Origin of the sequence: Nonomuraea typhae, assembly GCF_009760925.1 — a bacterium.
Classification (GTDB): Bacteria; Actinomycetota; Actinomycetes; order Streptosporangiales; family Streptosporangiaceae; genus Nonomuraea; species Nonomuraea typhae.
This window is the reverse complement of sequence record NZ_VRLV01000001.1, coordinates 678,406-731,804: the sequence shown is the minus strand read 5'-3', so window position 1 is coordinate 731,804 and position 53,399 is coordinate 678,406. Positions and strand designations below refer to the sequence as shown.

The following is a 53,399-nucleotide window of genomic DNA, read 5'->3' as shown; positions in this document are numbered from 1 at the left end:
AGCCGAACGTGGAGGTGCGCCGCCTGGCCATCGAGCGGCTCGGCTGGGACCGCTACATCGAGACAGCCGGGCTGCGCCTGGTCGCCACGGCGCCCGATCCCGGCAACCCGGGCTTCGACCTGAAGCTGTACGACCTGCCGCGGACGCCGCTGGGCTACACGCCCCGGGTGCTCCTGGCCGTCAACGGGTCCGTGGAGCGGGACGGTACCCGGCGGCGCTACGGCCTCGGCGTCCCGCACTTCCTCGACGACCCCGTGGCGGCGGCCGCCTGGACCTACGGCCTGTCCGCCTGCCACTACTCCCAGCTGGCCCGGCGCACATGACGCGGCTCGAACACACGACCGTGAACCTCGGCGTCCTGTCCCGGCGCACCGGCCTGACCGTCCTCGGCCACCTCGAGCGGGAGGTCGCCGTCCCCGTCCTGGAAGGCATCCAGGCGCAGGGCGACCTGATCGTCATCCCGCTGCCCCTGGTGGCCGTGGCCGTCTCCCTCACGAACGGGCGGCACTGGCTGCAGGTCCCGGCCACGGGCCTGGAACTGCTGCGCAGCGCGGCGGGCGGCAACCCGCACACGCTCGTCGCCGACCGCGGCGCCTGCGAGTACCTTCCCTCGCCGGACGACACCCTGGGGCTTGCACTGGGCGTGTTCCAGTGCAGTGCCCCGGTCTACCTGCTGCACCCCGAGCACGGGGCGACCGGGTTCACCCCGGGCGCCTACGTGGTGCGGCGGCAGCGGGAGTACGACCACCGCAGGCGCACCTGGTCCGGCGGCGCCCACCGCCTGGTCGCCGACTGATCCAGCCCAGCCTCCTCGTTCCCCAGAGGGCGGGGAGGCTGGGTCAGGGGCGTGCCGATGCCGGCCGGGGCGCAGACGGCCGTCCCGAGGATGACCGCCACGGCCAGGATGACGCGTTTCAGGCGTTGTTCTCGGCCCTGCCCATGCGCCAGTAGCCCATGAAGGCGACGGCGCGCTTGTCCATGCCGCGCTCGGCCACCAGGTGGCGGCGGAGTGTCCTGATCACGGCGGCCTCCCCGGCCAGCCAGGCGTACACCGGCCCGGAGGCGTGCTCCTCGGGGACCTCCCAGAGTTCGTCGACGTCCACGTCGATGTCCTCGAAGGAGTCGGCGGGCTTCTGCTCGGGCAGCAGCCGCGCGGCGGCCGCCCGCACGGCGGGGACGAGGCGGGCACCGTGCTCGCCGCCCTCGCGGGCCAGCCAGGTGAGCTGGACCTGGCTGGGGGTGTCGAGCGGCAGGAAGTCGGTGGCGTGGGGCACCTCGATGAGCGCCTCGCCGCGGGTGCCGGCGGGCAGGCGCTCCAGGGTCGCGCAGATGGCGGGGGCGGCGGTCTCGTCGCCGGCCATCAGGATGGCGCCGGTGCCCGCCGGGGGGCGGAACTCCAGGCCGCCGTGTTCCTCCTCGAAGCGGGCGTCGGGGCCGAAGAGGGCGACCTCGTCGCCGGGGCGCACGGCGCCGGCCCAGCGGGCGGCGGGGCCGCCGTCGCCGTGCAGGACGATGTCCACGTCCACCTCGCGCCGCTCCGGCCGCACGTGGCGGACGGTGTAGGTGCGCATGGGGTTGCACCGCTCGGCGGGCAGCGCCCGCCACTGCTGGAACCAGTCCGGTCCGGTGGGGAAGCAGTCGAGCCCGTGTCCGGCGATCGGGAAGATGAGTTTGATCCGCTGGTCGTAGCCGTTGTCGGCGAAGAGGTCGAGATCCTCCCCGGTGAAGGTGACGCGCAGGAACGACGGGCTGAGCAGCTCCAGCCCGCGTACCCGCACGTCGAACTTACGAAAAGGTTCAACCACGGCAAACTCCACGAATCACCAAGGGATTTAGGTTAGGCTAACCTACACTATCCCCGGCAGGCTAGATCGGCGGCACCGTCGCGCGCCACGGCACCGGCGTGGACAGCACCATCGAGCTGGTCGGCCGCCCATAGTGAGCCAGCCGGTCGATCAGCTCCTCGAAGTCGGTCATCGAGGCCACCGCCACCCGCAGCACGCAGCAGGCGCCGCCGGTCACCCGGTGCACCTCGAAGATGTCGTCCGACTCCAGCGCCTCCGGATGCCGCAGCACGCACCCCGGCCCGTAACAGGCCATCGTGACCAGCGCCACCACCTCGCGCCCCGCCGCCCGCGGGTCCACGTGCGCCCGGTACCCGGCGATCACCCCGGACTCCTCCAGCCGGCGCACCCGCTCGGCCACCGCGGGCGGCGACAGGTGCACCCGCCGCGACAGCTCGCTGAACGACAGCCGCGCGTCCGCCTGCAGCTCACGCAGCAACAACCAATCCATCTCGTCCACTTTTCCCGCCAAAAGTCAAAGGCCCCGAACGGGCCTCGATCGCTTGGTGAAACACCCTAAAGGCCGTTGAACCGTCATTCCTCCGCGGCCCCTCGCAGGGGCATCATGACCGCATGGACGTCACCCCGATCACCGCGCTCCAACGCAAGGAGCGGGCCGAAGCCAATGGCGGCGCCCCGACCCTCGAGTTCGACCGCCAGGTGCCCTACGACCGCTACGTGCGCGCCAGCACGCTGCACAGCCTGCAGAGCACGCTCAGCGACGACCCCGGCGAGATGTCCTTCCTCATGATCAGCCAGGTCATGGAGCTGTACTTCGGCCTGATCCGCTACGAGCTGCGCACGGCCCAGAGCCTGATCGCCGCCGACGAGGTGTGGGACTCCCTCGCGCCGCTGCGCCGGGCCGCGCTGCACCTGGAAGCGCTCAACGCCTCCTGGCAGGGGCTGCGCTGGATGACCCCGGCCGAGTTCAACCGCTTCCGCGACCTGCTCGGCGAGGGCTCCGGCTTCCAGTCCGCGATGTACCGGCACCTGGAGTTCGCGCTCGGGCTCAAGTCCGAGCAGCTCATCCGCCCCTTCCGCCGCCAGTCCGAGGTCCACGCCGAACTGCGCGAAAGCCTCGACACCCCCTCGCTGTGGGACGAGGTCCTGACCCTGCTCGTCCGCCGCGGCCTGGCCGCCGGCCCCGAGCAGGCGGTCGACGCGTGGGTGACCGTCTACGCCGACACCGGCCCCGGCAACCACCTGCGCCTGCTCGGCGAGGCCCTCACCGAGGTGGCGCAGCGCTTCGGCGACTGGCGCTACCACCACCTGCAGTCGGTACGGCGGGCCATGGGCGCCAAGGCCGGCAGCGGCGGTTCCGCCGGCCTCGTCTGGCTGGAGCGCAGCATGGCCAGAACGGTCTTCCCCGAGTTGTGGACCGCCCGCACGTTCATGTAGAGGAGCACTTGCCTTGGCAGGTTCACACGAGGTCGCCATCGTCGGAGCCGGGCTGGCCGGCTGCCTGCTCGCCTGTTACCTGGCCGCGCGCGGGCACCGGGTGACGCTGTACGAGCGGCGCCCCGACCCCCGCGCCGAGGGCGCGGAACGCGGCCGGTCCATCAACCTCGCGCTGTCGGAACGCGGGCTCAGCGCGCTGCGCGGCATCGGCCTCGACGAGCAGGTCATGGCCGAGGCGCTGCCCATGCGCGGCCGGATGATCCACCCCGTGCACGGGCGGCTCGACCTGCAGCTCTACAGCTCCGACGGGCTGCGCTCGATCAACTCCATCAGCCGGGCGCGGCTCAACGCGGCCCTGCTGGACGCCGCCGCCGAACGCGCCGAGATCCGCTTCGCGCACCGGCTCACCGGCCTGGACGCGGCGACCGGCACGATGGTCTTCGAGGGCGGGCACACGGCCAAGGCCGACGTGGTGCTCGGCGCCGACGGAGCCGGCTCCGCCGTACGGGCGGCGCTGGCGGCGGGCGCCGGGCTGCGGGAGCGGACCGACTTCCTCGAGCACGGCTACAAGGAGCTGACGATCCCGGCGCGCGACGGCGCGTTCGCGCTGGACCCCGGCGCGCTGCACATCTGGCCGCGCGGCACCTCGATGATGATCGCGCTGCCGAACCCGGACCGGTCGTTCACCTGCACGTTGTTCTGGCCGGAGGAGGCGTTCGCCGCCCTGGACACCCCGCGGGCGATCGAGCGGCACTTCGCCGAGGTCTATCCGGACGCCGTCCCGCTCATCCCCGACCTGGTGGACGACTACGAGAACAACCCCGTCGGCAAGCTCGGCACCGTGCACGCCCGGCCCTGGCAGGCCGGTGGGCGCGTGGGGCTGATCGGCGACGCGGCCCACGCGATCGTCCCCTTCTACGGGCAGGGGGCCAACTGCGCGTTCGAGGACGTCGTGGTGCTGAACCAGGTCCTGGACGAGACCGGCGACGACTGGGCGGCGGCGCTGCCGTTGTTCGAGCGGCGGCGGTTCGCGGACACCTCGGCGATCGCCGCGATGGCGCTGGAGAACTTCGTCGAGATGCGCGACAAGGTCGCCTCGCCGGTCTACCGGCTGGCCAGGCACGCCGAGCACGCCCTGCAAGGGGCGCTGCCCGGCCTCTACCTGTCGCGCTACGAGCTGATCTCGTTCTCCACCGTGCCCTACGCCCGGGTCCGGCGCCGGGTCCGCCGCCAGCACCAGGTCGTCGCCGCCGCCCTGGCCGCCGCCGGGATGGCGGCACTGGGGGTCGCCGCGGCCCGCCGTACCAGGGGAAGGTGAGTCAGGGGCGGCCGACGCCGACGTAGGTGTAGCCGAGGGCGCGCATGGCGGCCGGGTCGAGCAGATTGCGGCCGTCGTAGAGGACCGGCCTGGCCATGGTGTCCAGGACCGCCGCCCACGGCACCCGCAGCAGCTCGGGCCAGGCGGTGGCCAGGATCGCGGCGTCCGCCTCGGCCATGGCCTGCTCGGGGGTCTCGTGGCGGACGGCGCTGGCCCACGGCTCGGGCAGGCTCTCGGGGGCCAGCGGGTCCCAGCAGGTGACCTTGGCGCCCTCGGCCAGCAGGCGGGCGGCCAGGACGGTGCTCGGGGCCTCGCGCATGTCGTCGGTGCCGGGCTTGAACGTCATGCCGAGCACCGCGATCCTGGCGCCGTCCAGGCCGCCGAGCACGTCCTTCAGCTTCTGGATGGCCCGGCGCTTCTGCAGGTTGTTCACCTCGATCGCGGCGTTGAGCAGCTGGGGGTGGTGGCCGGTGTTGCTGGCAAGCTGCTTCAGCGCCTCGGAGTCCTTGGGGAAGCAGCTTCCGCCCCAGCCGATGCCGGCGCCGAGGAAGTGCGGGCCGATGCGGTGGTCCAGGCCGACCGCCTTCGCCACCCGCTCCACGTCGGCTCCGGTCAGCTCGCAGAGCACCGCGATCTCGTTCATGAAGCTGATGCGGGTCATGAGCATCGCGTTGCTGGCCAGCTTGACCATCTCGGCCGAGGCCACGTCCATCACCTCGACCGGCGCGTCCACGCCCGCGTGCAGCTCGGTGACCAGCCGGATCGCGGCCTCGTCCGCGCTGCCGACGACCACCCGGTCCGGGCGCAGGAAGTCGGCCACCGCCCGGCCCTCCGCGGTGAACTCCGGGTTGGCGGCGTAGCCGACGTGGGCCAGCCCGCCGTCGTCCAGCACCGTGCGCACCCGTGCCCCGGTGCCGACCGGGACCGTGCTCTTGACCACGACCGCCTTCAGGTGATCGGCGCCCTTCAGCGTCCCGATCACCGACCAGACGCGGGAGAGGTCGGCGTCGCCGGCCGCGGTGGGCGGGGTGTCCACGCACACGTAGACGACCTCGGCACCGGCCAGCGCCTCCTCGGCGCTCAGCGTGAAGGTGAGGCGCTCGGCGTTGCCGGCGATCAGCTCGGCCAGGCCGGGTTCGTGGATGGGGACCCGGCCGGCGTTCAGGAGGCGGATGCGCTCGTCCTGGATGTCACGGACGGCCACCGTGTGCCCCAGCTCGGCCAGGCACGCGGCGGTCACCAGGCCGATGTATCCGGCCCCGAAAACTGCGATCTTTCGCAACTTTGTCACCTCTTTCCCTCGCTAGGGTGCCCGAACGCGATCAGAGCCTGTTAACCGGGGTCATTGGCGGCACGGTCCGTCCTCCCTATAGTGGTCACGATACATCCGATGAAAAGGGAAATTTCCTGATATGTCGATGCAGTCGTGGTTCACTCAGGCCAAGCTTGGGATCTTCGTGCACTGGGGCATCTACGCCGTCCAGGGTGTCGCGGAGTCCTGGTCGTTCTATGACGGGACGATCGGCTATGACGACTACATGAAGCAGGCCGACGGGTTCACCGGAGCCCGCTTCGACGCGGGCCAATGGTCGGATCTGTTCGCCGCGGCGGGGGCGAGGTACGCGGTGCTGACCGCCAAGCACCACGACGGGTTCGCGCTGTGGCCGACAGAGTGGTCGCGGCTGCGCACCGAGCGGGACTACGTGGGCGAGTACGTCGCGGCCCTGCGTGCGCGCGGGATCCACGCCGGGTTGTACTTCTCCCACCTGGACTGGTCGCATCCCGACTACGCCAGCGTGGGCACCGGTGACAACCGCTTCGCCTTCCCCGAGCCCGGCCAGGAGGACCCGGCCGCCTGGGAGCGGTTCCTGGCCTTTCACCGCGGGCAGCTGCGGGAGCTCCAGGAGCGGTACGCGCCGGATCTGCTCTGGTTCGACGGCGACTGGGAACGCGACGCCGGCACCTGGCGGATGGCCGAGCTGCGCGAGGACCTGCTGGGGCGGCAGCCGGAGGTCGTCGTCAACGGGCGCATGCAGGGGTTCGGCGACTACTCCACCCCCGAGCAGGGCGTGCCGATCACGCCTCCGGCCGGGCCGTGGGAGTTGTGCCTGACGGTCAACGACTCGTGGGGATATCAGGGGCACGACGACAACCACAAGTCCGTGCGGCAGATCGTGCGGATCTTCGCCGAGACCATCGGCGGGGGCGGGAACCTGCTGCTGGACGTGGGGCCGCGCGAGGACGGGACCATCACCCCGGAACAGAGCGCGCGGCTGCGGGAGCTGGGCGACTGGATCCGGCCGCGGGCCGCGGCGGTCTACCCGACCGGGCGCGGGCTGCCGCCGGGGCACTTCAACGGGGCCAGCACGCTGTCGGAGGACCGGCGCCGGCTGTACCTGTTCGTCTTCGACCGGCCCAACGAGTTCGTGGTGCTGCGCGGGGTGCGCAACGAGGTGACGTCGGTGCGGGTGCTGGGGACGGGGCGCGAGCTGCGGCACGAGCGGTTCGGGGGGCTGCACGACGTGCCCGGGTGGGAGTACGTCTACGTCTCCGACGACGACCTCGACCCCCTGTGCACGGTGCTCGAGGTCAGCCTGGACGGCGAGCTCGACGTCTACCGGGACCACAGGCGTGACTAGGCCGGCTCAGCAGGGGGCGAGGCGGGTGGCTGTGTGCGGGATCGGCACGGAGTCGAGCACGTTCAGCGCGCACCGCACGACGGTCGACGATTTCACCCTTTGGACCGATATTTCGCGCTATCCCTTCCTGGAGGCGGATCCGTCCTCGGCGAGTGGGTGGTGGCCGGGCGGACAGGTGGAGTTCGTCCCCCTGCTCGTCGCCCGCGCGCTGCCCGGCGGCCCGGTCACCGGGGAGGCGTATACGGCGCTGGAGTCACGGCTGCTGGCCGCGCTGACCGCCGAGGGGCCGTTCGACGGCGTCTACCTCGACCTGCACGGCGCCATGCACGTCGAGGGCCGCGACGACGCCGAGGCCGGGCTGGCCGCCGCCATCCGCGCGGTCATCGGCCCGGACCGCCCGATCGCCGCCTCCATGGACCTGCACGGCCAGGTGAGCCGCCGCTTCGCCGAACTGGTGGACCTGCCCACCGCCTACCGCACCGCCCCGCACGTGGACCTGGAGGAAACCCGCGAACGCGCCTGCCGCCTGCTCGTCCACACCTTGACCCGGCACACGGACCCGCCGGCCGGGGGACCCGGTCTGCTCGCCGAGGAGGCGGAGCTGGTCCGGGCCTGGGTCCGGGTGCCGTTGCTGCTGCCCGGTGAGCGCACCAGCACCCGCCTCGACCCGGCCGCCGCGATCTACGCCCGGCTGCCGGAGGTCTCCCGCCGCCCCGGCGTCCTGGACGCCTCCATCTGGATCGGCTACGCCTGGGCGGACGCCCCGCGCACCGGCATCAACGTCCTGGTCAGCGGCACCTCCCCGGACGCGGTGAGCGAGGCGGCCGCCGAGCTGGCGCAGGCGCTGTGGCGGGCGCGTGACGACTACGCCTTCGCCATGCCCGCCCTGCCCCCGCGCGCCGCCATCGAGACGGCCCTGGCCGCCCCCGCGCGGCCGTACTTCGTCAGCGACTCCGGCGACAACCCCACGGCCGGGGGCTCCGGCGACGCCGCCTGGTTCCTGGCCGACCTGCTGGCCACGCCGTCGCTGGCCGCCGGGGATAAGTCCGCGATCTGGGCCTCGTGCGCCGACCCGGCCGCGGTGGCCGCCTGCGTGGCGGCCGGACCGGGCGGTGCGGTCGAGCTGCGGGTCGGGGGCGTGTACTCGGGCGACGCCCCGGTGCCCCTGCGCGGCGTCGTCCACTCCGTACGGCCCGGCGACCCGGTGGGCGGCGACCTGGCCGTGGTCCGCTCCGGAGGCGTGCACGCCGTGCTGACCACGCGGCGCAAGCCGTACCACTTCATCGAGGACCTGACCGAGCTCGGCCTGGACCCGTGGCGGCACGACCTGACCGCCGTCAAGATCGGCTACCTGGAGCCGGATCTGCACCGGGCCGCCGCGGGCTCGGTGCTGGCGCTGACGCCGGGCGGGGTGAGCCAGGACCTGGCGGCGCTGCCGTACCGGCGGCTGACGCGGCCGATCCACCCGCTCGACTCGGACATGCCCGCGCCGGACCTCACCCCGGTGCTGCTGCGCTCAGCCGCCCGCCGTATCTGACAGGCCGGCGGGGAAGACGTCGAAGTGCACGATCACCCGGGCGCTGTCCGGGTGATCGGCGCCGCGTGCCTCCGACAGGGCCCGGTAGGGCTCGATCACCTCCAGGACGGCGTCGCGCAGGGCGAGGCTCTCCTGCCGCGTCAGCCACAGGGAGCGGCGTGACAGGCCGCCGGCCTCCACCCATTCCCTGGGCGTGTGCGGCTCCTCGTCCAGCCATCGCTGGAGTTCGGCGCCACGCTGCCGGACGAGGTCCTGCAGAAGCACCCGGATGACGCCCAGGGCCTCGGGGTCGCCGGAGTCCTCCGGGGAGCCGTAGCCGAAGCCGCCGGGCGTGATGCGCCAGTACTTCTCCTTGCCCCGTCCCATGCCCTCGGCGATCTCGATCATCCCGTGCTTGGCCAGCTCGCGCAGGTGGTAGCTGGTGGAGCCGGTGTTCTCGCGCACCCGGGCGGCGAGCTGGGTGGCGGTGGAGGGGCCGAGTTCCTCCAGGAGCTCGTACAACCGCAGCCGCAAGGGGTGAGCGAACGACTTCATCGCGTTCACGTCGAGGGTGCGCTTCGAAAACCGCTTGCCCGCCATCGGTGTGCATACCTATCTTTGCAAAGGAATCGCTGCATAGTTTTCTTTACACACTAGCGGAGCGGGTATGCGATCGTTCGGATTTCTGTGGTCCTCCTCGGCGCTGTCGAACCTCGCCGACGGCGTCCTGAAGGTCGGCGCACCCCTGATGGCCGTCGGGATGACCCGCTCTCCCGGCGAGGTCGCCCTGGTCGGCGTGGCCACGACACTCCCCTGGCTCCTGCTGGCGCTGCCCGCGGGCGCGGTGGCCGACCGCGTGGACCGCCGGCGCGTCATGGTGCTGGCCAACGTCTTGCGCGCCGCCCTGCTCGTGGCCGCCGGGCTCCTCGCCTGGTCCGGCGGGCTGGGGTTGTGGGTGCTGGTGGCCGCCGTCCTGCTGTCCGGCACGGCCGAGGTCTTCGCCGACACCTCCGCCCAGTCCATCCTGCCCATGACCGTCCCCGCCAGCCGCCTGGCCTGGGCCAACGGCCGCATCGTGGGCGCCCAGACGATCGGCAACGACTTCATCGGCTCCCCCGTGGCCGGCCTGCTCGTGACACTCCTGCCCGCCGCCATCCTGGGTGCCCCCGGGATCCTGTACGGCGCGGCCGGCCTGCTGCTCCTCGGCATGCGCGGCGCCTACCGCCCCGCCCCAGCCCCCGGCGCCTCCGCCGGCGGGCGCAGCATGACGGCCGACATCCGGGAAGGGCTGCGCTACCTGTGGGGCCACCGCTTCCTGCGCCGCCTGGCGATCTCCAGCGGCATGCTGAACCTGGCCAGCGCCGCCTTCTTCGCCGTCTTCGTGTTGTGGGCGGTCGGTCCCGGGTCGCGGATCGGCCTGACCCCCGAGGCGTACGGCCTGGTGATGACCGCCTTCGCCGCCGGCGCGGTGGCGGCGTCCCTGGTGAGCGACCGGGTGGTCCGGTGGGCCGGCGAGGGCCCGGCCCTGGTGGGGTCCTGGCTGGTCAACAGCCTGCTGCTGGCCGTGCCCGTGCTGGCGCCGCACCCGGCCGCGCTGTTCCCCGTGGCGGTGGCGTGGGGGGCCACCAACGCGTGGTCCAACGTGATCGTGATCTCCCTGCGGCAGCGGATCATCCCGGAGGGGCTGCTGGGGCGGGTCAACTCCGCGTACCGGCTGATCGGGATGGGCGGCATGCCGGTGGGCGCGGCGGTGGCCGGGGTGATGGGCGAGACGTGGGGGCTGCCGTCGGTGTTCTACGGAGCCGTCGGAGTGTGCGTGGCCGCGGTCTTCCTGATCTACCGTGGACTCCGTGCGCGAGACACGCGCTCCGCCTCGGCAATTTTCACCGGGGTTGAGCAGCACCTCCGCTAATACCCACATATCCAGATCACGTTAGGTACCCTATGCCTTGCGCTGAGATGACATGATTGCCCCGAAGCAACGAGGGGATGGCATGCGGGAGATCGGCGGACGGTACCTCCTCAGCGAGGAGGCCGGTCGTGGGGGTATGGGAGTCGTCTGGCGGGCCTTCGATCAGCTCCTCCACCGAGAGGTCGCCCTCAAGGAGCTGACGCTGGCCGGAGAGGCCGAGGTCGTCCGCAGGCGAGTGCTGCGGGAGGCCCGTATGGCCGCCGGACTGACGCACCCCAACATCGTCACGGTCCACGACCTGATCGAGGAGAGCGGCAAGCTCTGGATCGTGATGGAGTACCTGGACGGGCTCTCATTGCACCAACTGCTCTCCCAGGTGGGCACGCTGCCCGCGCAGAGCGTCGCGGCCATCGGCCAGCACCTGCTCACGGCGCTGCGCACCGCCCATCGCGCGGGCGTGCTGCACCGCGACGTGAAACCCGCCAACGTGATGCTCACCGGCGACCGCGTGGTCCTGACCGACTTCGGCATCGCCACCGCCGAGGGCGACATCCGCACCACCACCTCCCGCCGCCTGCGCGGCACCCCCGCGTTCATGGCTCCCGAGCGGCTGTACGGCGGCGCCGCGACGAAGGAGGCCGACCTGTGGTCCTTCGGCGCCACCCTCTACAGCGCCCTCGAAGGCCAGCCGCCGTACCCGGGACAGGACGCGGCCACCGTCCTCGCGATGGCCCGCACCGGATCCTTCCCCTCCCCTCGCCGGGCCGGCATCCTGCGCCCGCTGCTCGAGGGGCTCCTCCACCACGACCCGGCCCGCCGCTTCACCAACGAGCACACCGCGGGACTCCTGGCCGGCGTGCGGGCGAGCGCCTTCCAAGCCGCCATCTGACGCCCCGGGGCTATCGGGCGGCGCCGAGCGCGGCCTCGGTCATCAGGTGCATGGCGGCCAGCGCCTGCCACGGCCGCCACCGGCCGGGCTCGAGGCCGGACGGGAACCGGTCCGCCACCGCCGCCCTCAGCCAGGGGTCGCCCGCCGGCCACGCCTCCGGGTCCCCGAGGCGGAAGGCCAGGTCCTCCCCCGCGCTGGTGTCCTGGGGCAGGCCGTACCCGGCGAGGTCTTCCGGCGCCAGGTCGGGCAGAACGTGGGTCAGCCCGCCCGGCAACCCGGGAACCCGGGTGCCGAGCCCGTCGACCAGCTCCGCCAGCCGGCCGATGGCCCGCTCCGCCGGCGCGCCCGCTCCGACGAGCTCCGACGGCGCCCGGACCGCCGCGGCGGCGATCGCCGCCTCGGCCGCGTTCCAGGCGCCGGGCACCGCCAGCCCCGGCCGGGCCCGCACCAGCGGCCCCAGCACCGGGTCCATCCCGAGCGCCGTCACCCCCGGGCTCTGGTCGGCGTCGACGCCCAGGAGCCTGCCCGCCTGGTCCACGACGTGGATCAAGCCCTCCCAGTACGGCAGGTGCGCGACCAGCACCAGGTGCCCGGGAGCGTCGCCGGCGCGCACCTCCAGCACCCCCGGCGCCCCGTCCACGCCGATCGTGCGCCGGTAGACGCCTCCGGAGACCTCCTCCACGCCGGGGATGGCCCGCGCCCCCAGGTAGGCCAGCATCGCCGCCCAGTCGTAGCCGGGCAGGACGGGCAGGCGCAGCGCGAGGCCGCCGTCGGCGACCAGGCGGTCGGCCCGGTGGCGGCGCTCGCGCAGCTCGGTGGGCGAGGCGTGGAAGACCTCCCGCATGCTCCTGTTGAACTGCCGCAGGCTCCCGTAACCGGACGCGAACGCGATGTCGAGCACGGTGAGGTCGGTGTCGTCCAGGAGCCGCCGGGCGAAGTGCGCGCGGCGCGAGCGGGCGAGCTGGTCGGGGCTGGCTCCCAGGTGCCTCAGGAACAGCCGCCGCAGGTGCCGCACCGACAGCCCGACCCGTTCGGCGAGGGCCGCCTCGGTGCCGCCGTCCAGCACACCGGCGATGATCAGCTGCCAGGCGGCGCACACCAGCCGCGGCATGTCCGCCGAGAAGGGCCCCGCCACCCGGTACGGCCGGCAGCGCAGGCACGCGCGGAATCCCGCCGCCTCGGCCGCGGCCGCGTGTTCGTAGACACGCGTGTTGCGGGCCAGCGGCCGGGCTCCGCAGCCCGGGCGGCAGTAGATGCCGGTGGTGACGACAGCCGAGTACACGGTCATACCGCATGTCTACGCCATCACCGGAGCCGCGGGCCGGACACATTCGGCCACGGTGGCGATGTCCTCATCTGTCCGGACGGGCCCGCGGGCCGGGCCCGAGCATGGTCGGCGTCCGACGACGTTCCCCTGGAGGAGTCCCATGCTGGTGAAGGTGTTCCCCATCAAGCTCAAGGACGGCGCGCAGGCCGCGGCCGAGGCGCTCGTCCGGGAGTTCGCCCCGAAGGGCCCCGGCGCGGAGCCGGGCACCGTGTCCTTCCGCGTCTACCGGGACCCGGCCAAACCCGACTACCTGCTCTTCGTCGAGCACTTCGCCGACCAGGCCGCCTACGACGAGCACACCGGCTCCGCGGCCTACCGCGAGCTCATCGCCGGGCGGTTCGCGGAGGTGATGGTGGAGTTCGTCGAGATCGACCACGAGCTGGTCGTCGCACTCTGACGCCACCGGGCCGGGGGTACGGCGGCGCCGTGCCCCCGGACGGGGGTGCGCGGAGCGCATTGCCTGACTAAGGTCAGAGAATGGATGATCGTCAGCTCAAGGAGCGATTCGCCGGGTTGACCACCGCGCACCTGGCCGACGGGTGCCTGCGCGCCGGTGTCCCGGTCCGGTGCGCGCCCTCGGCGGTCCGCGCCGCCGTACCCGGGGCCAAGGTGATCGGGCGCGTGCTGCCCGCGCGGCACGCCGGCAGCGTGGACGTGTTCCTGGAGGCGTACGAGGGAGCGCGGCCCGGTGACGTGCTCGTCGTCGACAACGACGGGCGGCTGGACGAGGCGTGCGCCGGCGACCTGGCCGTGCTGGAGGCGCAGGCCGCGGGGGTGTCCGGTGTGGTCGTCTGGGGCCTGCACCGAGACAGCGCGGACATCCGGGCGATCGGGCTGCCCGTCTTCAGCATGGGCGCGCTGCCGACCGGGCCACTGCGGCTGGACGAACGGCCGGGCGACGCGCTGGAGCGGGCCCGCGTCGGCGAGTGGACGGTCGGGCGGGACGACCTGGTGGCCGGGGACGACGACGGCGTGCTGTTCGTCCCGGCGGAGCGGGCGGGGGAGGTGCTCACCCTGGCCGAGACGATCCGCGACACCGAGCGCGGGCAGGCCGAGCGCATCCGCGCCGGACGCTCGCTGCGGGAGCAGCTCGGATTCGCCGCCTTCCTGGCCGAGCGGGCGCGCACGCCCGGGCTGACCTTCCGCGAGTACCTGCGGTCCGTCGGCGGCGCCATCGAGGAGTGAGCCGATCACCTTCCCGGCAGGGGCAGCAGGCCGCTGTCGTAGGCCAGCACGGCCGCCTGCACGCGGTTCTCCAGGCCGAGGCGGGTCAGGATGCGGTTGACGCGGCTCTTCACGCCCGCCTCCGACAACTCCAGCTCCCCGGCGATCTGGGCGTTGGACAGGCCCTTGGCCACCAGCACGAGCACGTCCAGCTCCCGCTGGGTGAGCGCGGCCAGGGCGGGCGGGCGGCCCGGCCGATCCAGCAGAGCGGGCGGGACGGCGGCGAAGGCGCCGATCAGCCGCCGGGTCACGCTCGGGGCCAGCATCGACTCGCCGGCCGCGACGACCCGGATGGCCTCGGCCAGCTGCTCGGGCGAGGAGTTCTTCAGCATAAAGCCGCCGGCGCCGGCGCGCAGGGCCGCGTGGACGTACTCGTCGAGGTCGAACGTGGTCAGCACCAGGACGTTCGGGCGCGGGTGCGCGGGATGGGGCCACTCGGCCAGGATGCGGGCGGTGGCCTCGACGCCGGTCAGGCCGGGCATGCGCACGTCCATGACGACGACGTCGGGCTTCAGCTCGAAGGCCAGGGCCACGGCGCGGGCGCCGTCCTCGGCCTCGCCGACGACGTCAAAATCGGCCCGCCGTACCAGCATGGCCGTGAGAGCGGCGCGGACCAGGGCCTGGTCGTCGGCGATCAGGACGCGGATCATCAGGGCGCCGCCCAGCGCAGCGTGGCCTCGACCCGCCAGCCGCCGTCGTGCGGGCCCGCGCGCAGGGCGCCGTCGAACAGGGCGGCGCGTTCGCGCATGCCGATCAGGCCGAGTCCGGAGCCGGGCAGCGGGCGGTGTCCCGGGTACGGCGGGCCGTTGGCGACCAGGACGGTCAGGGCGCCGGGGGCCTGCCGTACCCGGATCCGCACCTCGGTGGGGCCGGCGTGCTTCAGGACGTTCGTCAGCGCCTCCTGCACGATGCGGTAGGCGGAGACCTGCGCCGCCTCCGGCACCGCCCCCGCACCCTCGACCCTCTCACCCTCCGCCCTTTCACCCTCGACCCTCTCGCCCTCCGCCCCTACGCGCTCCGTCTCGAGCCGGACCCGGCAGCCCGCGGACTCCGCCGCCGCGGCCAGGCGGTCCAGGTGGGCCAGCGAGGCGCTCGGCCCGGTGTCGCCCGGGCCGTCGGCGAGCAGGCCCAGCAGGCGGCGCATCTCGTCCAGGGCGTCGTCGGCGGCGGCGCCGATCGCGGCCACGCCCCGGTCGCCGGGGAACGCCTCCGCGCTGGCCCGTGCCTGCATGGCGATCGCGCTGACGTGGTGGGCGACCAGGTCGTGCAGGTCCCGGGCGATTCTGGCGCGTTCGGCGGTGACCGCGCGGGCGGCGCTGAGCTCCTGTTCGGCGCGCAGGCGCGCGGCCAGCTCACGCAGGCGCTCCGCGTCCTCGCTGACCCGCCGCTGAGCGCTGCCCAGCAGCCACAACGCCCACGCCATGCCCGTCACCAGCAGCCATTCCAGCGGGCCCAGCGTGATCTCGGCGGGCACGCCCCGGCCCAGCCACGGGCGCACGAGGTCGGGGCCCAGGACCGCGGCGGCGGCCACCGGGATGACCGCGGCGCTGCCCGGCTGACGCGCGTACCGGGCCACGGCGTATCCGGCGAAGGCCACGAACACCCCGTCGTTGTACCCCACGACCGGGTCGGCCAGCTCGTACACCACGTACGCCAGGCTGCTCACCGCCATGACCGTCCACGGCCGCGTGCGCCGCCACACCAGCGGCAGCCCCTGGGCCAGGATCAGCGCCAGCAGCATCGCGGCCGTGCCGGGATCGCGCGGCACCTCCTCGCTCAGCCGCAGCAGCAGGCCGAGCGCGGTCACCGCGCAGGCCAGCAGGACGTCGGCGGCGCGCGGATGGGCGGCGAAGAAGGTGCGAAGGCTCGTCATCGGTGTGGCCAGCGTATGCGGTCGCCGGACCGCCTCCCGGCCGGGCGCAACGAAAGATGCGCGGCCATCCGGAAGATCGGCCCCAGGGAGGAAAGGCGCGCAGGGATGCGGCCCCTGCACGAGAGACCACCCCCGCGTCAGGCTGACCCGCGCGCACGAAGGGCCTCCCCCACGCCTGACTCACGCGCGGGGGCAATACGCTGATGCCCATGATCGCCCGCCAGCGCCAGCTCGTCATCGACTGCGCCGACCCGTCGCGCCTGGCCGCCTTCTGGGCCGCGCTCCTCGGCGGCGTCGCCGTGGACCGCGACCCGGCCTGGTCCTACGTGGACCCTCCGGACGGCCTGCGCCTGGCCTTCCAGCGGGTGCCCGAGGGCAAGGCCGTCAAGAACCGTCTCCACCTGGACCTGGCCGTCGCATCCCCCGCCGGCGCCGCCGCCCGGGTCGCCGCGCTCGGCGGGCGGGCGGCCGGCGAGCTGCAGGAGGACGCCGTGGGCGCCTTCCAGACCATGGCCGACCCCGAGGGCAACGAGTTCTGCCTCGTCGCCCCCTGAGCGGGCGGCCTCAGTCGCGCTTGGCGCGCAGCTCGGCCTCCTCGGCGTCCATCCGAGCGGCCTCCTCCGGCGTGGGCGCGCTCCCCCCGAGATGCGCGGGCTGCCACCAGGCGCCCTCCGGAATCTCCGGGTAGGTGCGCTGCGCCCGGTCCACCAGCTCCGACAGGCGGCTGTGCAGGGTGCTGGTGTGCTCGTCGACGTTCTCCCCGCGCTTGGGGTGCATCGGCTCGCCCACCAGGATCGTGATCGGCACGTGCCGCTGGGTCAGCTGCTTGGGCCGCCCTTTGGTCCACAGGCGCTGGCTGCCCCACAGCGCCACCGGGATCACCGGCACCTTCGTCGCCTGCGCCATCCGGATGGCGCCGTTCTTGATCTCCTTCACGGTGAAGGAGCGGCTGATCGTGGCCTCGGCGAAGACGCCGACCACCTCCCCCGCCTTCAGCTTGCGCAGGGCGGTCGCGTAGCTGCCCGCCCCGGCGCCGCGATCCACCGGGATGTGGTGCATGCCGCGCATCAGCGGCCCGGAGATCTTGTGCTCGAAGACGTCCTGCTTGGCCATGAAGCGCACCAGCCGCTTGGACGGCAGCGCCCCGAATCCGGCGAAGATGAAGTCCAGATAGCTGATGTGGTTGCTGACCAGGACCGCGCCGCCGGTCCTCGGCACGTGCTCCGTCCCCTCCATGTGGAAGCGGTAGTCCATCACCTTGAAGAGGGTGCGCGCGAGGGCGATCACCGGCGGGTACACGATCTCAGCCATGCCCGAACCGTAGCCTAGGTTGGACGGTGGTCGGGAGGCGGCGCATGCCGCGCACGTTGCCGTGCCCGATCCGCCGGATCCCGGCGGTGTCGATCTCGTACGACGGGTCCACGGCGGCCACGAGTTCCTCCAGCGTGATCCGGGCCTCCAGCCTGGCCAGCGCGGCGCCGAGGCAGAAGTGGCGGCCGGCGCCGAAGCTGATCGCGCGGGACTGGTCGCGGGTCAGGGTGTAGGCGTCGGCGTCGGGGAAGACCTCCTCGTCGCGGTTGGCGGCGCCGATCAGCAGCCACATCTTGGCGCCCGCCGGGACCCGCCGGCCGTACATCTCGGTCTCCCTGGTGAGGCGGCGGGCCAGGCCCTGCGCGGGGGTGTCGTAGCGCAGCGACTCCGCCACCCACTCCTCGACCGCGCCGGCGAAGGCGGTGGCGCGCTGGCCGGGGTGGCGCCAGGCGTGATACCAGGCGGCGCTCAGCAGGTGAGTGGTTGACTCCGCGCCGGCGCCGACGAGCAGCATGACGAAGGCGACGATCTCGCCGTCGGACAGGCCGTCGTCGGCGACGAGGACGGAGACCAGGTCGTCGCGGGGGGACTTGCGGCGTTCGGCGGCCACCGCGCCGTAGTAGTCGGCCAGGCGGAGGATGGTCTTGACGTCGAGCGCGGCCATCTCGGCCCCGGGGTCGCGGCTCAGCAGGGGCTCCGAGCGCACGCGCACGCCGGCGCGGTCGGAGGGCGGGATGCCGGCCAGTTCGGAGATGACGTCCAGCGGGATGCAGGCCGACAGGTCCCGGACGAAGTCGAAGCTGCCCTTCTCCACGACCTCGGCCACGTAGGAGCGGGCGATCTGGCGGATCATCGGCTCCAGGGCGGCGACGCGGCGCGGGGTGAACCCGCGCGAGACGATCGCCCGCAGGCGCGTGTGGTCCGGCGGGTCCATGGCCAGGAACGAGAGGTAGTCGCGCGCCCGCGGCCCCCAGTCGCGGGAGTTGAGCAGCGGGCCGTGGTCGCTGGAGTACAGGTCGCTGTCGGGCAGGGCGGCGGCCACGTCGGCGTGGCGGGTCAAGGCCCAGAAGTCCAGGTCCTCGTTGTGGTAGAGCGGCGATTCCCGGCGCATCCAGGCGTAGACCGGATAAGGGTCCTCGATCACCGCCGGGTCGTAAGGGCTGTAGGCAGACTCCACCCCGACCACGCTATTCCGCTTGCCCTCCGGGGAGAACGGGCATTAGTTGGTGACCATGAAGAAGCTCATCAACTCGCCCGGCGGCGTGGTCGGCGACGCGCTGCGGGGCATGGCGGCGGCGCACCCGTCGCTGCTGGTGCGCGACCAGGTGGTCTACCGGGCGTCCGGGCCGGTCGCCGGGAAGGTCGGGCTGGTGTCGGGGGGCGGCTCCGGGCACGAGCCCCTGCACGCCGGTTTCGTCGGGTACGGCATGCTGGACGCCGCCTGCCCGGGGGAGATCTTCACCTCGCCGGTGCCGGACCAGATCATCGCCGCCACGCAGGCGGTCGACGGCGGCGCCGGGGTGCTGCACGTCGTGAAGAACTACACCGGCGACACCCTCAACTTCGAGCTGGCCGCCGACCTCACCGAGGGCGTCGAGGTGGCCACCGTCCTGGTCGACGACGACGTGGCGGTCCAGGACTCGCTGTACACCGCCGGCCGCCGCGGCACCGGCGCCACGTTGTTCGTGGAGAAGATGGCCGGAGCGGCGGCCGAGCAGGGGGCGCCGCTGAGCGAGGTGGCCAGGGTGGCGGCGGAGGCGGACGGGCGCAGCCGCTCGTTCGGCGTCGCGCTGACCTCGTGCACGACCCCGGCCGCCGGCAAGCCGACGTTCGACCTGCCGGAGGACCAGGTGGAGCTGGGCGTCGGCATCCACGGCGAGCCCGGCCGCCGCCGCGTGCCGCACACGGGCGCCCGCGAGCTGGCCGAGGTGGCCATGGACGCGGTGCACGGCGACCTGCCGCTGTACGGCGACCTGCTGGTCATGGTCAACGGCTTGGGCGGGACGCCGCTGATCGAGTTGTACGTGGTCTTCGCCGAGGTGGAGGCGTACGTGCGGGCGAAGGGGGCGCGGGTGACGCGCTCGCTGGTCGGCAACTACGTGACGAGCCTGGACATGCAGGGCTTCTCGGTCACCGTCTGCCACCTGGGCGACGAGCTGACCCGCCTCTGGGACGCCCCCGTCGAGACGCCGGGCCTGCGATGGGGTCGCTGATGGACGCCGCCTTCTGCACGGCCTGGCTCGAGGAGGCGGCCGCCGCGGTGGCCGACGGGCGCGAGCGGCTGACCGCCCTGGACTCCGCGATCGGCGACGGCGACCACGGGGCCAACCTCGACCGCGGGTTCTCCGAGGTACGGCAGGCACTCGCCGCCGGAGGCGCCGGGCAGCCGCTGACCGTGGCCGGGGTGACGCTGATCAGGAAGGTCGGCGGCGCCTCCGGCCCGTTGTTCGGCTCGGCGCTGCGGGCGATGGGCAAGGCGCTGCCGGCGGAGTTCACCCTGGCGGACTTCGCCACCGCCTTCCAGGCCGGGGTGGACGAGGTGGTCCGGCTCGGGAAGGCCGAGGAAGGGGACAAGACCATGCTGGACGCGCTCGGGCCGGCGGCCAGGGCGCTGGCGCTGGCCGTACGGGAGGGGGCGGGGGCGCGCGAGGCGTTGGAGCGGGCGGCGCGCGCGGCCCGCGAGGGCGCCGCGGCGACGGTGCCGATGGTGGCGCGCAAGGGCCGGGCCAGCTACCTCGGCGAGCGCAGCGCGGGGCACGAGGACCCCGGCGCGGCCTCGTCGGCGATGATCGTGGACGCCCTCGCCGCAGTGGGGGCGCGGTGGTAGGGATCGTGCTGGTCTCCCACAGCGCGGAGCTGGCGGTCGCGGCCGTGGCGCTGGCCCGGGGGATCGCGGGTGAGCAGGTGCCGCTGGCGGCGGCAGGGGGGACGGACGACGGCGGGCTCGGGACGAGTTTCGACCGGGTCGAGGCGGCCATCGGCGCGGTCGATCGGGGTGACGGGGTGGTGCTCATCCCGGACCTGGGCAGTTCGGTGCTGACGGCGCGGCTGCTGGAGGCGCCGGGGCGGGTGGTGCTGGCCGACGTGCCGTTCGTGGAGGGCGCGGTGGCCGCGGCGGTGACCTCGGGCGCCGGGGCGCCGCTGGAGGAGGTGCTGGCCGCGGCCGAGGAGGCCCGCGCCTTCCGCAAGACGTGAACGATCAGTGGCCCTTGAACGCCTCCTCCAGCCACCAGGAGGGATGCTCACGGGCGACCTTGGCGTGGACGAGGATCGCCCGGTCCCGTGGGCCTTCCAGCCAGCCGGTCAGCGGGGCCAGGTCGCCGGGCTCGGTGACCGTGATCGCCGCCAGGCCGTGCCCGCGGGCGATGGCGGCCAGGTCGGCGGGCGGGAACGTGACGGTGTCGTGCGGGTGGCCGGTGAAATGGTGCACCTCGGCGCCGTACCCCTCGTCGTCGTAGACCACGATCACCATGGGCAGGCCGAGGCGGGCGACGGTCTCGAGCTCGGAGATGCCCATGAGCGCGCCGCCGTCCCCGAGCGCGGCGACCGGCAGCCGGTCGGGCCGGGCCAGCGCGGCGCCGATCGCGGTGGCCAGGCCGAGCCCGATCGACTGGAACGCCTGGGTGAAGCAGAACCCACCCTCATCCGGGACGTCCAACAGCATCGACGGATATCCCATGAAATTTCCGGAATCGGGGGCGACGATGCGCTCCCCCGGCAGCAGGTCGTCCAGGGCGATGGTCAGCGTGCGCGGGTCGATGCGCCCCTCCCCCGTCTCGTCCTGGTACGGCACCGCCCGCCACCTGCCCTCGGCCGCGATCCGACCGGCCAGCTCCGGTGACCGGTAGCCGGAGCGCCGCCCGCCCTCGGCCAGCAGCTCACGCAGGGCGACGGCCTCCTCGGCCACCTCGCCGCTCACCTCCAGGTCCACGGGGACGTGGCGGGCGGCCACCGGATGCTCCAGGTCGATCTGGGCGACCCGGGCGCCAGGGGTGATCAGGCTGCCGTGCCGGGTGGTCCACATGTTGAGCGCGCAGCCCCAGGCCACCACGAGGTCGGCACCCTGGATGAGCTCGGCCGTCAGCGGGGTGGCGAAGCCGCCGCTGACGTCCAGGTCCCACGGGCTGCCCCGGAACAGGCCCCTGGCCACGGCCGAGGTGGCCAGCAGGGCGCCGCTCAGCTCGGCCAGCTCCTCCAGCTCCCGCCGCGCGTGCCGGGCCCCTCGCCCGGCCACGAACACGGGCCGCCGGGCCTCCCTGACCATCCGCGCCAGCTCGGCCCGCACAGAGGCCACCCCCAGCCGCACCGCCGCCGGGCTAAGGACGTCACCGGGTACGGCGGCGCCGAGTTCGGCGGCGCGCGCCTCGAGGGGGTGCCAGTCGCCCGCGTCGGCGGCCTGGGCGGACAGCGGCATGCCCAGCACCACCGTCCGCCGCTCCTGCCGGGCCACCCGGAGCGCCTCCAGCGCGTCCTCCGGCCGCAGGAGGCGCATGGGCAGCGCGCCCACCGCCGTGGCCAGCGCCGCCTGGTCGACGAAGAAGTTGGAGTGCGCCTCCGTGACCTCGGCGGCCAGCACCAGCAGAGGCGTGCGGCTCTTGGCCGCCTCGGCGAGGCCGGTCAGCGCGTTGGTGAGCCCGGGCCCCTGGTGCACGGTCAGTACGGCGAGGCGGCCGCTCATGCGGGAGTAGGCGTCGGCCATGGTCGCCGCGCCGCCCTCGTGCCGGGCGGCCACGTACCGGACGCCGTGCCGTACCAGCGCGTTGGTGATGTGGAAGTTGCCGCTGCCGACCACGCCGAAGGCGGTCTCCACCCCGGCGGCGGCCAGCAGCGCCCCGGCCGCCTCGGCGACGATCACCGCTCGACCAGCGCGAGCACGCGCACGGGGCTGCCGGAGCCGCCCACGATGGGCAGCGGCGGCGCGAGCACGACGGCGCCGGTCACGGGCAGGAGGTCGAGGCTGCGGAGCTGGGTGAGGCCGTATTTGCCGGCGCCGAGCAGGAAGGAGTGGCAGGGGAAGGCGGGGTCGAAGGAATGGGCGGCCCCGGCGTCGGTGCCGACGGTCTCCACGCCGACGCCCAGGATGGGGGTCTCCTCGGCCAGCCAGCGGGCGCATTCGACGGAGATGCCGGGCGTGTGGGGGCCGGTCTCGTCGGCGTTGAGGAAGGCGGCCTGGTCGTGCGCGCGGGCGTCCCAGCCGGTGCGGTAGAGGAGCCAGCCGCCCTCGGGGAGGGATCCGTTGGCGCGCTCCCACTCCCGCACGTGCTCGATCTGGAGCAGGAAGTCGGGGTCCTTCTGCGCCTCGGCGGCGACGTCGAGCACGGCGGCCGGGGCCAGCAGGTGGGCGGGCGGCACCTGGGCCACGTCGAGCCCGTCGCGGCCGGTCACCCAGTGGACGGGGGCGTCGAAGTGGGTGCCGGTGTGCTCGCCCGTGTGGATGTCGTTCCAGTACCAGGCGGGCCCGCGGTCGTCGTAGCGGCTGATCTCCTCCAGCCGGAACGGGATGGTGTTCCCGAACGGCGGGGGAAGCTGGAGAATCGGCGTCTCCGGCGACAGCGGCGCGGTCAGGTCGACGACCTCGATCGCGCCGCCGCGGACGGCGTCCACCAGGGTGCGCAGCAGGGACATGTCATCCTCCTCGGGCGGTTGGATGCATCGTCCCGCCGCCGCCCCCGTCATGGGAAGCTCACACGCCCCTGCAGGGGGTGCGCGTGGCGTCGAGGTCGAGGTTCTTCTTCATCGAGTTGAAGTTGCGGGCGTTGGCCTTGGCGCAGAACTTCGACGTGGGCAGCTCGTACTCGACCTGGAAGACCGCCTTGCCGGCCTTGACGAAGCGGTCGTAGGGCGCGCACTCGCCGTACTGGAAGCACTGCTCGTTGATCGCGAAGTCGTAGTACGGCAGGAGCTGGGGGATCTGGTCGAGGTCGCCCTTGAGCGCGATGGACAGGCCGCGCCGGTGCGCCTCGTTGGCCAGCCAGGCGTTGTAGGCGAGCTGGTCGGCGGCCTTGAGCGGGAAGCCGCTGTCGTTGGTGTAGGCGTCGATGTTGTCCGGTTCTACGGCGTCGAAGCCGGCGGCCTTGCACATGTCGAGGCGGGACTTCATGATCTCGCCGAGCTTGCCCTTGTACTGGCGGATGTCCAGCCAGCGCTCGTCGGGCCAGCCGTCGAGCGGCTTGCCGACGATCGCCTTGGGGAACCGCTTGACGTCGGGGCGGTACTTCTCCGCCGATCCGGCGCTGATGTAGCAGACGACGCCCCGGCCGGGCTTGGCGGCCTTGAGCTGCTTGACGAGGGTCCCGTTCCTGGCGGCGAAACCGTCGATGTCGTACATCTGGACGTCGGCGAACGGGGGCTTGGGCGGCGCGGACAGCTGCCACTGCCAGCTGGTGCTGAGGGCGGGTTTCCAGCAGCCGTCGCAGGCCACGGGCGCGGGCAGCGGCTGGGGCGCGGTGGACGCCTGCGGCGTCAGGGTGCTCAGGGCCAGGGCGATCGCGGAGACCACGTGCATGGACACTCCTCGCGGAGAGGTTAAGGGCAGACCGAATGGCGCTTTCCGGTAGGGGACCATACACCCGGACGATCTTCGTTATCCGGATTTTTCATACCTTGACCCAATCGGCGCAGCCGCCGGTCTGGAAGACCTTGTCGGTGGGCTGGATCGTCACGGTGGCGGCGGCGGTGACCGTGTTGGCGTCGATGATGTCGGCCAGGCCGGCGGTGCCCTTGAGGCGGGCCCAGTAGCAGGCGCCCGAGCCCGCGGCGGGGCCGGTCGTGCGGTAGGTGCCCGGCTGGATGTCACGCCCGACGACCAGGGTCCGCTGGCCGGAAAGGCCGCCGGGCAGCGAGGCGAGCGGATTCCCCGAAGGAACGCCCGAGGGCTGAAGGCCCCCCGAGGGCTGGAGACCACCCGTGGGCTGAAGCCCTCCGGTGGGCTGGAGACCTCCGGTGGGTTGAAGACCGCCCGTGGGCTGAAGACCGCCGGTCGGCTGCGGCGCCCCGGTGGGCTGCGGCTGGCCGGTGGGCTGGGGCAGGCCGGTGGCCTGGGGTAACCCGGCCGTCGGGCCGGTCGGCGGAGGGGTCTCGTCCTGGAAGGGATCCTCCATCGTCACCGTCATCGTCGGCTCCCCCGCGGTGACCGGCTCCCCGTCCCCCAGCCCGGCGAAGTACCCGAAGAGGAACCCGATCGCCGCGGTCAGCCCCGAGACGAGCATGATCACCGACGGACTGCTCGTCGCCCGAGGCGGCTCGGGAGGCCGGTACGTCATCGGACAAGACTCCCACGTCTCACCCTTCTCCTCATACCACCCTTACTGCAAAGAGGTTGCAGGTGCGGGCTATGCTCAACGGCGACCCGCACCACCCCGGAGGTTCCCCATGAGGCTGGCCCGGCCCGTAGCCGCGCTGACCACGCTGTCCGTCGCCCTGCTCACCGCCTGCTCCGCCCCCTCGGGCCCGGCCCGGCCCGGCGAGCCCGGAAAGGCCGACGACACCTTCGTCATCGGCCTCAGCTCAGAGTTCGAGAACCTCAGCCCGGTCCTGGGCTACGCGGCCGACGGCGGCTCGCTGATCTTCGACGGCCTCATGTCCAGGGCGCCCGACCTTTCGCTGAAGCCGTCGCTGGCCGCCGAGGCGCCGGTCACCTCTGCGGACGGCAAGAAGGTCACCTTCAAGCTGCGCGACGGCGTCACCTTCCACGACGGCCGCCCGCTCACCAGCAAGGACGTCGTCTACACCTACACCACGGTCCTCGACCCCAAGACGAGCTCCCCGATCTCCGGCGACTACGCGGCCATCGACAAGGTCAGCGCCCCGGACGCCAGGACGGTCGAGTTCACGCTCACATACCCCTACGCCCCGCTCACCCAGCGCACCACCCTCGGCATCGTGCCCGACGGCGGCATCGACCCGGCCAAGCCCGTCGGCACCGGCCCGTACACCTTCATCCAGTGGACCCCGGGCGACAAGATCGCCCTGGCGGCCAACGAGAAGTACTGGGGCGGCGCCCCGGCCATCAAGAAGGTCGTGGTGGCCTTCGCGCCCGACGACAACGTGCGCTCCACACGCCTGGCGGCCGGGGAGTTCGACGCCACGGTGCTCCCGCCGAAGGCGGCCAGGCGCTTCGAGGGCCAGCAGGGCGTCACCGTGTACAAGCAGGACAGCGCCGACTACCGGGGCATCATGTTCCCGTCGAAGCCGAAGGTCACCGGCGACCTGGCGATCAGGAAGGCGTTCAGCCTGGCCATGGACCGCCAGGCGATGGTCGACACGATCCTGGCCGGCGCCGGCAAACCCGCCTTCGGCCCGATTTCTCCCGATATTTCGTGGCATAACAAGGCGATTACCGGGAATCCCGCCGCCGACCTCCCCCAGGCCCAGCAGGTCCTCGACGCGGCAGGCTGGAAGCAGGGCGCCGGCGGCATCCGCGAGAAGGACGGCGTCAAGGCGAGCTTCACGATCATGTACCCGGCCGGCGACTCCCTGCGCAAGGAACTCACCCTGGCCGCCGCCTCCGACGCCAAGAAGGCCGGCATCGAGGTCAAGGCCGCCGGCCTCGACTGGGACGCCATCGAGCCGCGCATGGCCCAGGACGCGCTCATGATGGGGTACGGCTCGCCGTACGACCTCGACTACATCAACTACGACCTGTTCCACTCCGCCCAGGCGGGCAAGGGCTTCTTCAACCCCGGCCACTACCGCAACCCGAAGGTGGACGCGGCGCTGGCGAAGGGCCGCGAGTCGGGCGACCCGGCCGTGCGCAAGCAGGCATACGACGAGTTCCAGCAGCTCATCCACGACGACGCCGTCTGGACCTACCTGGCCTTCCTCAAGCACGTCTACGTCGTGCGCGGCGCCTACCAGGGCGTCCAGCAGAGCGTGGACGCGCACGAGCACGCCACCGGCGGCCTGTTCCGCGACATCCACACCTGGAAACCCGCCTCCTGATGCTCCGTCTCGTGCTGTGGCGGCTGGCGTTCGCCGTGCCCGTCCTGGTCATGGTGACGATCGCGATGTTCGCCCTGGCCAGTGCCTCGCCGTTCGACCCGGTCCGCCAGTACCTCGGTGACCGGGCCATGACCACCGCCCCGGAGGTCGTCGCCCAGATCCGGGCCACTTGGGCGCTGGACCGCCCGATCATGGAGCAGTACGCCGCCTGGCTCGGCAATCTGCTGCAGGGCGACCTGGGCGAGTCGCGCTCCTTCCACCGGCCGGTGCTGGAGGTGGTGGCCGAGCGGCTGCCGTGGACGCTGCTGGCGACCGGGGCGGCGATCGTGCTCATGCTGGCCGGCAGCCTGGTCGTGGGCACCCTGGCCGCCTGGCGGCAGGGCTCCTGGCTGGACCGGGTCATCACCGGCGGCGCGTTCGCCAACGAGTCGGCACCGGTGTTCTGGCTGGCGCTGCTGGTCGTCTACGTCTTCTCGGTCCGGCTCGGCTGGCTGCCGGCCGGCGGCCTGACCGACGCCGCCTCGACCACGCTCGACCCGCTGGACGTGGCCAGGCACATGGTGCTGCCGGTGACGGTGCTGGCGGTCTCGCAGTCGTCGTGGCTGGTGCTGTACGTGCGCGAGTCGGTGATCGGCACGCTGCGCGAGGACTTCGTGGTCGGCGCCAGGGCCCGTGGCCTGAAGGAGCGGACGGTGCTGGTGCGGCACGCGCTGCGCTCGGCGCTGCTGCCGTTCCTGACCCTGCTGGGCGCCCGCATCCCCGAGCTGGTGACCGGCGCGATCCTCGTGGAGACCGTCTTCTCCTGGCCGGGCGTGGCCTCGACCTCGGTGCAGGCGGCGCTGGCGGTCGACTTCCCGCTGCTGGCCGTACTGACCCTGCTGGGCACGATGGCGGTGCTGGCCGGCAACCTCGTGGCCGACCTGGCCTACCGCCTGGCCGACCCGAGGGTGGTGACCGGATGAGCGCCCCCGCGGTGGCGCTGAGGGGCCGCCCCGGCGTGTGGGCGGCCGCGATCACGCTGGGCGTGCTGGCGCTGGCCGTCGTGGTGGTGCCGCCGATCGTCCAGCTCGACCAGCAGCTCGTGGACCTGCGCGCGGCCGGCCTGCCGCCGTCGCCCGCCCATCCGCTCGGCACCGACGAGATGGGCCGCGACGTGCTGCTGCGCAGCCTGTACGGCTTGCGCGTGTCGTTCCTGGTGGGCCTGGTGGCCGCGCTGGTGAGCATGGTCATCGGCGGGACGCTGGGGCTGGTGGCGGGCAGTCTCGGGGGTCTGCCCGACCGCCTGCTCATGCGGGTGGTGGACGGCTTCGCCTCGCTGCCGCACCTGCTGCTCGGCATCTTCATCGTGGCGATGTTCGCCCCGAGCCCGTACGCGGTGATCGTCTCGGTGGGCGTCACCCACTGGACGACCGCCGCCCGCATCGTCCGCTCCGAGGTGCTGTCGCTGCGCGAACGCCCGTTCGTCGAGGCGGCCATCTCGGCGGGCGCGAGCCGGGCCCGGATCGTCCGCCGCCACCTGCTCCCCCACCTGGCCCCGCATCTGCTGCTGGCGACCGTGCTGATGGTCCCGCACGCGATCTGGCACGAGACCGCGCTCAGCTTCCTGGGCCTCGGCCTGCCCCCGCACCTGGCCTCGCTGGGCAACATGATCAACGACGGGCAGCGCTCGCTGCTGTCGGGCGACTGGTGGTCCAGCTTCGCGCCCGGCCTGTTCATCCTCGTGCCGACGCTGGCGGTCTCGGTGCTCACCCAGCACTGGCGCGACCGGCTCAACCCGCGCACCCGATCGGAGCTGTCGCTGTGAAGCTCGACGTGTCCGGCCTGTCGGTCCGTTTCCGCGTCCCCGGCGCGGAGGTGCGGGCCGTCACGGAGGCCACCTTCCAGGTACGGCCCGGCCGCTGCCTGGCCCTGGTCGGCGAGTCGGGCTGCGGCAAGTCCGTACTGGCCCACGCGCTGCTGGGCCTGCTCCCCGGCAACGCGACGGTCACCGGCCGGGCGCTGCTGTCCCCCGGCCCGGGCTCCGGTGAGACGGAGGCCGTCGACCTGCTCGCCGTGCCGCCGGCCGTACTGGCGAGGCGGGTGCGTGGCCGCATGGTGGGACTGATCCCGCAGAGCCCGGCCACGCACCTCACCCCGGTGCGCACCGCGCGGGCGCAGCTTGCCGAGGCGGTGCGCGAGCTGGGTTCGTCCCGCACCGCCGGCGAGCTGGCCGAGCGCTTCGGCCTGCGCCCCGCCGACCTCGACCGCTATCCGCACGAGCTGTCCGGCGGCATGGCGCAGCGGGTGGCCAACGCGATCGCGCTGGCCGGCGATCCCGGGTTGCTGCTGGCCGACGAGCCGACGACCGGCCTGGACCGGCCGCTGGTCGAGCGGGCCATGGACGTGCTGCGCGAGCTGTGCGACGAGGGCCGCGCCGTGCTGCTGATCACCCACGACCTGCGGGCGGCCGAGCGCGTGGCCGACGACATCGCCGTCATGTACGCCGGCCGCCTGGTCGAGATCGGCCCCGCCGAGCAGGTCATGGAACGGCCCCGCCACCCCTACGCCGCCGGCCTGGTGGACGCCCAGCCCGACCGGGCGTTCGTCCCCGTGCCCGGGCTGCCGCCCGAGCTGACCGATCTGCCCGGCGGCTGCGCGTTCGCCCCCCGCTGCTCGCGGGTGGCCGACGCCTGCCGTACCGTCCCCGCGATGGAGGACGGCGTCGCCTGCTGGAGGGCCGGACATGTTGCGCGCGCGTGAGATCACCGTCAGGTACGGCCGGCGGACGGTCCTGGACCGGCTCTCGTTCGAGCTGCCGCCCGGCGGCGTGCTGGGGCTGGGCGGCCCGAGCGGCTGCGGCAAGTCGACGCTGGCCCGGGTGCTGGCGATGATGCTGCGCCCGGCGGCGGGCTCGCTGAGCGTGGACGGGATGGAGGTGCGCGGCTGGCGGCAGCGCGCGCCGCGCGAGCTGCGTACCCGGGTGGCGCTGCTCTACCAGCAGCCGCGGCTGGCGGTGGATCCGAAGCTGCGGCTGAGCGAGGTCATCGGCGAGCCGCTGGCGGCGGCGGGCCGCCCCGATCGGGAGCGGGTGGCCGCGCTGGCCGGCGAGGTGGGGCTGACCGACGACCTGCTGACGCGCCGCCCGCACGAGGTCTCCGACGGGCAGTTGCAGCGCGCCTGCCTGGCCAGGGCGCTGACGCTGGAGCCGGGCTATCTGATCTGCGATGAGATGACCACGATGCTGGACGCCTCGACGCAGGCGCACCTGGTCGCGGTGGTCAACGCCTACCGCGACAGGACGGGCGCCGGAGTGCTGGCGATCAGCCACGACCAGGTGCTGCTGGATCGCTGGGCCGACAGCCGGGCGGAGCTCAGCGGTGCAGGTAGTCCACCAGGGACGCCTTCTCCGTCTCCAGTTCCTCGATAGCGCTCTTGACCACGTCGCCGATGCTCACGATGCCGACCAGGCGGCCCTGGTCGACGACCGGCATGTGGCGGAATCGGTGGGTGGTCATGAGCCGGCGCAGCTCGTCGACGTTGGCGCCGGGCCCGACGGTGCGCACGTCGGCGGTCATGATGGAGGCGACGTCGGCGTCCAGGATGGCGGCGCCGTGGTCGTGCAGGCGGCGCACGACGTCGCGTTCGGAGACGATGCCGACGATCGTGACTCCGTCCGTGGAGACGACGACGGCGCCGATGTTGTGGTCGGCGAGCTTGGCCAGCAGTTCACGGACTGTGGCTCCGGGTGCCACGGTCGTGACGTCGCCGCCCTTGTTGCGCAGGATTGTCCCAATGAGCATCTGCACCACCTCGGCTCTCGATGGAAGAGTCATTCCCCCGTCAATGCCCGTACTAAGCACCGTAAGGCGTCATCCGTAGGCAAGTAGGCTAGCCTCCCCTACTCAAAAGTCACTCAAGGCAGAGTAATATGTGAAATACCATACTCGGACGCCAGTGCAGGGAAGCGATGAACGAGCAGCTGAACACCGGTAGCCACGACCTCCCCATCACCGATGAACTGGCCGCCTTCATGCGGACCGGCTGGGCCGACACCCGGCGCACCGACCTGAATCCGCTGCCCATCGCGCCCTGGGCGGCCAAGCGCCGTGCCGCCCTGGCCGCCCGCTTCCCGGGCGAGCGCCTGGTCGTGCCCGCCGGCGTCCTGCGCGTGCGCAGCAACGACAGCGACTACCGCTTCCGGCCGCACAGCGCCTACTCCTACCTCACCGGCGCCGGCGAGCCGGACGACGTGCTGGTCGTCGAGCCCGGCGGGCAGGCCAGGCTGTACCTGCGCCCGCGCTCCCCGCGTGAGGAGGGTTCCGAGGAGTTCTACCGCGACCGCCGCCACGGCGAGTTCTGGGTGGGCCGCCGCCCCGATCTGGCCGAGGCCGAGCAGCTCTACCAGCTCGAGTGCGCGCACATCCGCGACCTGGCCCTCGCCGGTCCCGCCCGCGTGCTGCGCGGCGTGGACCCTGCCGTGGACGCCGCGATCGAGCCGGGCGAGGGCGACACCGAGTTCGCCGGCTTCCTGTCGGAGATGCGGCTGATCAAGGACGAGTGGGAGCTCGGCGAGCTGCAGGGCGCCGTGGACGCCAGCGTGCGCGGCTTCGAGGACGTCGTGCGCGCGCTGCCCGAGGCACTGCGCCACCCGCGCGGCGAGCGCTACCTGGAGGGCGTCTTCGGCCTGCGCTCGCGCCTGGAGGGCAACGCCGTCGGCTACGACAGCATCGTCGCCTCCGGCGCGCACGCCTGCGTGCTGCACTGGATCCGCAACGACGGCCGCCTCGACCGCAACGAGCTGCTGCTGATGGACGCCGGCGTCGAGGCCGACTCCCTCTACACCGCCGACATCACCCGCACGCTGCCGCTGTCGGGCCGCTTCACCGAGGTGCAGCGGCAGGTGTACACGCTGGTGTACGAGGCGCAGAACGCCGGCATCGCCGCGCTGAAGCCCGGCGCCCGCTACCGCGACTTCCACCTGGCCTGCATGCGGGTCATCGCCACCGGGCTACGCGAGTGGGGCCTGCTCAAGGGCTCGGTCGACGAGCTCATGGACAAGGGCCTCTACCGGCGCTACACGCTGTGCAGCAGCGGCCACATGCTCGGCCTGGACGTGCACGACTGCGCCAAGGCGCGCGGCGAGGTCTACCTCGACGGCGTGCTGGAAGAAGGTCACGTGCTGACCGTCGAGCCCGGCCTGTACCTGCAGCCGGACGACCTGACGCTGCCGGAGGAGTTCCGCGGCATCGGCGTGCGCATCGAGGACGACCTGGTCGTCACCCGCGACGGCGCCCGCCTCATGTCGGCCGCCCTCCCCCGCCACCCCGACGAGCTCGAAGGCTGGATGGCCGCGCTTCTCTCCTAGAGTGGAGGCCATGACGCGCCGTACCGAACTGAGCGACTTCCTGCGTTCGCGGCGGGCCCGGCTGAGCCCGCCCGACGTCGGCATGCCCGAGGCCGGGCGGCGGCGCACGCCCGGCCTGCGCCGCGAGGAGGTCGCCGTCCTGGCCGGGGTGGGCGTCTCCTGGTACACGTGGCTGGAGCAGGGCCGCGACATCAAGGTCTCGGGCGAGGTGCTCGACGCCGTCGCCCGGGCGCTGCGGCTGGACCAGGCCGAGCGCGAGCACCTGTATCTGCTGGCCGGGCTCAACCCGCCCCGCCGGCCGCCGGCGCCGGCCGTACCCACGAGCCCCGAGCTGTGGCGCGTCCTGGAGGCGTGGGCGCCGCGCCCCGCCTACATCCGCGACCGGCACTGGAACCTCGTCGCCGTCAACGACCAGGCCCGGGCGGTCTTCGGCTACGACGAGACCGACCGCAACTGCCTCGTCGCCTACTTCATGAGCGCCCGCTACCGCCGCGCCGACGCCGCCTGGGCGCAGAACGCGCCCGTCGTCGTGGCCCGGTTCCGCGCCGAGGCCGCCCGCTATCCCGATGATCCCGAGTTCGGCCGCATCGCCGCCGGCCTGGCCGCCGCCAGCCCCGAGTTCGCCGGGTTGTGGGCGCGGCACGACGTCAGCGCCGGCACGCGGGCGGTCAAGACCGTGCTCCACCCCGAGCACGGCACGCTCACGTACGAGGCGCTCTCGCTGCCCCTGGACGAGCTGCCCGGCTACCACCTGGAGCTGTTCAACCCGCTGCCGGCGAGCCTGGTGGTGGCACACCCCGGATAAACGGGCACTGCCTGTTTCCCGGCCACCCCGGCAGCATCGTGGCCATGACGCGATTCACCGACACCATCGCCCTGATCACCGGCGGCTCCAGCGGCATGGGCCTGGCCGCCGCCGCCCGCCTGCGCGCCGAGGGCGCCGAGGTCGTCATCACCGGCCGTGACCAGGCCAGGCTGGAGGCCGCGGCCAAGGAGCTCGGCGTGCTGGCCGTACGCTCCGACGCCGCCGACCCGGCCGCGCTCGACACGCTCATGGAGACGGTCGCCGAGCGGTACGGCCGGCTGGACGTGGTGTTCGCCAACGCCGGCGTGGGCACCTTCAAGCCGACGGCCGAGGTCACCGAGGCCGACTTCGACCACACGGTCGGCGTGAACCTCAAGGCCGTCTTCTTCACCCTGCAGAAGGCCGTGCCGCTGATGAGCCGGGGCGGCGCCATCGTGATCAACGCCTCGTGGACCCTCAACCGCGGCCTGCCGATCGCCTCGGTCTACGCGGCCACGAAGGCCGCCGTGCACAACCTCGCCCGTACCTTCGCCGCCGACCTCGCCGCCCGCGGCATCCGGGTCAACTCGGTCAGCCCGGGCTACATCGACACCCCGATGTACCGGGACTTCTCCGACGGCGACCACGAGGCCGTCACCCGCCAGATCGCGCTCGGCAGGCTGGGCACCGCCGAGGACGTGGCCGGCGCCGTCGCCTTCCTCGCCTCCCCCGACGCCGCCTACATCACCGGTCAGGACATCGTCATCGACGGCGGCCTCGTGACGGTGACGCCGTGACGTGCCGCTAACGTGAGGCAGATGGACATCGCCCATCAGGTCCGCGGCAGCGGCCCGGCGCTGGTGCTGCTGGCCGGTCAGTCGAACTCCCACCTGTGGTGGGAGGGCGTGCGGGAGGACTTCGAGACCCGGCACACCACCGTCACGCTCGACTGGCCCGGCACCGGGGAGAGCGCCAAGCCGGACGTCCCCTATTCGACGCGGGGCTTCGCCGCCGACGTGGTGGGGGTGCTCGACACCCTCGGGATCGAGCGGGCCGCCGTCTACGGGACGTCCATGGGCGGCCGGGTGGCCCAGTGGGTGGCGGCCGACTACCCCGGCCGGGTGAGCGCGCTGGTGCTGGGGTGCACCTCGCCGGGCGGCGAGCACGCCGTGGAGCGCTCGTCGGAGGTGCGCAGGGCGCTGGCCGGGCCGGGGTCGGGGCGGTTTCTGCTGGAGCTCATGTACACCCCGGAATGGCTGGCCGCGCACGCCGGGCCGTACCACACGACCGGGGATCCGGCGATGCCCGCCTACGCGCGGCGGCGGCACCTGAGCGCCAGCGCCGAGCACGACGCGTGGGACGCCCTGCCCGGCATCACCGCGCCCACGCTGGTCGTGCACGGCGCCGACGACCTCTTCAACCCCGCGGCGAACGCGCCGCTGCTGACCGAGCGCATCCCGGGCGCGGTGATGCACCTGATCCGCGGGGCGCGGCACGCCTATTTCGAGGAGTTCAGGCAGGAGGCGTCCCCTCTGGTGCTCGACTTCCTGGATGACCGGTCCTGAACAACGGGTCGCGGGTGTCGAACGGCACGTCCTCGCGCGACTCCCGTACGGCCCGCATCGAGGAGGGCAGGTCGAACGGGAGCGTCCCTTCCGGCGCCCGGCGGCCCAGGACCGCGTCGAGCACCAGGTCGTCGGCGGCGCCGAAGTCGGCCAGCAGCCGGTCGGCGCAGGCGGCCAGCTCGGTCAGGATGGCCGGGCGGTCCAGGTAGACGCAGAACGCGGTGGGCACCTTGGCGGCCACCTCGCGCAGCCGGGCCAGCTCGGCCTCGGGGAAGTCCAGCGAGCCGGCGTGGAAGTGGCTCTCCAGCAGGCCCTCGCGCTGCTCGTAGGGGGCGCGCAGCCGGATCACGGCCAGGTCGGCGTCCTCCGGCCGCGCCACGACCGTGCCGTGGCCGTCGGCGACCTCGACGTTCTCGGTGTACAGGCGGGCGGCGGGGGCGGGCGTGCCGGTCAGCAGCACGAGCGAGCGGCGCTGGGCCTCGCGGCCGATCGCCCGGTGGCCCGGGCCGCCGACGAGCCGTTCGGCGGCGGCCGGGTCCACGTAGGGGTCCTCGAAGAGGCCGAGCCGGAACTTGTCGCGCAGGATCCGGGCCACGGAGGCGTCCAGGCGCGACTCGGGCACCCGGCCGGCGCGCACCGCGGCCGTGATCAGGTCGGGCCGGGTCTCGCCGCCGAGCTGGTCCACCCCGGCCTCCAGCATCATGACCAGCGCGTCCTCGACCGGCAGGTGCTCCACGCCCCAGTTGCGCGGGGGCAGCGAGACCAGGCCGGGGATCTCGAAGCCGGTCAGCGCGTTGAAGTCGGTGCACACGACGCCGTCGAAGCCGAAGCGCTCGCGGGCCAGGCCGGTGATGACGTCGTGGTTGAAGTTCGCGCCGACCTCGGCCAGCCCGCTGCCGGTGGGGATGGCGTAGCAGGGCATGAGCTGCGCCACCCCGGCGTCGAAGGCGGCGGCGAAGGGGCGCAGGTGGTATTCGAGGTTGCCGCCGGGGAATGCCTGGTGCTTGCCGTACGCGAAGTGCGGGTCCTCGCCGCCGGCCTGGGGCCCGTTGCCGGGGAAGTGCTTGACCATGCAGTCCACGCCGGCGCCCTGCATGCCGCGGACGTAGGCGGCGATCATCTGGCCGGCCCGTTCCGCGTCCTCGCCGAAGGTGCCGCTGATGCGTGCCCAGCGCGGTTCGGTGGCCAGGTCGGCCATGGGGTGGATGGCCAGCCGGATACCGGTCGCGCGCAGTTCGCGCCCGGCCATGGCGGCGAAGCGCTCGACCAGGCCCGGGTCGCCGGTGGCGGCCAGGCCGATCGGCTCGGGGCCGGCGGTGAAGCCGCCGCCGGCGTGGGCGGTGGCCGGGTTGTCCGCGAAGCCGTGGCGGGGGTCGGAGGCGAGCGTGACCGGGATGCCGAGCCTGGTCGTGGCCGCCTCGTCCTGGAGGGTGTTGTTCCAGCGGGCCATGTCGCCCGGCGAGGGCACGTGCATCATCGCGAAGGCGGTGATGTGCCGCTCGCCGATCAGTTCCCGGCCGGAGCCGTGGAACATGCGGCCGTGGCACATCTGCCCGGCTTTCTCCTCCAGCGTCATGCGGCCGAGGAGGTCGGTGACGCGGTCCTGAACGGGCAGGTCGGGGTTCTTGTAGCGAGTCATGTCCTGATCAAGGGGGTCAGGGCGGTGGCGGCGAGAGCCGCGACGGCGCCGGTGAGAAACAGCAGGAAGTAGTTCTTGCCCGTCGCGGGCGCCACCGGGTCGCTGCCCAGCGTGAGCAGCAGCGGCGCCAGCGCCGGGGCGATCGACTGCGGCAGGGCCTTGGCGATGTTGAAGACGCCCAGGTAGCGGGCCGAGTCCGCGCTGCCGGGCATGACCCGGATGACCAGCGCGAGGTCCACGGCGTAGAAGACGCCGAGCCCGATGCCGGCCAGCCCGGTGGCGAGGTAGATCGGCCACAGGCTCACGGCGGTCATCTTGACCAGCATCGAGCCGGCCATGAGCAGCCCGGCCACGACGACGAAGGCCCGGTACGCCTGGGTGCGCGAGGCCAGCTTGCCCGACACCCCGGCGGCCAGCACGTTCAGCAGCAGCGACACCAGGCCGGTGGCCGAGACCACGGCGGCGGCCTGGGCGGTGGTCAGCTCCAGCCGGGTCATGAGGTAGAACAGGCCGAACGTGGCGATCAGCGCGTTGGCGAACTGCAGCAGGAATCGCTGCACCCACACCACGGTGAAGCTGGGCGAGAGCCGGGGGTCGAAGACCAGGCTGGACAGCAGGCTGCGCAGGCCGACCGGCGCGGCCTCGGTCACCGGGGCGTCGTCGCGCAGCAGCCGCCAGGCCAGCAGCCCGCCCAGCACCCCGGCCAGCGCCGGGATCAGGAAGAGGGCGGCGAGGTTGCCCGGCAGCACGCCCACGAGCACGAGTCCCGGGGTGACCCCGGCGAATCCGGCCGCGCCGAACAGCCCGGACACGGTCGCCTGCTGCTCCGGCGGCACCCGGTCGGCGATCACCGCCGACAGCGCGGCCAGCGCGGCGTTGTAGGCGGCCTGGGCCAGCAGCCAGCCGAGCATGAGCTGGAGGCCGCCGGTCGCGGTGGCCATGATCACGGCGGCGGGGACGCCTCCGGCCAGGCCCGCCAGGATCCACGGGCGGCGCCGGCCGAAGCGGCTGCGCGTGCGGTCCGACAGGTGGCCGAAGAGCGGGTTGAGCAGGAAGGCGGCCAGCGCGCCCACGGCGGTGACCAGGCCGAGCAGGCTCTCCTTGCCCGCGGGGTCGATCTCGCCGGCCTTGAGGCCGAGGGTGGCGATGAGCGGGGTGGCCAGGGCGAAGGTGAGCAGGAGTTCGGTGCCGATGAGGGCGGCGACGGTACGGCGGGGCGCCCGTACCGGAGGGTTCACGAGGGACACATCTAGATGTCTAGATGTTCAAGGTGGCCCGGGTCAATACTGGCGATGGCAAGCTGGTGAACATGCGCTCCTCCATCCCGGTCTACCTCCGGCTGGCCCGCACCCTCCAAGAACGCATCGACTCCGGAGCCCTGCCCGCGGGCTCCCGGCTGCCCAGCGAGCCGGAGCTGTCGGCCGAGTTCGGCGTCAACCGGCTGACCATCCGCCAGGCCATCGCCGAGCTCGACCGGGCCGGCTCCGTCGAGATCCGGCGCGGCATCGGCACGTTCGTCCGCGCCCCCGTGACCCGGGTCTCCATCGACGTCGATCCCCTCAGCCAGCGCATCGACCTCGGCAGCATGCACTCCCGGGAGATGAACGGCAGCGAGAAGGTCCTCGCCGCCGGCCCCGCCGGGAGCGCCCCCGACGACCGGGAGGCCGCGGCGCACCTGCCGGGCGCGCTGTCCCGCGTCGACACCCTCATCACGATCGAGGCCGAGCCCTGGGCCATCAGCACCTACTGGATGCCCGCCGCCCTGCTGCCGGCGGACCTGCCGCCGGAGACGAACATGGTCCGCTCCCTGGGCCTGGACCTGCGATACGACTGGCGGGCCTTCAGCGCCACCGGGGCCGACATCGGCGACGCCGAGCACCTGGACGTGAACATCGGCACCCCGCTGCTGGTCCGCGAGGGGGTCAGCTGCGCCCCCGACGGGCAGCCGGTCCTCTATGTACGGCGGCGCATCAAGGGCGACCGGATCAGGTTCGTCCTCAACTACCGGCGTTAGAGCTTGAAGACGAGCTCGGCGGCGATCACGACGTCGACCACGCCGCACCACTCGGCGAAGCTGCGGGCCACGACCTTGTCCCGCTTGAGGTGCACGAAGTCCCAGACCCCGTGCAGGAACCAGCCCGCGGCCACCACGTACCTGCCGACGTCCGGGTCGAGGATGAGCCCGGCCAGGGCCAGCGCGCCGAAGCCGAGCATGCCGAGCGCCTGCAGCCGCAGTTCGCCCGAGGCGCGCAGGTGCCCGTCCACGGCGCCCCAGATCAGGACGACCAGGGCGAGACCGGAGTACACCACCGCGGGCTCGATCACGTCCAGGAACCGCAGGACGAACACGAGCACGATCCCGGCCAGCAGCCCGGGCCAGGTGGCCTCGCGGCGCTTCAGCTTGGCGACCACGAGGTAGAGCAGCGGCAGGATCAGGAGGGTCCCGGCGAACGAGGTGACCATCTCGCCGGACTCTCCCCCGCCGAAGGTCAGGGCCGTGGCGCCCAATGCCAGGGCGGTCGGCCAGCGGTTGCGCAGCCAGATCAGCGTTTTCATGCTTCAACGCTCGCGCCGGGCGCGCGCAAAGGGCAGAGGCGGAACGCACGATCCGCCCATGCACCCCGCCCGGCTCCGCCGCGCCCCCCGGTGACCGCCTAGGCCCGGAGCCCGGCCAGAAGCCGCTCCAGCCCCCACCGGAACTGCTCGGTGGAGATGTAGGCGGCGATCTCCCCGGCGGCGGCGTGCGTGCGCGGGAACCGCCCGGGGTCGACCGCGAACGCCGCCCGCCGGGCCGCCACTCGCTCCGCCTCCGGCGGCACCCGTCCCTCCCCCACCTCGGCCGCCTCCAGCGCGATCGCGCCCAGCACGTACACCATCACCGCATAGGCGGCCCGGGCGTCGGGCAGCGCGGCGAGCAGGCTCTCCCCCACCCGCAACGCGACCGGCCCCTGGAAGGCGGCCCCGAGGATGGCCGGGACCGCGGCCGGATGCCGCATCAGCACCTCGCGCAGGTCGAGGGAGAACGCGACGATCCGCGCGTCGGCCTCCAGGTCCTGGTCCTCCAGCAGCCGGAGGTCGGCCTCGCCCAGCAGCCGGTCGGCGAGCGCGGAGACGATCGCCGCCCGGTCGGGGAAGTAGGTGTACAGCGCGCCCGGCGTGAGCCCGACCCGGGCGGCCAGCGCCCGCATGGTGAGCCCGCCCGCGTCGATCAGTTCCAGCGCGGCGTCCAGTACGGCCTGCGGTTCCAAAGACCGCTGCGGTCCCCTCTTCACAAGACAACTCTAAACGGTGTTTAATACTAAACATCGTTCAGAGTTAGGAGCTCGCCATGAGATGGACCCTGATCTTCGCCGTCCTCGCCGCCAACCTCGCCTTCATCGGCCTCGGCATCACCTTCGGCTACCCCGGCATCCTCACCGAGCCGCCCGCCGAGATCCTCGCCGCCTTCGCCGCCACCCAGGCCACCACCACCGCCTGGTTCCTCCTGCTGGCCGCGGGCGCCGCCGCGCTCATCCCGGCCGCCGTCCTGCTGGCCCGCCGCCTGCCGGCCGGCTCCGCCGCCACCCTGTCGGCCCACGTCGGGGTCCTGGCCGGCGCCGTCCAAGTGGTCGGCCTGATGCGCTGGCCGTACGCGGTCCCGAAGCTGGCCGGGGCGCCCGACGCGGCCACGCTCTTCACCACCCTGCACTCCTACCTGGGCGTCGGCATCGGCGAGACCCTCGGCTACCTGCTCACCGCCGCCTGGACCGCCCTCGTGCTCAGCGCCCTGCCCCGCGCGCCCCGCTGGTTCACCCTGCTCGGCGCCGCCTCCGCCGTGGCCATCGCCTCCGGCGTGCTGGGGCCGCTCGGGGTGCCGGGCGTGGACCTGGCCAACTTCATCGGATACCTGGCCTGGAGCGCGTGGACGATCTGCCTCGCCGTACTGGCCGGGCGGCTGCCCGCTCGGGCAGATCACATTTCGTAGTGGGCTGACAACACCGGAGCCGGGTCTCATAGCTTTTGCGCAAATTAGCGGGAAAGCATCGACCTACTGGACAACCCGTCAGTAGGGTGACTGCTCCGGAGTCGCCCCGGTTCACGAGGTGGTCATGGCGGTAACCAGTTACGTCGGCCGGAAGGCCGGGTCAGCCCTCGGCCAGGTCGGTGAGCTCTTCGTCATCGTCCTGGAGGGGTTACGCCGTAGCTGGGACGTCAAGAGCTGGTGGTGGGAGTTCGTCGAGCAGTGCTGGTTCCTCGCCCGCGTCACCAGCGTCCCGGTGCTCCTGGTCTCCCTTCCCCTCGGCGCCACCGTCGCGCTCCAGGTGGGCGAGCTGGCCTGGCAGCTCGGCGCCGCCTCGGCCACCGGCAGCGCGGTGTTCGTCGGCCTGATCCGGGAGGTCGCGCCCCTGGCCAGCGCCCTGCTCATCGCCGGGGCCGGAGGCAGCGCGATGACCTCCGACATCGGCGCCCGGCACATCCGCGACGAGCTCAGCGCCATGGAGGTCATGTCCGTCAACCCCGTCCACCGCCTCGTCACCCCCCGGATGTGGGCCGCCAGCACCGTCGCCGTCTGCCTGTGCCCGCTCGTCATCCTCGCCGGCGCCTCCGGCGGCTACTTCTTCAACGTCGTCGTCCAGGGCGTCACCCCCGGCGCCTACTTCGACGGCGCGCTCAGCCTCGTGGTCGCCTCCGACCTCTACGTCACCCTGTTCAAGGCGTGGATCTTCGGCTTCATCGCCGCCGCGGTCGCCTGCTACAAGGGGATGACCTGCGCCACCAGCCCCGTCGGGGTCGGGCGGGCGGTCAACCAGTCCACCGTGCTCACGTTCATGCTGGTCTTCGCGTTCAACTACGTGATCTCCGCCGTCTACTTCCTCGCCTACCCGCCCAAGGCCCTGTGATGGCCACCCGTACGGCGGGCCTCAGGTTCGCCCTGAAGGGCCGCGAGGCCGGGGAGAGGTTCGCCAGCCTGGCCGACTGGCCGCTGTTCGTCTGGCGGGTCGTGTTCTACTCCGTCCGCGACATCGTCCTGCGCCTGCGCTACACCAACGTGGTCCTGCGCCAGGTCAGCGACGTGGTCATCGGCGTCGGCGCGACCGTCATCGGCGGCGGCATGATCTTCGTGGTGTTCACCATGGCCTTCGTGGTCGGGGCCACCGTCGGCCTCCAGGGCTACCAGGGCCTGCAGGCGATCGGGGCCGAGTCGTTCATGGGGCTGGTGGGCAGCTTCGCCAACGTCCGCGAGATCACCCCGATCATCGCCGCCACCGCCCTGGCCGCCCAGGTGGGCTCGGCCTTCACCGCCGAGCTGGGCGCGATGCGGATCTCCGAGGAGATCGACGCGCTGGAGGTCATGGGCATCAACGCCTTCACCTACCTGATCTGCACCCGCGTCGTGGCCGCCCTGCTCGCGCTGGTGCCGATCTACCTCATCGCGTTGTTCGCCAGCTTCTTCGCCACCCGGCTGATGAGCACCGTGCTGTTCGGCCTGGCCCCCGGGGTCTACGACTACTACTTCTACCTGTATCTGCCGGTCACCGACATCGTCTACAGCGTCGCCAAGGTGGGGGTGTTCGCGTTCACGGTCATCGTCATCCACTGCTACCACGGTTACCACGCCACCGGCGGGCCGGTGGGCGTGGGCGTGGCGGCGGGGCGGGCGATCCGCCAGTCCATCGTCACGATCGTCCTGCTCAACCTGCTGCTGTCGTACCTGTTCTGGGGTGGCGGCGGCAGCGTGAAGCTGACGGGGTGAGGCATGGGACGCACCGAGCTCTCCCTCCCGGTCAGGATGGCAATCGCCGCCCTGGTGGTCGTGGTGCTCGCAGGCTCGACGTTCCTCGTCGTGCGCAACGCGGCCCAGGTCGGCGGGACGCGGATCGAGGCGGTGTTCGGGCGCGCGGGGCAGGGCATGGACACCAACTCGCCGGTCAAGATCCGCGGCATCACCGTCGGCGACGTCACCGGAGTCTCCCTCGACGCCAAGGGCCGGGCCGTGGTCACCATGCACATCCAGCCGGGGGTGCGGGTGCCGCGCACGGCGACGGCCTCGATCGAGCCCACCTCGGTCTTCGGGCCGAAGTACGTCAACCTCGAGCTCGGCTCCGGCGAGGGCAGCGGCCCCTACCTGGCCGCCGGCGCGGTCATCACCAGGACCGAGGACCCCCTGGACCTGTCCGACACCCTGGGCGACGCCTACAGGGGCCTGGACGCCGTCGATCCACGCGAGGTCACCGTCATCGTGCACACGCTGGCCAAGGGCCTGGACGGCCAGGGCGAGGACCTGCGCGAGCTGATCGGCGACGCGGGCACGGTCGTCGGCGTGGCCCACCGGCGGCGCGAGGAGGCCCGGCGGTTCCTTCGCGACTCAGCCGCCCTGACCGGCGCGCTGGCCGGCAAGGGCGACGAGATCACCGCGATCGCGCGGGACGTCAACGTCGTCACCCCGGATCTGCTGGAGCGGGCCGGCAAGGTGCGCGCGCTGCTCAAGGAGATCACCGAGATCTCCGCGCTGAGCGCCCACGGCCTGCGCAAGCACCGGCACAACCTGCGGGCCGGAGTGCACTCGGGCGAGCGGCTGGCCGCGCTCATCGCCGCCCAGCTCGGCCTGGCCGGCGACGGCGTACGCGGGCTGCGCACGCTCGTGGACCTGCTCAACGAGCTGATCGAGGCCCCGGGCCCGGACGGCACCCGGCAGATCCAGGTGGAGGCGTTCGTCTCGACCGACATCTGCGAGCTGATCGTCGGCGCCTGCGGCCCGACGGACGGGAGGCGCTGACCGTGGCAGCCGCCCCCGCGAAGGCGCGAACCTCGCGCCAGCTCGTGCGCCGCCGCTGGACGCTGGCGAAGTTCACGCTCTTCCTCGGCGTGGCGCTCGGCCTCATCGCCCTGATCACCGTCCAGATCGCCCGGGTCGGCACCGGGGGCGGCTATCGGCTGACCGCCGCCTTCGACGACGTCTCCGGCCTCGTGGAGGGCGACCAGGTCAAGATCGCGGGCGCGCCCGTCGGGCAGGTCGAGGCGATCGGGGTGGTGAACGGCAGAGCCGAGGTCACCATGACCGTCCAGGAGGGCCTGCGGGTGCCCTCCGACACCGAGGCGGCCATCCGCTGGCGCAACGCGGTCGGCCAGCGCGTGGTCTACCTGCTGCCCGGCACCGCCAAGGACCCCCTGGCCCCCGGCGCCCGCATCACCCGCACCGCCTCCGTGGTGGACATCGGCGAGCTGGTCAGCGACCTCGGCCCCCTGACCAGGAGCCTGGACCCGGAGCAGATCAACCAGCTGCTCACCGCCGCCGCCACGTCGCTCAAGGGCAACCACGAGAACATCCCGCGCCTGCTGGACAACGTCAACACGATCACCACCACGCTCACCGAGCGCAAGGAGACGATCCGGCGGCTGCTCAAGGACTACGCGACGGTCAGCGGGACCGTGGCCAGACGCGACGAGCAGATCTCCCGGCTCGTGGACAACCTGGTGGTGCTCACGGAGGCGTTCGCGGACAACCGCACGCTCATCGACGACTCGATCGTGGAGCTGAGCGCCACCCTGCACACCTCCAACGAGGTGCTCGGCAAGAACGCCGAGGAGCTCGGCGCCCTGGTGGACAACCTCTCCCGGCTGACCGGCGGCGTGCGGCGCAACGTGGGCGCCATCGAGAAGGTGATCACCACCTTCCGCCCGCCGTTCGAACGCGCCTACTCCAGCGTCAACCGCGGCCACTACTTCATCTCGGCGGTGCCCTGCGTGGCGCTGGGCCCGTCGCCCTGCCCGTACCCGATGACCGCGCCGCCGCCGCTGCGCGGCAGCAAGAAGATCGCCAGTGCCAAGGACCTGCGCAAGCTCATGGTGGGTGAGTGAGCCATGGCCCTGAAGTCCTTCCGCGACCGCAACAAGATCGTCGTCGGCCTGGTCTCCATGCTCGTGCTCGGCTCGATCCTGGTCGCCACGTTCCTCGTGGGCAGCCTGGGCCTGCTGGAGGGCGGCTACACGATGTCGGGCGTCTTCGCCGACTCCGGCGGCCTGCGCGGCGGCCAGGACGTGCGCGTGGCGGGCGTGCGCGTCGGCGAGGTGACCTCCGTCCGGGCCGACTACGCGCAGGGCAACGTCGTGGTCACCTGGCGCGTGAACTCCGAGGTACGGCTGGGCCGCGCCACCCGGGCCGAGGTCGCCCTGTCCAACCTGCTGGGCGGCCGCTACCTCAAGCTGTCGGGCCCGGTCGCCGCCCCCTTCATGGACCAGCTCCCCGAGGCGCGGCGCCGCATCCCGGTGACGCGCACCGGCGTCCCCACGCTGATCAACGACGCGATCAAGGACGCCACCCGGCTGGTCGAGAACCTCGACACCGACGCCGTGGACGACCTGCTGACCGAGCTCGGCAAGATCGACACCAGCCGGCGCGGCCGGATCACCCGCCTGCTGAAGAACATCGGCGACCTGTCGGACACCATCAGCCGGAGCGAGCCGGAGCTGCAGAAGCTGCTCGACAACGGCAACAAGATCATGGATCTGCTGGAGAAGAAGGACAAGCAGCTCGCCCGGCTCATCGACGCCATCGAGGCCGTGCTCAACGAGCTGCGCGCGCGCAGGAACGAGTTGCGCACGCTGCTGGGCGACGGCAGCGACCTGGTCGCCGGCACCACCAAGCTGATCAACGAGCACGAGAAGGCGCTGGTCCAGGTGCTGGACGACAACAGTGCGATCACCACGCGGCTCAACGCGAGCAACCAGGAGTTCAACAAGCTCGTGGCCTGGGTGGGGCCGACGTTCTCCGGCCTGGCCACGATGGGCGGCCAGGGCCCGTGGATCGAGGCCATCGCGACCGGGCTCGGGCCGATCAACCCGGAGGTGCTGGGGGCCATCGCCAAGGACAGGAGGAACGACCGATGAGGGCGCTGAGGCTGCTCGTGGCGGCGCTCCTGCCGGCCGGCACCGCCGGGTGCGGGGTGCTGGGCGGGGCGGCGCCGTACACCGTCGTCGCGATCTTCTCCAGCGCGCCGTCGTTGTACGAGCAGGCGCGGGTCAAGGTGATGGGGCTGGACGCCGGATACGTGGAGCGCATCGCGATCGAGGGCGACAAGGTCCGGGTGACGATGTCGGTGGACGCGCAGGTGCCGCTGCCCGCCGAGGTGAAGGCGGTGGTCGCGCCGCAGAACACGCTGGGCGAGCGGAACGTGGTGCTGTATCCGCCGTGGAGGCCGGGTGACCGGCGGGCCGCGCCGGGGACGGTGATCCCGCTGGGCCGTACCGATCTTCCGGTGGAGATCGACGACGCGCTGGACGCGTTCACGAAGCTGACCGACGCCCTGGACAACGAGAAGCTCGGCGACGTGGCCGGCGACCTGGCCGACGGCCTGCGCGGGCGGGGCAAGACGATCAACAACGCGCTCGCCGACACCGCCGAGCTGACCGGCACGCTGGCCAAGCAGGACCGGCAGCTCATCGACCTGGCCAAGGGGCTCAACCGGCTGGCCACCAGCCTGAACCGGCGCCAGGGCCAGGTGACGCGGGCGATCGACTCCTTCTCCGAGGCCAGTGCGATCCTGGCCGAGGAGCGCCGGCGGCTGCGGGCCTTCATCACGGGCATGGCCGGCTTCGTGCGGCGCGGCGACGTCATCATCGAGGAGTACGCGGAACGCCTGCCCAGGGCGGCCGGGACGCTGGCCGAGCTGGTGCTGACCGTGCGGGCCAACAGCGAGTCGCTGGCCGCGGCCATCAAGGGCTCGGCAGACTTCGCCGACGTGCTGATCGAGGCGTGGGACAGGAAGAACCACCTGCTGAAGATCCGCGTGGTGCTCAACGCGATGACCAGGGCGTGGCTGCAGCCGCTGTTCGACGCGCTGAACCTGGGCAAGGTGCCGTGCCTGCCGGGTGAGCTGAGCAACTGCCCGTTCCAGAAGAAGGGCGGCGGCCGGTGAGAGCACGCGCCCTGACCTCCCTGCTCGCGCTGGCGATCACGACCTCGTGCTCGCTGCAGACGCTGGGCGCGGCCCGCGGGGACATGACGATCGGCGCGACCTTCGACGACGTCCAGAGCCTGGTCGCCGGGCACAGCGTGCAGGTGGCCGACGTCAAGGTGGGCACGGTCACCGGCATCCGGCTGGAGGGCTACCGGGCCCGGGTCACCATGGAGATCGACAGCGCCCACCGGGTGCCGGTCGGGACCACCGCGACCGTGGCCAAGACCTCGGTGCTGGGCGAGAACTACGTGGCGCTGACGCCGCCGCCCGGCAAGGACCTGTCCACCGGCCCCTACCTGCCCGCGGGCGCGACGATCACCGACACCTCGGTCGAGCCGGACATCGAGCAGGTCACGGAGAAGGCCGGTCCGCTCGTCGAGGCCCTGGGCGCGCAGGACGTCAACGCCATCCTGGACGCCGCCTCGACCGCCTTCGCCGGCAAGGGCGGCGACGTCAACGCGCTCATCCGGCGCACCGCCGAGGTCACCGACGCCTACGCCGCCGCCCGCGCCGAGCTGGGGGCGACCATCGACTACCTGGCCCGCCTCGGCGGCGACCTGGCCAAGGGCGAGAAGGAGCTCGACCGGCTCCCCGGCACGCTGGCCGCCGCGACCGCGCGCCTGGCCCACGGCCGCAGGCACGTGAAGACGGCCCTCGTCGCGCTGACGGACCTGGCCAAGGCGGCCAACGCCACCGTCTACCCGCGCCACGCGGCCAGGCTGCGCACGATCATGCGCGAGCTGGACGCGATCACCGGCGCGATGGTGCGCGGCAAGGAGGACCTCAAGCGCCTGGTGGCCAGGCTCCAGTACTTCATCGACACCCCGCCGATCACCGTCAACGGCCAGGTGCTCATCTACGTGTGGCTGAAGGGCCTGCTGGTCGGCGACAGCCGGGGCGTGATCCCGAACGACGTCAAGGTCGAGCCGCCGCCGCTGCCCAACCAGCTGAAGGACTTCCAGCTGCTGTGGGAGCCGCCGCGATGAAGAACCTGCGCGTCTACCTCAACCTCGGCTTCTTCGCCCTGCTGGGCGTGGTGATGGCGGTCTGGGCGTTCACCACGATCATCAGGCTCGACGCGATCGAGCGGCCCTATCGGGTCTCGGCCGAGTTCGAGTCCTCCCCCGGGCTGATCCGCGGCTTCGACGTGGCGTATCTGGGGGTGCGGGTCGGCAAGATCGGCGAGGTACGGCTGGCCCCCGGCAAGATCGTCGTCGGCCTGGACATCGACCGGGAGATCCGCCTGCCCAGGGCGGTGTCGGCGGAGGTGCGCCGCAAGTCCGCGATCGGCGAGCCGTACGTGGAGCTGAGCCCGCCGGAGGAGCCGGTCGGCGGGAACCTCGCGCCGGGCGAGACGATCCCGCTGACCAGGACGACGGTGCCGCTGAACTACAAGCGGTTGTTCGAGGGCGTGGGCAAGCTGCTGAACGCGGTGCCGCCCAAGGACGCCAGGACGATCACGCACGAGCTGGCCGTGGCGCTCGAGGGCCGCGCCCCGGCGATCAGGAGCATCGTCGGCGACGCCCACGACCTGACCGGCACGCTGGCCGACAACGCGGCGGTCCTCGACGATCTGGCGGTGCAGCTCACCCGGCTCACCCACACGCTGGCCGGCCGGCGGGACAAGCTGGCCTCGGGCATCGGGAACACCGAGCTGGTGACCGCCTCGCTCGTGGCCTCGCGGCGTGAGCTGAACGCCTTCCTCGACCAGGGGCCGGGGGTCTTCGCCCAGCTCGACGCGCTCGTCAAGCGGGCCAGGCCGGGGTTCTCCTGCATGCTGACCGCGGCCGGGATGCCGCACAAGCCGGTCTTCTCCCCGGAGTCGGAGCGCAACGTCAACCACCTGCTGAGCATCGTGCCGACGGCGCTCAGCCTGGCCGGCGACATCAGCGACCACCGCGACGGCACGGTCTACGGGCGCACCATGTTCGTCTTCAGCGTGCCCGGCGGGCCGAAGGTGGCCGAGGAGTACGCCGAGCCGCTGGGCCCGCCGCCCATCCCCGCCCCGCGCGCCTGCCCGAAACGGCCGCTGCCCGCCGAAGAGCCGCCGCCGGACGATCGCGACGCCCCCGTGGCCCAGCCCGAGCAGGCGAAGGAGACGACGCAAGCCCAGCCCGTGACCGAGAAGACCGAGAAGACCGGGAAGCCGACAGACAACCCGGAACCCCAGACCCCGGCGCCCGGCAGGTCGGCGGCCGCCGCCACGGACACCCCGCCGGACAACGCGCCCCTGCTCGTCGCGATTTTCCTCGCCGTCGTCGCCTGCGGTGGCATCGTGGGCTGGATCGCCGTGGGCCGGGCCGCCCGCCGGCGCGAAACGGAGCTTTCATGACCACGCAGCAGGACGCTGAGCCTGAAGCAGAGGTTGAGACCGAGGCTGAGGCGAAGGTCGATCCTGAGCCGGAAACACCCGAGCCGCACGAAGATCCTCAACCGTCCCGCACCCGGGTGAAGCTCATGGGCGCCCTGGCCGCGATGCTCGTGGCCGCCCTCGCCGCCACCGCCGTGCTCCAGTGGCTGGCCGCCGGCCGCGCCCAGGAGGCCCAGGCCAGGCTGGAGGCCGACCGCGCCCTGCGGCTGGAGGTCTCCCAGGCGGCGCACGCCTTCGGCCAGTCCCTGCTCGGTTACGACTACCAGAACCTCCAGGCCACCAGGACCAAGCTCATGGCCATGGCCACCGGCGACTTCCTCAACACCTACGACGACGCCTTCGGCGGCGTGATGGAGCAGGTCATCATCAAGCTGCAGGCCGTCTCGGTCGCCACCGTGCGCGGCGTCTACCTGGCCGATGCCGACGAGTCCTCCGCATCTGCCATTGTGGTGGTGGACCAGCAGGTGACGACCGCCAAGGCGATCAGGAGCGTCAAGGACTCGCACCTGAAGATCTCTCTGGTGCGGGAGAAGGGCACATGGAAGGTACGCGAGGTCACGGTGCTCGGCGCGGCTCAGGAGAACCAGTACAACAAGGACGGCACACCCCTGGCGGACCCCAGCCCCAAGCCGTCGGAGAAGTAGCCGCGGCCGTCATGGGCGCCCGCCCCGAGCAGGTGCCCGGCTCCCCTTCCTGGCTCACCGAGACCGAGCGGGCGCGGGCCGCCCGCTTCGCGCACGAGGCCGACCGGCACTCCTTCGTCGCCGCCCACCTCCTGGTACGGCTGGCCGCCGCGGCCGTCCTGGACGTGCCCGCGCACACGCTGACCCTGCTCCAGCACTGCGACATCCACGGCCCCGGGCACGGCCGGCCGTACCTGAAGGAGCATCCCGAGCTGGGCGTCAGCCTGAGCCACACCCGCGGCTACGTGGCCGCGGCCGCCGGGCCCGGCCGGGTCGGGGTGGACACCGAACGCGTTCCGGACGGCCCCTTCGACGCCGGTCTCGCCGCCCAGATCGCCGCGCCCCCGGACGTCACCGGCAACCACGACCTGATCCGGTTGTGGACCCGCAAGGAGGCGCTCATCAAACGCGGCGAGCTCTCCCTCGACACCGTCCGCTCCCCCGTCTCCTGGGAGGGCCGTCACCTGCTGGAATGGCACGTGCCGCCGGACATCCTCGTGGCCGCGGTCACCGACGTCAGGGCCGGGAGGGTGGCCCTATAACCTGGGAGCATGTTCTACAAGAAGCCCATCGAGGAGCGCATCGCCGACCGCATGGCCAAACGGCGTCCGCTGGAGGAGGGCAAGACGTTCGAGCACGGGCCGGCCAAGTTCGTGTTCGTCTCGCTGCTGGTGGCGGTCGTGCTGATGCACGTCGTCGGGGTGGCCATCGTCATGGCCTTCGACTCCTAGTGGGCGTGGGGTCCAGGAACACCTGGGTGACGACCGGGACGTGCTCGCGCAGCCGCCGGTCCACCTGATCGCAGGCGATCTCCACGCCCGCCGCGCTGGCCGCGTCGTCGAAGTCGATCTTCGCCGCGACCAGCAGCCGCCCCGGCCCCAGGTACATGGTCAGCAGCTCGACGACGTCCTCCACCTCGGGCTGGGCCAGCAGCAGCGCCCTGATCTCCGTCTCCACCTGGCGCGGCGCCGCCTGCCCGATCAGCAGCGACAGGTTGGCCCCGATCAGCGACAGCGCCACGACCAGCAGCAGCACCCCGATCGCCACCGAGGCCGCCCCGTCCCACAGCGACGAGCTGGTCAGCTGGGCGCCCAGCAGCCCGAGGGCCGCGATCACCAGCCCGGCCAGGGCGGCGGTGTCCTCCAGCATCACGGCCTTGAGCGCGGTGTCGGAGGTCTTGGTGACCAGCCGGACCGGGCCGACGCCCCAGCGGCGGGCCTCGGCGCGGGCCTGGGAGAGGCCCCTCGCGAACGAGACGCTCTCGATCGCGAACGACACGGCCAGCACGACGTAGGAGAGGGTGAAGTCGCCGAGCGACTCGCCATGGGCGATCGTGTGGACGCCGTGGGTGATGGAGAATCCCGCCCCGCCCACCAGCGTGGCCACCGCCGCCATCATGGCCCAGAAGAAGCCGGCCTTGCCGTAGCCGAAGGGGTGGCGCCGATCGGCGGGTTTGCCGCCGCGCCGTACCGCGACCAGCAGCAGGACCTCGGTGACCGTGTCGGCGGCGGAGTGGGCGGACTCCGACAGCATCGCGGCCGAGCCGCTGATGAGGCCGGCGATGAGCTTGGCCACGGCGATGGCCAGATTGGCCGCGCCCGCGACCAGCACGGTGACGAAACTCTCCCCTGCACTGTCGGCCATGCCATGTGACTTTACGTGAGGATCCTTCGATTTCCCGCGACTACGCTATGAAGCGCTCACGAAAGCGTGCCCTTGTGCGAGCTGGAGCTCCGGAACGGGCTGTCTGTGGGCTTTGGCACAGGTCCGGACGGGTTTGGGGGCGATGAACCTGGGCCTTCGGGGGGTAGATTGGGATCATGAGCGCTCCTCGGTGGCTGACGGACACGGAACAGCGCGCATGGCGTGCCCACCTCGCCCTGCACAAGCTGTTGATGCACCGGCTCGACCGGGAACTGCAAGAGTTCGAATTGTCGCTCAACGACTACGAGATCCTGGTCAACCTCTCCGAGAACCCGGAGCGCAGGATGCGGATGAGCGACCTCGCCGACGCCACGATCCAGTCGCGCAGCCGGCTGTCGCACCAGATCTCCCGGATGGAGGCCAAGGGCCTGGTCGTCCGCGAGGACTGCCGCGACGACCGGCGCGGCACCTTCGCGGTGCTCACCGACCACGGCTGGGAGACGATCCAGCGCGTGGCGCCGCACCACGTGTCCAGCGTCCGCGAGCACTTCGTCGACCGGCTCACCGACGACCAGCTCGACGCGCTGGACGCCGCGTACACGCCGATCGTCGAGCACCTCAAGAAGTTGCGCTGACACCCAACTGATATCGGCGGCACACGCGGCGGCCGCCGCCGCTCGCTACGATCCGGACATGCTGAGAAAGCTGCTGATCGTCCTAGGTCTCGCGCTGGCGGCGGCGTGTTCGCCGGGCGGCGGGCAGGCTGCCCTGCCGAGTGGCCCCGACCTCATCGCCAAGTCCGCCGCGGCGATGAAGACGGTCAAGACCGCCACCTTCTCGATCTCCACGGAAGGCAAGCCGAAGGTCCAGGTGCGCAAGGCCGACGGCCGGCTCACCGCCGCGGGCGACGCCGACGGCACGCTCACCATCGACGTGCTGGGCAGCCTCCAGGAGATCAGCTTCTTCGTGGTCGGCGACACCGTGCACTTCAAGGGCCCGACCGGCGGCTTCCAGAAGATGTCGAAGAAGGAACTCGCCCAGATCTACGACCCGTCGCTGATCCTGTCCCCCGCCGAAGGCGTCGCCAAGCTGCTGACCACCGCGACCGACCCGAAGGTCGAGGGCGAGGAGGGCCAGGCGTACAAACTGGCCGCCACCTTCTCCGGCGAGGTCCTCGGCAAGCTCATCCCCGGCGTCTCCCAGGGCGTCAACGGGCAACTGCTGATCGACAAGGCCACCTCCCGCCTGACCCGGGCCAGCCTGCCGGTGCAGGAGGGCACCGTGATCGTCTCCTTCAGCGACTACGACGCCCAGGTCACGATCACCCCGCCCGCCGGATGAGAACCGCCCGCCGGGCCGCGCTCGGCGTCGGCGGCGCGGTGGTGCTGCTGGCCGCGCTCGACGCCTACGTCGTGGTGACCGTCCTGATCGACATCGCCACCGACGCCGGCGTGCCCCTGAACCACCTGGAGCGGGCCACACCGCTGGTCACCGGCTTCCTGCTCGGCTACATCGCCGCCATGCCGCTGCTCGGGCAGCTCTCCGACCGGTACGGCCGGCGTCCCCTGATCCACGCCTGCCTGGCGGTGTTCGCGCTCGGCTCGCTGCTGACCGCGCTGGCCGGATCGCTGCCCATGATCGTGGGCGGCCGGGCCCTGCAGGGCATCGCCGGCGGCGCGCTGCTGCCGATCACGATGGCGCTCATCGGCGATCTCTGGGACGAGCACGACCGCCCGGTCGCCCTGGGCGCGGTCGGCGCCGCGCAGGAGCTGGGGAGCGCTCTGGGGCCCCTGTACGGAGGCGTGCTGGCCCTCGTCCCCGCCTTCCAGGTGCTCGGGGTCGAGCTCGGCGGCTGGCACGCCATCTTCTGGGTCAACCTCCCCCTGGCCGCGCTGGCCGCCGTCGCCGTCCACCGCACCGTCCCGGCCGGCAGACGCGAGGGTACGGCCGGCCGCGTCGACGTGGCCGGCGGCGCGCTCCTGGCCCTGGCCCTGGGCCTGCTCGTCGCCGGCTTCTACAACGACGACCCGGCCAAGGCGATCCTGCCGCCCTGGGGCCTGCCGCTGATCGGGTCGGGCCTGGTCGTGGGCGCGGTGTTCGTGTGGTGGGAGATCCGCTCCCCCGTCCGCCTGCTGGACCTGTCCGGCACCCGCAAGGGGGCGTTGCTGGCCACGCTCGGCGTCAGCTTCCTCACCGGCGCCGCCCTCCTCGTCACCATGGTGTTCGTCCAGTTCACCGCGCAGACCCTGCTCGGCCTCGAAGCGCTGCAGGCGTCGCTGGTCCTCGGCAGGTTCCTCATCGCGCTGCCCGTCGGCGCGGTGCTCGGCGGTGTCCTGGCCCGCCGCCTCGGCGACCGGCTGGTCGCGGTCGCCGGGCTGCTCGTGGCCGCCGCCGGATACGTGCTCATGAGCCGCTGGCCGCTCGACCTGGCCGGGCACCCGATCGACGTCGCGCTCCTGGTCGCCGGGCTCGGGCTCGGCCTGGTCATCGCCCCGATCTCGGCGGCGGTGCTGCGCGTGACCCCCGCCGCGCAGCACGGGGTCGCCTCCGCCGCGGTGGTCGTGGCCAGGATGATGGGCATGCTCATCGGCATCGCCGGCGTGTCCTCCTGGGGCTTCTACCGCTTCCAGTCGCTGACCGCCGACCTCGACACCCCGCTGCCCATCGGCGTGGACGCCGCCGAGTACGCCAGGCAGCTGGCCGCCTACACCGCGAAGGTGAAGGCGGCCCTGCACGTCGAATACACCGAGATGTTCCTCGTCACCGCCGTGCTCTGCCTGCTCGGCGCCGTGGTGGCCGCCTGGATGCTTACGGCGAAAGGCGATGCAGGTCGCGCGGGAACAACGTCGCCTGCCTGATGTTGGCCGCCCCGGTCAGCCGGGCCGTCCAGCGCTCCAGGCCGATCGCGAACCCGCCGTGCGGCGGCATGCCGTAGGCGAACGCCTGCAGATACCCCTGGTACGGCCCGGCCGCCTCGCCCCGCCCGGCCAGCGCGGCGAGGTAGTCGGCGTGCCGGTGCAGCCGCTGGCCGCCGGTGACCAGTTCCAGTCCACGGAACAGCAGGTCGAAGCCGTTGGAGTAGCCGGGCCTGGCCGGGTCGGGATGGGTGTAGAAGGGGCGCTTGGCCATCGGGTAGCCGGTGACGAACAGGAAGTCGGAGCCGTGCTCGCGCCTGGCCCACGCCGACAGCTCGCGTTCGCGGGCCGGTGACAGGTCGCCTTCGCCGCTGACCTCGGCGAA

Annotated in this window: 59 protein-coding genes (2 of these 59 only partly in view); 39 read left to right on the top strand and 20 right to left on the bottom strand. The window is 72.6% G+C overall.

Annotated features, from left to right (window positions below):
• Both FVE25_RS03420 and FVE25_RS03415 read left to right on the top strand, forming a co-directional pair.
• Window positions 1–323, top strand: the end of a protein-coding gene (locus FVE25_RS03420) for a DUF6745 domain-containing protein (RefSeq protein WP_157244882.1). Its footprint begins 763 nt before the window's first position; 323 of the gene's 1,086 nt are visible here — the last part of the coding sequence; the start codon falls outside the window, past its left edge; its stop codon occupies window positions 321–323.
• Window positions 320–796, top strand: a complete 477-nt coding sequence (locus FVE25_RS03415) for a hypothetical protein (protein WP_157244881.1) — start codon at window positions 320–322, stop codon at window positions 794–796. The genes FVE25_RS03420 and FVE25_RS03415 overlap by 4 nt, the downstream gene beginning before the upstream one ends.
• Window positions 797–914: 118 nt before the next feature.
• Here FVE25_RS03415 and FVE25_RS03410 read toward each other — a convergent pair whose 3' ends face one another.
• Both FVE25_RS03410 and FVE25_RS03405 read right to left on the bottom strand, forming a co-directional pair.
• On the bottom strand, window positions 915–1,805 hold the full coding sequence (locus tag FVE25_RS03410) for a siderophore-interacting protein (protein WP_157244880.1): 891 nt from the start codon (window positions 1,803–1,805) through the stop codon (window positions 915–917).
• 61 nt (window positions 1,806–1,866) lie between these two features.
• The gene (locus FVE25_RS03405; protein ID WP_219825278.1) at window positions 1,867–2,295 is read right to left on the bottom strand and encodes an Lrp/AsnC family transcriptional regulator; all 429 of its coding nucleotides are present in this window, start codon (window positions 2,293–2,295) and stop codon (window positions 1,867–1,869) included.
• Between the two features lie 122 nt (window positions 2,296–2,417).
• Here FVE25_RS03405 and FVE25_RS03400 point away from each other — a divergent pair, with 122 nt between their 5' ends.
• The gene (locus FVE25_RS03400; RefSeq protein ID WP_157244878.1) at window positions 2,418–3,242 is read left to right on the top strand and encodes a tryptophan 2,3-dioxygenase; all 825 of its coding nucleotides are present in this window, start codon (window positions 2,418–2,420) and stop codon (window positions 3,240–3,242) included.
• Between the two features lie 13 nt (window positions 3,243–3,255).
• Window positions 3,256–4,560 (top strand): FAD-dependent oxidoreductase, encoded by a 1,305-nt coding sequence (locus tag FVE25_RS03395; RefSeq protein ID WP_157244877.1) that lies wholly within the window; start codon window positions 3,256–3,258, stop codon window positions 4,558–4,560.
• A gap of 1 nt (window position 4,561) precedes the next feature.
• On the opposite strand, the gene FVE25_RS03390 is transcribed toward FVE25_RS03395, so the two are convergent.
• Window positions 4,562–5,842 (bottom strand): UDP-glucose dehydrogenase family protein, encoded by a 1,281-nt coding sequence (locus FVE25_RS03390; RefSeq protein ID WP_246266575.1) that lies wholly within the window; start codon window positions 5,840–5,842, stop codon window positions 4,562–4,564.
• A 130-nt stretch (window positions 5,843–5,972) separates the two neighbouring features.
• On the opposite strand from FVE25_RS03390, the gene FVE25_RS03385 reads away from it, so the two are divergent.
• Both FVE25_RS03385 and FVE25_RS03380 read left to right on the top strand, forming a co-directional pair.
• On the top strand, window positions 5,973–7,199 hold the full coding sequence (locus FVE25_RS03385; RefSeq protein ID WP_157244875.1) for an alpha-L-fucosidase: 1,227 nt from the start codon (window positions 5,973–5,975) through the stop codon (window positions 7,197–7,199).
• 25 nt (window positions 7,200–7,224) lie between these two features.
• Complete coding sequence (locus FVE25_RS03380) at window positions 7,225–8,736, top strand: M81 family metallopeptidase (RefSeq protein ID WP_219825277.1); 1,512 nt, start codon at window positions 7,225–7,227, stop codon at window positions 8,734–8,736.
• On the opposite strand, the gene FVE25_RS03375 is transcribed toward FVE25_RS03380, so the two are convergent.
• Window positions 8,716–9,270 (bottom strand): winged helix-turn-helix domain-containing protein, encoded by a 555-nt coding sequence (locus FVE25_RS03375; RefSeq protein WP_157244873.1) that lies wholly within the window; start codon window positions 9,268–9,270, stop codon window positions 8,716–8,718. The two genes, FVE25_RS03380 and FVE25_RS03375, sit on opposite strands and share 21 nt — an antisense overlap.
• A 112-nt stretch (window positions 9,271–9,382) precedes the next feature.
• Between FVE25_RS03375 and FVE25_RS03370 the strand changes: the two genes are divergently transcribed.
• Both FVE25_RS03370 and FVE25_RS03365 read left to right on the top strand, forming a co-directional pair.
• Window positions 9,383–10,627: an MFS transporter gene (locus FVE25_RS03370; protein ID WP_157244872.1), complete on the top strand. Its 1,245-nt coding sequence runs from the start codon at window positions 9,383–9,385 to the stop codon at window positions 10,625–10,627.
• 82 nt (window positions 10,628–10,709) lie between these two features.
• Window positions 10,710–11,516 (top strand): serine/threonine-protein kinase, encoded by an 807-nt coding sequence (locus tag FVE25_RS03365; protein WP_157244871.1) that lies wholly within the window; start codon window positions 10,710–10,712, stop codon window positions 11,514–11,516.
• Window positions 11,517–11,526: 10 nt separating this feature from the next.
• Here FVE25_RS03365 and FVE25_RS03360 read toward each other — a convergent pair whose 3' ends face one another.
• Entirely contained in the window at window positions 11,527–12,804 is a 1,278-nt protein-coding gene (locus FVE25_RS03360; protein ID WP_157244870.1) for an AlkA N-terminal domain-containing protein, read from the bottom strand.
• A 139-nt stretch (window positions 12,805–12,943) separates the two neighbouring features.
• Between FVE25_RS03360 and FVE25_RS03355 the strand changes: the two genes are divergently transcribed.
• Complete coding sequence (locus FVE25_RS03355; protein ID WP_157244869.1) at window positions 12,944–13,240, top strand: putative quinol monooxygenase; 297 nt, start codon at window positions 12,944–12,946, stop codon at window positions 13,238–13,240.
• An 80-nt stretch (window positions 13,241–13,320) separates the two neighbouring features.
• Window positions 13,321–14,028, top strand: coding sequence for an RraA family protein (locus FVE25_RS03350; RefSeq protein ID WP_157244868.1), 708 nt, complete (start codon window positions 13,321–13,323; stop codon window positions 14,026–14,028).
• Window positions 14,029–14,033: 5 nt separating this feature from the next.
• On the opposite strand, the gene FVE25_RS03345 is transcribed toward FVE25_RS03350, so the two are convergent.
• Both FVE25_RS03345 and FVE25_RS03340 read right to left on the bottom strand, forming a co-directional pair.
• Complete coding sequence (locus tag FVE25_RS03345) at window positions 14,034–14,717, bottom strand: response regulator (RefSeq protein ID WP_157244867.1); 684 nt, start codon at window positions 14,715–14,717, stop codon at window positions 14,034–14,036.
• Complete coding sequence (locus tag FVE25_RS03340) at window positions 14,717–15,940, bottom strand: sensor histidine kinase (protein WP_157244866.1); 1,224 nt, start codon at window positions 15,938–15,940, stop codon at window positions 14,717–14,719. Before FVE25_RS03340 ends, FVE25_RS03345 begins: the two co-directional genes overlap by 1 nt.
• Window positions 15,941–16,149: 209 nt before the next feature.
• On the opposite strand from FVE25_RS03340, the gene FVE25_RS03335 reads away from it, so the two are divergent.
• On the top strand, window positions 16,150–16,494 hold the full coding sequence (locus FVE25_RS03335; protein WP_157244865.1) for a VOC family protein: 345 nt from the start codon (window positions 16,150–16,152) through the stop codon (window positions 16,492–16,494).
• Between the two features lie 10 nt (window positions 16,495–16,504).
• Here FVE25_RS03335 and FVE25_RS03330 read toward each other — a convergent pair whose 3' ends face one another.
• Both FVE25_RS03330 and FVE25_RS03325 read right to left on the bottom strand, forming a co-directional pair.
• Window positions 16,505–17,251: a lysophospholipid acyltransferase family protein gene (locus tag FVE25_RS03330; RefSeq protein WP_157244864.1), complete on the bottom strand. Its 747-nt coding sequence runs from the start codon at window positions 17,249–17,251 to the stop codon at window positions 16,505–16,507.
• Window positions 17,244–18,428, bottom strand: a complete 1,185-nt coding sequence (locus FVE25_RS03325) for a cytochrome P450 (RefSeq protein WP_246266572.1) — start codon at window positions 18,426–18,428, stop codon at window positions 17,244–17,246. The genes FVE25_RS03330 and FVE25_RS03325 overlap by 8 nt, the downstream gene beginning before the upstream one ends.
• Window positions 18,429–18,483: 55 nt before the next feature.
• On the opposite strand from FVE25_RS03325, the gene dhaK reads away from it, so the two are divergent.
• From dhaK to dhaM, 3 genes are read left to right on the top strand one after another with little or no spacing between them, the layout of a single operon-like run.
• Window positions 18,484–19,464, top strand: a complete 981-nt coding sequence (dhaK, locus tag FVE25_RS03320) for a dihydroxyacetone kinase subunit DhaK (protein ID WP_157244862.1) — start codon at window positions 18,484–18,486, stop codon at window positions 19,462–19,464.
• Window positions 19,464–20,078, top strand: coding sequence for a dihydroxyacetone kinase subunit DhaL (gene dhaL / locus FVE25_RS03315; RefSeq protein ID WP_157244861.1), 615 nt, complete (start codon window positions 19,464–19,466; stop codon window positions 20,076–20,078). The genes dhaK and dhaL overlap by 1 nt, the downstream gene beginning before the upstream one ends.
• Window positions 20,072–20,446 carry a dihydroxyacetone kinase phosphoryl donor subunit DhaM gene (gene dhaM / locus FVE25_RS03310; protein ID WP_157244860.1) on the top strand — a complete coding sequence of 125 codons (375 nt, stop codon included), beginning with the start codon at window positions 20,072–20,074 and terminating at the stop codon, window positions 20,444–20,446. The genes dhaL and dhaM overlap by 7 nt, the downstream gene beginning before the upstream one ends.
• Window positions 20,447–20,450: 4 nt before the next feature.
• Here the strand turns inward: dhaM and FVE25_RS03305 are convergent, their stop codons facing one another.
• From FVE25_RS03305 to FVE25_RS03290, 4 genes are all read right to left on the bottom strand, one after another.
• A complete protein-coding gene (locus FVE25_RS03305; protein ID WP_157244859.1) occupies window positions 20,451–22,106 on the bottom strand; it encodes a thiamine pyrophosphate-binding protein in 1,656 nt (551 codons plus the stop codon).
• Complete coding sequence (locus FVE25_RS03300; protein WP_157244858.1) at window positions 22,103–22,876, bottom strand: cyclase family protein; 774 nt, start codon at window positions 22,874–22,876, stop codon at window positions 22,103–22,105. The genes FVE25_RS03305 and FVE25_RS03300 overlap by 4 nt, the downstream gene beginning before the upstream one ends.
• Window positions 22,877–22,934: 58 nt before the next feature.
• Window positions 22,935–23,756: an endo alpha-1,4 polygalactosaminidase gene (locus FVE25_RS03295; RefSeq protein ID WP_157244857.1), complete on the bottom strand. Its 822-nt coding sequence runs from the start codon at window positions 23,754–23,756 to the stop codon at window positions 22,935–22,937.
• Window positions 23,757–23,847: 91 nt separating this feature from the next.
• Complete coding sequence (locus FVE25_RS03290; protein WP_157244856.1) at window positions 23,848–24,513, bottom strand: Rv1352/Rv1906c domain-containing protein; 666 nt, start codon at window positions 24,511–24,513, stop codon at window positions 23,848–23,850.
• 109 nt (window positions 24,514–24,622) lie between these two features.
• Between FVE25_RS03290 and FVE25_RS03285 the strand changes: the two genes are divergently transcribed.
• Genes FVE25_RS03285 through FVE25_RS03265 form a run of 5 tightly spaced genes read left to right on the top strand, consistent with a single transcriptional unit; the run spans window position 24,623 to window position 29,597 of the window.
• Window positions 24,623–26,191: an ABC transporter substrate-binding protein gene (locus FVE25_RS03285; RefSeq protein ID WP_157244855.1), complete on the top strand. Its 1,569-nt coding sequence runs from the start codon at window positions 24,623–24,625 to the stop codon at window positions 26,189–26,191.
• A complete protein-coding gene (locus tag FVE25_RS03280) occupies window positions 26,191–27,153 on the top strand; it encodes an ABC transporter permease (protein ID WP_157244854.1) in 963 nt (320 codons plus the stop codon). The genes FVE25_RS03285 and FVE25_RS03280 overlap by 1 nt, the downstream gene beginning before the upstream one ends.
• Window positions 27,150–27,995 carry an ABC transporter permease gene (locus FVE25_RS03275; protein WP_157244853.1) on the top strand — a complete coding sequence of 282 codons (846 nt, stop codon included), beginning with the start codon at window positions 27,150–27,152 and terminating at the stop codon, window positions 27,993–27,995. The genes FVE25_RS03280 and FVE25_RS03275 overlap by 4 nt, the downstream gene beginning before the upstream one ends.
• Window positions 27,992–28,930: an ABC transporter ATP-binding protein gene (locus tag FVE25_RS03270; RefSeq protein ID WP_246266571.1), complete on the top strand. Its 939-nt coding sequence runs from the start codon at window positions 27,992–27,994 to the stop codon at window positions 28,928–28,930. Before FVE25_RS03275 ends, FVE25_RS03270 begins: the two co-directional genes overlap by 4 nt.
• On the top strand, window positions 28,914–29,597 hold the full coding sequence (locus FVE25_RS03265; RefSeq protein ID WP_157244852.1) for an ABC transporter ATP-binding protein: 684 nt from the start codon (window positions 28,914–28,916) through the stop codon (window positions 29,595–29,597). The genes FVE25_RS03270 and FVE25_RS03265 overlap by 17 nt, the downstream gene beginning before the upstream one ends.
• Here FVE25_RS03265 and FVE25_RS03260 read toward each other — a convergent pair.
• Window positions 29,542–29,970: a CBS domain-containing protein gene (locus FVE25_RS03260; RefSeq protein ID WP_157244851.1), complete on the bottom strand. Its 429-nt coding sequence runs from the start codon at window positions 29,968–29,970 to the stop codon at window positions 29,542–29,544. The two genes, FVE25_RS03265 and FVE25_RS03260, sit on opposite strands and share 56 nt — an antisense overlap.
• A gap of 167 nt (window positions 29,971–30,137) precedes the next feature.
• Between FVE25_RS03260 and FVE25_RS03255 the strand changes: the two genes are divergently transcribed.
• Genes FVE25_RS03255 through FVE25_RS03240 form a run of 4 tightly spaced genes read left to right on the top strand, consistent with a single transcriptional unit; the run spans window position 30,138 to window position 33,884 of the window.
• Window positions 30,138–31,535: an aminopeptidase P family protein gene (locus FVE25_RS03255; RefSeq protein ID WP_157244850.1), complete on the top strand. Its 1,398-nt coding sequence runs from the start codon at window positions 30,138–30,140 to the stop codon at window positions 31,533–31,535.
• A gap of 10 nt (window positions 31,536–31,545) precedes the next feature.
• On the top strand, window positions 31,546–32,340 hold the full coding sequence (locus tag FVE25_RS03250) for a helix-turn-helix transcriptional regulator (protein WP_157244849.1): 795 nt from the start codon (window positions 31,546–31,548) through the stop codon (window positions 32,338–32,340).
• A 44-nt stretch (window positions 32,341–32,384) separates the two neighbouring features.
• Window positions 32,385–33,116 carry a glucose 1-dehydrogenase gene (locus FVE25_RS03245; RefSeq protein WP_157244848.1) on the top strand — a complete coding sequence of 244 codons (732 nt, stop codon included), beginning with the start codon at window positions 32,385–32,387 and terminating at the stop codon, window positions 33,114–33,116.
• 21 nt (window positions 33,117–33,137) lie between these two features.
• The gene (locus FVE25_RS03240; RefSeq protein ID WP_157244847.1) at window positions 33,138–33,884 is read left to right on the top strand and encodes an alpha/beta fold hydrolase; all 747 of its coding nucleotides are present in this window, start codon (window positions 33,138–33,140) and stop codon (window positions 33,882–33,884) included.
• On the opposite strand, the gene FVE25_RS03235 is transcribed toward FVE25_RS03240, so the two are convergent.
• Window positions 33,832–35,523: a glycoside hydrolase family 3 protein gene (locus tag FVE25_RS03235; protein ID WP_157244846.1), complete on the bottom strand. Its 1,692-nt coding sequence runs from the start codon at window positions 35,521–35,523 to the stop codon at window positions 33,832–33,834. The two genes, FVE25_RS03240 and FVE25_RS03235, sit on opposite strands and share 53 nt — an antisense overlap.
• Window positions 35,520–36,770, bottom strand: a complete 1,251-nt coding sequence (locus FVE25_RS03230; protein ID WP_157244845.1) for an MFS transporter — start codon at window positions 36,768–36,770, stop codon at window positions 35,520–35,522. Before FVE25_RS03230 ends, FVE25_RS03235 begins: the two co-directional genes overlap by 4 nt.
• A 62-nt stretch (window positions 36,771–36,832) precedes the next feature.
• On the opposite strand from FVE25_RS03230, the gene FVE25_RS03225 reads away from it, so the two are divergent.
• On the top strand, window positions 36,833–37,537 hold the full coding sequence (locus FVE25_RS03225) for a GntR family transcriptional regulator (protein ID WP_181019428.1): 705 nt from the start codon (window positions 36,833–36,835) through the stop codon (window positions 37,535–37,537).
• Here FVE25_RS03225 and FVE25_RS03220 read toward each other — a convergent pair.
• The gene (locus FVE25_RS03220) at window positions 37,534–38,079 is read right to left on the bottom strand and encodes a hypothetical protein (protein WP_157244843.1); all 546 of its coding nucleotides are present in this window, start codon (window positions 38,077–38,079) and stop codon (window positions 37,534–37,536) included. The two genes, FVE25_RS03225 and FVE25_RS03220, sit on opposite strands and share 4 nt — an antisense overlap.
• A 98-nt stretch (window positions 38,080–38,177) precedes the next feature.
• Window positions 38,178–38,795 carry a TetR/AcrR family transcriptional regulator gene (locus tag FVE25_RS03215; RefSeq protein WP_219825276.1) on the bottom strand — a complete coding sequence of 206 codons (618 nt, stop codon included), beginning with the start codon at window positions 38,793–38,795 and terminating at the stop codon, window positions 38,178–38,180.
• A gap of 56 nt (window positions 38,796–38,851) precedes the next feature.
• Here FVE25_RS03215 and FVE25_RS03210 point away from each other — a divergent pair, with 56 nt between their 5' ends.
• From FVE25_RS03210 to FVE25_RS03155, 12 genes are all read left to right on the top strand, one after another.
• Window positions 38,852–39,487, top strand: coding sequence for a DUF4386 family protein (locus FVE25_RS03210; RefSeq protein ID WP_157244842.1), 636 nt, complete (start codon window positions 38,852–38,854; stop codon window positions 39,485–39,487).
• A gap of 124 nt (window positions 39,488–39,611) precedes the next feature.
• Window positions 39,612–40,403, top strand: coding sequence for an MlaE family ABC transporter permease (locus FVE25_RS03205; RefSeq protein ID WP_157244841.1), 792 nt, complete (start codon window positions 39,612–39,614; stop codon window positions 40,401–40,403).
• Window positions 40,403–41,257, top strand: a complete 855-nt coding sequence (locus FVE25_RS03200) for an ABC transporter permease (protein ID WP_157244840.1) — start codon at window positions 40,403–40,405, stop codon at window positions 41,255–41,257. The genes FVE25_RS03205 and FVE25_RS03200 overlap by 1 nt, the downstream gene beginning before the upstream one ends.
• Before the next feature lie 3 nt (window positions 41,258–41,260).
• Window positions 41,261–42,280 carry an MlaD family protein gene (locus tag FVE25_RS03195; RefSeq protein WP_157244839.1) on the top strand — a complete coding sequence of 340 codons (1,020 nt, stop codon included), beginning with the start codon at window positions 41,261–41,263 and terminating at the stop codon, window positions 42,278–42,280.
• 2 nt (window positions 42,281–42,282) lie between these two features.
• Window positions 42,283–43,362 carry an MCE family protein gene (locus FVE25_RS03190; RefSeq protein WP_157244838.1) on the top strand — a complete coding sequence of 360 codons (1,080 nt, stop codon included), beginning with the start codon at window positions 42,283–42,285 and terminating at the stop codon, window positions 43,360–43,362.
• A gap of 3 nt (window positions 43,363–43,365) precedes the next feature.
• A complete protein-coding gene (locus tag FVE25_RS03185; RefSeq protein WP_157244837.1) occupies window positions 43,366–44,391 on the top strand; it encodes an MlaD family protein in 1,026 nt (341 codons plus the stop codon).
• Window positions 44,388–45,419 (top strand): MCE family protein, encoded by a 1,032-nt coding sequence (locus FVE25_RS03180; protein ID WP_157244836.1) that lies wholly within the window; start codon window positions 44,388–44,390, stop codon window positions 45,417–45,419. Before FVE25_RS03185 ends, FVE25_RS03180 begins: the two co-directional genes overlap by 4 nt.
• Window positions 45,416–46,447: an MCE family protein gene (locus FVE25_RS03175; protein ID WP_157244835.1), complete on the top strand. Its 1,032-nt coding sequence runs from the start codon at window positions 45,416–45,418 to the stop codon at window positions 46,445–46,447. Before FVE25_RS03180 ends, FVE25_RS03175 begins: the two co-directional genes overlap by 4 nt.
• A complete protein-coding gene (locus FVE25_RS03170; protein ID WP_157244834.1) occupies window positions 46,444–47,793 on the top strand; it encodes an MlaD family protein in 1,350 nt (449 codons plus the stop codon). Before FVE25_RS03175 ends, FVE25_RS03170 begins: the two co-directional genes overlap by 4 nt.
• Window positions 47,790–48,476 (top strand): hypothetical protein, encoded by a 687-nt coding sequence (locus FVE25_RS03165; protein WP_157244833.1) that lies wholly within the window; start codon window positions 47,790–47,792, stop codon window positions 48,474–48,476. The genes FVE25_RS03170 and FVE25_RS03165 overlap by 4 nt, the downstream gene beginning before the upstream one ends.
• Before the next feature lie 11 nt (window positions 48,477–48,487).
• Window positions 48,488–49,057: a 4'-phosphopantetheinyl transferase family protein gene (locus FVE25_RS03160; protein WP_157244832.1), complete on the top strand. Its 570-nt coding sequence runs from the start codon at window positions 48,488–48,490 to the stop codon at window positions 49,055–49,057.
• A 9-nt stretch (window positions 49,058–49,066) separates the two neighbouring features.
• The gene (locus FVE25_RS03155; protein ID WP_157244831.1) at window positions 49,067–49,246 is read left to right on the top strand and encodes a hypothetical protein; all 180 of its coding nucleotides are present in this window, start codon (window positions 49,067–49,069) and stop codon (window positions 49,244–49,246) included.
• Here FVE25_RS03155 and FVE25_RS03150 read toward each other — a convergent pair.
• Window positions 49,227–50,159: a cation diffusion facilitator family transporter gene (locus FVE25_RS03150; RefSeq protein WP_157244830.1), complete on the bottom strand. Its 933-nt coding sequence runs from the start codon at window positions 50,157–50,159 to the stop codon at window positions 49,227–49,229. The genes FVE25_RS03155 and FVE25_RS03150 overlap by 20 nt on opposite strands.
• A 176-nt stretch (window positions 50,160–50,335) precedes the next feature.
• Here FVE25_RS03150 and FVE25_RS03145 point away from each other — a divergent pair, with 176 nt between their 5' ends.
• Genes FVE25_RS03145 through FVE25_RS03135 form a run of 3 tightly spaced genes read left to right on the top strand, consistent with a single transcriptional unit; the run spans window position 50,336 to window position 53,017 of the window.
• A complete protein-coding gene (locus FVE25_RS03145) occupies window positions 50,336–50,794 on the top strand; it encodes a MarR family winged helix-turn-helix transcriptional regulator (protein WP_157244829.1) in 459 nt (152 codons plus the stop codon).
• A gap of 58 nt (window positions 50,795–50,852) precedes the next feature.
• A complete protein-coding gene (locus FVE25_RS03140; RefSeq protein ID WP_157244828.1) occupies window positions 50,853–51,500 on the top strand; it encodes an LppX_LprAFG lipoprotein in 648 nt (215 codons plus the stop codon).
• Complete coding sequence (locus FVE25_RS03135; RefSeq protein WP_157244827.1) at window positions 51,497–53,017, top strand: MFS transporter; 1,521 nt, start codon at window positions 51,497–51,499, stop codon at window positions 53,015–53,017. Before FVE25_RS03140 ends, FVE25_RS03135 begins: the two co-directional genes overlap by 4 nt.
• Here the strand turns inward: FVE25_RS03135 and aspS are convergent.
• Window positions 52,968–53,399, bottom strand: the end of a protein-coding gene (gene aspS / locus FVE25_RS03130; RefSeq protein ID WP_157244826.1) for an aspartate--tRNA(Asn) ligase. The gene runs 804 nt beyond the window's last position; only the last 432 of its 1,236 coding nucleotides appear in the window; its start codon lies beyond the right edge, outside the window; its stop codon occupies window positions 52,968–52,970. The two genes, FVE25_RS03135 and aspS, sit on opposite strands and share 50 nt — an antisense overlap.

Excerpts from the sequence above, each read along its gene's own strand:
- FVE25_RS03285 (WP_157244855.1), top strand. The coding sequence starts at position 24,623 with ATGAGGCTGGCCCGGCCCGTAGCCGCGCTGACCACGCTGTCCGTCGCC.
- FVE25_RS03140 (WP_157244828.1), top strand. The coding sequence starts at position 50,853 with ATGCTGAGAAAGCTGCTGATCGTCCTAGGTCTCGCGCTGGCGGCGGCG.
- FVE25_RS03405 (WP_219825278.1), bottom strand. The coding sequence starts at position 2,295 with ATGGATTGGTTGTTGCTGCGTGAGCTGCAGGCGGACGCGCGGCTGTCG.
- FVE25_RS03340 (WP_157244866.1), bottom strand. The coding sequence starts at position 15,940 with ATGACGAGCCTTCGCACCTTCTTCGCCGCCCATCCGCGCGCCGCCGAC.
- FVE25_RS03240 (WP_157244847.1), top strand. The coding sequence starts at position 33,138 with ATGGACATCGCCCATCAGGTCCGCGGCAGCGGCCCGGCGCTGGTGCTG.
- FVE25_RS03195 (WP_157244839.1), top strand. The coding sequence starts at position 41,261 with ATGGGACGCACCGAGCTCTCCCTCCCGGTCAGGATGGCAATCGCCGCC.
- FVE25_RS03290 (WP_157244856.1), bottom strand. The coding sequence starts at position 24,513 with ATGACGTACCGGCCTCCCGAGCCGCCTCGGGCGACGAGCAGTCCGTCG.
- FVE25_RS03220 (WP_157244843.1), bottom strand. The coding sequence starts at position 38,079 with ATGAAAACGCTGATCTGGCTGCGCAACCGCTGGCCGACCGCCCTGGCA.
- FVE25_RS03165 (WP_157244833.1), top strand. The coding sequence starts at position 47,790 with ATGACCACGCAGCAGGACGCTGAGCCTGAAGCAGAGGTTGAGACCGAG.
- FVE25_RS03260 (WP_157244851.1), bottom strand. The coding sequence starts at position 29,970 with ATGCTCATTGGGACAATCCTGCGCAACAAGGGCGGCGACGTCACGACC.
- FVE25_RS03375 (WP_157244873.1), bottom strand. The coding sequence starts at position 9,270 with ATGAAGTCGTTCGCTCACCCCTTGCGGCTGCGGTTGTACGAGCTCCTG.
- FVE25_RS03225 (WP_181019428.1), top strand. The coding sequence starts at position 36,833 with ATGCGCTCCTCCATCCCGGTCTACCTCCGGCTGGCCCGCACCCTCCAA.
- FVE25_RS03155 (WP_157244831.1), top strand. The coding sequence starts at position 49,067 with ATGTTCTACAAGAAGCCCATCGAGGAGCGCATCGCCGACCGCATGGCC.
- dhaL (WP_157244861.1), top strand. The coding sequence starts at position 19,464 with ATGGACGCCGCCTTCTGCACGGCCTGGCTCGAGGAGGCGGCCGCCGCG.
- FVE25_RS03330 (WP_157244864.1), bottom strand. The coding sequence starts at position 17,251 with ATGGCTGAGATCGTGTACCCGCCGGTGATCGCCCTCGCGCGCACCCTC.
- FVE25_RS03345 (WP_157244867.1), bottom strand. The coding sequence starts at position 14,717 with ATGATCCGCGTCCTGATCGCCGACGACCAGGCCCTGGTCCGCGCCGCT.
- FVE25_RS03365 (WP_157244871.1), top strand. The coding sequence starts at position 10,710 with ATGCGGGAGATCGGCGGACGGTACCTCCTCAGCGAGGAGGCCGGTCGT.
- dhaK (WP_157244862.1), top strand. The coding sequence starts at position 18,484 with ATGAAGAAGCTCATCAACTCGCCCGGCGGCGTGGTCGGCGACGCGCTG.
- FVE25_RS03180 (WP_157244836.1), top strand. The coding sequence starts at position 44,388 with ATGAGGGCGCTGAGGCTGCTCGTGGCGGCGCTCCTGCCGGCCGGCACC.
- FVE25_RS03145 (WP_157244829.1), top strand. The coding sequence starts at position 50,336 with ATGAGCGCTCCTCGGTGGCTGACGGACACGGAACAGCGCGCATGGCGT.
- FVE25_RS03250 (WP_157244849.1), top strand. The coding sequence starts at position 31,546 with ATGACGCGCCGTACCGAACTGAGCGACTTCCTGCGTTCGCGGCGGGCC.
- FVE25_RS03170 (WP_157244834.1), top strand. The coding sequence starts at position 46,444 with ATGAAGAACCTGCGCGTCTACCTCAACCTCGGCTTCTTCGCCCTGCTG.
- FVE25_RS03355 (WP_157244869.1), top strand. The coding sequence starts at position 12,944 with ATGCTGGTGAAGGTGTTCCCCATCAAGCTCAAGGACGGCGCGCAGGCC.
- FVE25_RS03360 (WP_157244870.1), bottom strand. The coding sequence starts at position 12,804 with ATGACCGTGTACTCGGCTGTCGTCACCACCGGCATCTACTGCCGCCCG.
- FVE25_RS03350 (WP_157244868.1), top strand. The coding sequence starts at position 13,321 with ATGGATGATCGTCAGCTCAAGGAGCGATTCGCCGGGTTGACCACCGCG.
- FVE25_RS03275 (WP_157244853.1), top strand. The coding sequence starts at position 27,150 with ATGAGCGCCCCCGCGGTGGCGCTGAGGGGCCGCCCCGGCGTGTGGGCG.
- FVE25_RS03295 (WP_157244857.1), bottom strand. The coding sequence starts at position 23,756 with ATGCACGTGGTCTCCGCGATCGCCCTGGCCCTGAGCACCCTGACGCCG.
- FVE25_RS03200 (WP_157244840.1), top strand. The coding sequence starts at position 40,403 with ATGGCCACCCGTACGGCGGGCCTCAGGTTCGCCCTGAAGGGCCGCGAG.
- FVE25_RS03280 (WP_157244854.1), top strand. The coding sequence starts at position 26,191 with ATGCTCCGTCTCGTGCTGTGGCGGCTGGCGTTCGCCGTGCCCGTCCTG.
- FVE25_RS03205 (WP_157244841.1), top strand. The coding sequence starts at position 39,612 with ATGGCGGTAACCAGTTACGTCGGCCGGAAGGCCGGGTCAGCCCTCGGC.
- FVE25_RS03135 (WP_157244827.1), top strand. The coding sequence starts at position 51,497 with ATGAGAACCGCCCGCCGGGCCGCGCTCGGCGTCGGCGGCGCGGTGGTG.
- FVE25_RS03370 (WP_157244872.1), top strand. The coding sequence starts at position 9,383 with ATGCGATCGTTCGGATTTCTGTGGTCCTCCTCGGCGCTGTCGAACCTC.
- FVE25_RS03235 (WP_157244846.1), bottom strand. The coding sequence starts at position 35,523 with ATGACTCGCTACAAGAACCCCGACCTGCCCGTTCAGGACCGCGTCACC.
- FVE25_RS03400 (WP_157244878.1), top strand. The coding sequence starts at position 2,418 with ATGGACGTCACCCCGATCACCGCGCTCCAACGCAAGGAGCGGGCCGAA.
- FVE25_RS03255 (WP_157244850.1), top strand. The coding sequence starts at position 30,138 with ATGAACGAGCAGCTGAACACCGGTAGCCACGACCTCCCCATCACCGAT.
- FVE25_RS03335 (WP_157244865.1), top strand. The coding sequence starts at position 16,150 with ATGATCGCCCGCCAGCGCCAGCTCGTCATCGACTGCGCCGACCCGTCG.
- FVE25_RS03415 (WP_157244881.1), top strand. The coding sequence starts at position 320 with ATGACGCGGCTCGAACACACGACCGTGAACCTCGGCGTCCTGTCCCGG.
- FVE25_RS03150 (WP_157244830.1), bottom strand. The coding sequence starts at position 50,159 with ATGGCCGACAGTGCAGGGGAGAGTTTCGTCACCGTGCTGGTCGCGGGC.
- FVE25_RS03265 (WP_157244852.1), top strand. The coding sequence starts at position 28,914 with ATGTTGCGCGCGCGTGAGATCACCGTCAGGTACGGCCGGCGGACGGTC.
- FVE25_RS03210 (WP_157244842.1), top strand. The coding sequence starts at position 38,852 with ATGAGATGGACCCTGATCTTCGCCGTCCTCGCCGCCAACCTCGCCTTC.
- FVE25_RS03160 (WP_157244832.1), top strand. The coding sequence starts at position 48,488 with ATGGGCGCCCGCCCCGAGCAGGTGCCCGGCTCCCCTTCCTGGCTCACC.
- FVE25_RS03185 (WP_157244837.1), top strand. The coding sequence starts at position 43,366 with ATGGCCCTGAAGTCCTTCCGCGACCGCAACAAGATCGTCGTCGGCCTG.
- FVE25_RS03385 (WP_157244875.1), top strand. The coding sequence starts at position 5,973 with ATGTCGATGCAGTCGTGGTTCACTCAGGCCAAGCTTGGGATCTTCGTG.
- FVE25_RS03245 (WP_157244848.1), top strand. The coding sequence starts at position 32,385 with ATGACGCGATTCACCGACACCATCGCCCTGATCACCGGCGGCTCCAGC.
- FVE25_RS03300 (WP_157244858.1), bottom strand. The coding sequence starts at position 22,876 with ATGTCCCTGCTGCGCACCCTGGTGGACGCCGTCCGCGGCGGCGCGATC.